The sequence below is a fragment of the Nostoc sp. genome (assembly GCF_036918015.1).
Classification (GTDB): Bacteria; Cyanobacteriota; Cyanobacteriia; order Cyanobacteriales; family Nostocaceae; genus Nostoc.
Genome location: NZ_JBALEO010000086.1, coordinates 1 through 41,257 on the forward strand (window position 1 = coordinate 1; position 41,257 = coordinate 41,257).

The 41,257-nt window shown below is 40.5% G+C and carries 37 protein-coding genes; 23 read left to right on the forward strand and 14 right to left on the reverse strand.

All coding sequences use genetic code 11. The features are described from left to right. On the reverse strand, nucleotides 1-761 hold a 761-nt coding region (locus tag V7K61_RS26410; protein WP_335057991.1), incomplete at its 3' end, for a condensation domain-containing protein. 827 nt (nucleotides 762-1,588) lie between these two features. Here V7K61_RS26410 and V7K61_RS34245 point away from each other — a divergent pair. Continuing rightward, nucleotides 1,589-2,065, forward strand: coding sequence for a hypothetical protein (locus V7K61_RS34245; protein ID WP_442936369.1), 477 nt, complete (start codon nucleotides 1,589-1,591; stop codon nucleotides 2,063-2,065). A gap of 76 nt (nucleotides 2,066-2,141) precedes the next feature. Here the strand turns inward: V7K61_RS34245 and V7K61_RS26420 are convergent, their stop codons facing one another. Then, the gene (locus V7K61_RS26420) at nucleotides 2,142-3,026 is read right to left on the reverse strand and encodes a hypothetical protein (RefSeq protein ID WP_335057993.1); all 885 of its coding nucleotides are present in this window, start codon (nucleotides 3,024-3,026) and stop codon (nucleotides 2,142-2,144) included. A gap of 392 nt (nucleotides 3,027-3,418) precedes the next feature. On the opposite strand from V7K61_RS26420, the gene V7K61_RS26425 reads away from it, so the two are divergent. Then, nucleotides 3,419-3,619: a hypothetical protein gene (locus tag V7K61_RS26425; RefSeq protein WP_335058052.1), complete on the forward strand. Its 201-nt coding sequence runs from the start codon at nucleotides 3,419-3,421 to the stop codon at nucleotides 3,617-3,619. Between the two features lie 277 nt (nucleotides 3,620-3,896). On the opposite strand, the gene V7K61_RS26430 is transcribed toward V7K61_RS26425, so the two are convergent. The 4 genes from V7K61_RS26430 to V7K61_RS26445 all read right to left on the reverse strand — a co-directional run bounded on the left by V7K61_RS26430 (nucleotide 3,897) and on the right by V7K61_RS26445 (nucleotide 7,065). Next, nucleotides 3,897-4,703, reverse strand: a complete 807-nt coding sequence (locus V7K61_RS26430) for a class I SAM-dependent methyltransferase (RefSeq protein WP_292793162.1) — start codon at nucleotides 4,701-4,703, stop codon at nucleotides 3,897-3,899. 441 nt (nucleotides 4,704-5,144) lie between these two features. Then, entirely contained in the window at nucleotides 5,145-5,411 is a 267-nt protein-coding gene (locus tag V7K61_RS26435; protein WP_335058054.1) for a hypothetical protein, read from the reverse strand. Further along, nucleotides 5,371-5,829 carry a peptidoglycan-binding domain-containing protein gene (locus V7K61_RS26440; protein WP_335057996.1) on the reverse strand — a complete coding sequence of 153 codons (459 nt, stop codon included), beginning with the start codon at nucleotides 5,827-5,829 and terminating at the stop codon, nucleotides 5,371-5,373. Before V7K61_RS26440 ends, V7K61_RS26435 begins: the two co-directional genes overlap by 41 nt. Before the next feature lie 549 nt (nucleotides 5,830-6,378). Next, on the reverse strand, nucleotides 6,379-7,065 hold the full coding sequence (locus tag V7K61_RS26445; RefSeq protein WP_335057998.1) for a transmembrane-type terpene cyclase: 687 nt from the start codon (nucleotides 7,063-7,065) through the stop codon (nucleotides 6,379-6,381). 1,520 nt (nucleotides 7,066-8,585) lie between these two features. On the opposite strand from V7K61_RS26445, the gene V7K61_RS26450 reads away from it, so the two are divergent. The 19 genes from V7K61_RS26450 to V7K61_RS26540 all read left to right on the forward strand — a co-directional run bounded on the left by V7K61_RS26450 (nucleotide 8,586) and on the right by V7K61_RS26540 (nucleotide 34,282). Further along, nucleotides 8,586-10,193, forward strand: coding sequence for a phage tail sheath family protein (locus tag V7K61_RS26450; RefSeq protein WP_335058000.1), 1,608 nt, complete (start codon nucleotides 8,586-8,588; stop codon nucleotides 10,191-10,193). 10 nt (nucleotides 10,194-10,203) lie between these two features. Then, entirely contained in the window at nucleotides 10,204-10,674 is a 471-nt protein-coding gene (locus V7K61_RS26455) for a phage tail protein (RefSeq protein ID WP_094343923.1), read from the forward strand. A gap of 189 nt (nucleotides 10,675-10,863) precedes the next feature. Further along, a complete protein-coding gene (locus V7K61_RS26460) occupies nucleotides 10,864-11,298 on the forward strand; it encodes a hypothetical protein (protein ID WP_335058003.1) in 435 nt (144 codons plus the stop codon). 64 nt (nucleotides 11,299-11,362) lie between these two features. Continuing rightward, the gene (locus V7K61_RS26465; protein ID WP_335058005.1) at nucleotides 11,363-12,100 is read left to right on the forward strand and encodes a T4 family baseplate hub assembly chaperone; all 738 of its coding nucleotides are present in this window, start codon (nucleotides 11,363-11,365) and stop codon (nucleotides 12,098-12,100) included. Further along, a complete protein-coding gene (locus V7K61_RS26470) occupies nucleotides 12,100-14,742 on the forward strand; it encodes a hypothetical protein (RefSeq protein ID WP_335058007.1) in 2,643 nt (880 codons plus the stop codon). The genes V7K61_RS26465 and V7K61_RS26470 overlap by 1 nt, the downstream gene beginning before the upstream one ends. Further along, nucleotides 14,739-15,986: a DUF4255 domain-containing protein gene (locus V7K61_RS26475; protein ID WP_335058009.1), complete on the forward strand. Its 1,248-nt coding sequence runs from the start codon at nucleotides 14,739-14,741 to the stop codon at nucleotides 15,984-15,986. The genes V7K61_RS26470 and V7K61_RS26475 overlap by 4 nt, the downstream gene beginning before the upstream one ends. After that, nucleotides 15,983-17,965, forward strand: coding sequence for an ATP-binding protein (locus tag V7K61_RS26480; protein WP_335058011.1), 1,983 nt, complete (start codon nucleotides 15,983-15,985; stop codon nucleotides 17,963-17,965). Before V7K61_RS26475 ends, V7K61_RS26480 begins: the two co-directional genes overlap by 4 nt. Continuing rightward, entirely contained in the window at nucleotides 17,962-18,219 is a 258-nt protein-coding gene (locus tag V7K61_RS26485; RefSeq protein ID WP_334901738.1) for a hypothetical protein, read from the forward strand. The genes V7K61_RS26480 and V7K61_RS26485 overlap by 4 nt, the downstream gene beginning before the upstream one ends. Further along, nucleotides 18,216-19,484, forward strand: coding sequence for an eCIS core domain-containing protein (locus V7K61_RS26490; RefSeq protein WP_335058014.1), 1,269 nt, complete (start codon nucleotides 18,216-18,218; stop codon nucleotides 19,482-19,484). The genes V7K61_RS26485 and V7K61_RS26490 overlap by 4 nt, the downstream gene beginning before the upstream one ends. A 374-nt stretch (nucleotides 19,485-19,858) precedes the next feature. Next, a complete protein-coding gene (locus V7K61_RS26495; RefSeq protein WP_335058016.1) occupies nucleotides 19,859-20,293 on the forward strand; it encodes a hypothetical protein in 435 nt (144 codons plus the stop codon). 140 nt (nucleotides 20,294-20,433) lie between these two features. Beyond that, nucleotides 20,434-21,090: a hypothetical protein gene (locus V7K61_RS26500; protein ID WP_335058018.1), complete on the forward strand. Its 657-nt coding sequence runs from the start codon at nucleotides 20,434-20,436 to the stop codon at nucleotides 21,088-21,090. Between the two features lie 255 nt (nucleotides 21,091-21,345). Next, nucleotides 21,346-21,630 carry a LysM domain-containing protein gene (locus tag V7K61_RS26505; RefSeq protein ID WP_335058020.1) on the forward strand — a complete coding sequence of 95 codons (285 nt, stop codon included), beginning with the start codon at nucleotides 21,346-21,348 and terminating at the stop codon, nucleotides 21,628-21,630. A 126-nt stretch (nucleotides 21,631-21,756) separates the two neighbouring features. Continuing rightward, nucleotides 21,757-22,914 carry a hypothetical protein gene (locus V7K61_RS26510; protein ID WP_335058022.1) on the forward strand — a complete coding sequence of 386 codons (1,158 nt, stop codon included), beginning with the start codon at nucleotides 21,757-21,759 and terminating at the stop codon, nucleotides 22,912-22,914. After that, on the forward strand, nucleotides 22,911-23,471 hold the full coding sequence (locus tag V7K61_RS26515; protein ID WP_335058024.1) for a phage baseplate assembly protein V: 561 nt from the start codon (nucleotides 22,911-22,913) through the stop codon (nucleotides 23,469-23,471). The genes V7K61_RS26510 and V7K61_RS26515 overlap by 4 nt, the downstream gene beginning before the upstream one ends. Next, complete coding sequence (locus V7K61_RS26520) at nucleotides 23,471-23,872, forward strand: GPW/gp25 family protein (RefSeq protein WP_334901745.1); 402 nt, start codon at nucleotides 23,471-23,473, stop codon at nucleotides 23,870-23,872. Before V7K61_RS26515 ends, V7K61_RS26520 begins: the two co-directional genes overlap by 1 nt. Continuing rightward, on the forward strand, nucleotides 23,869-26,424 hold the full coding sequence (locus V7K61_RS26525) for a putative baseplate assembly protein (RefSeq protein WP_335058026.1): 2,556 nt from the start codon (nucleotides 23,869-23,871) through the stop codon (nucleotides 26,422-26,424). Before V7K61_RS26520 ends, V7K61_RS26525 begins: the two co-directional genes overlap by 4 nt. Continuing rightward, nucleotides 26,421-29,327 (forward strand): putative baseplate assembly protein, encoded by a 2,907-nt coding sequence (locus V7K61_RS26530; protein ID WP_335058028.1) that lies wholly within the window; start codon nucleotides 26,421-26,423, stop codon nucleotides 29,325-29,327. The genes V7K61_RS26525 and V7K61_RS26530 overlap by 4 nt, the downstream gene beginning before the upstream one ends. Beyond that, complete coding sequence (locus V7K61_RS26535) at nucleotides 29,324-31,885, forward strand: hypothetical protein (protein ID WP_335058030.1); 2,562 nt, start codon at nucleotides 29,324-29,326, stop codon at nucleotides 31,883-31,885. The genes V7K61_RS26530 and V7K61_RS26535 overlap by 4 nt, the downstream gene beginning before the upstream one ends. Before the next feature lie 9 nt (nucleotides 31,886-31,894). After that, nucleotides 31,895-34,282, forward strand: coding sequence for a DUF6519 domain-containing protein (locus V7K61_RS26540; RefSeq protein ID WP_335058032.1), 2,388 nt, complete (start codon nucleotides 31,895-31,897; stop codon nucleotides 34,280-34,282). A gap of 15 nt (nucleotides 34,283-34,297) precedes the next feature. Here the strand turns inward: V7K61_RS26540 and V7K61_RS26545 are convergent, their stop codons facing one another. Genes V7K61_RS26545 through V7K61_RS26560 form a run of 4 tightly spaced genes read right to left on the reverse strand, consistent with a single transcriptional unit; the run spans nucleotide 34,298 to nucleotide 36,675 of the window. After that, entirely contained in the window at nucleotides 34,298-34,813 is a 516-nt protein-coding gene (locus V7K61_RS26545) for a hypothetical protein (RefSeq protein ID WP_335058034.1), read from the reverse strand. Further along, complete coding sequence (locus V7K61_RS26550) at nucleotides 34,768-35,238, reverse strand: DUF6527 family protein (RefSeq protein WP_335058036.1); 471 nt, start codon at nucleotides 35,236-35,238, stop codon at nucleotides 34,768-34,770. The genes V7K61_RS26545 and V7K61_RS26550 overlap by 46 nt, the downstream gene beginning before the upstream one ends. Further along, the gene (locus V7K61_RS26555; protein WP_335058038.1) at nucleotides 35,235-36,419 is read right to left on the reverse strand and encodes a ThiF family adenylyltransferase; all 1,185 of its coding nucleotides are present in this window, start codon (nucleotides 36,417-36,419) and stop codon (nucleotides 35,235-35,237) included. The genes V7K61_RS26550 and V7K61_RS26555 overlap by 4 nt, the downstream gene beginning before the upstream one ends. Further along, a complete protein-coding gene (locus V7K61_RS26560; protein WP_190965203.1) occupies nucleotides 36,394-36,675 on the reverse strand; it encodes a multiubiquitin domain-containing protein in 282 nt (93 codons plus the stop codon). Before V7K61_RS26560 ends, V7K61_RS26555 begins: the two co-directional genes overlap by 26 nt. Before the next feature lie 216 nt (nucleotides 36,676-36,891). Between V7K61_RS26560 and V7K61_RS26565 the strand changes: the two genes are divergently transcribed. Further along, nucleotides 36,892-37,980 (forward strand): helix-turn-helix domain-containing protein, encoded by a 1,089-nt coding sequence (locus V7K61_RS26565; RefSeq protein ID WP_190965204.1) that lies wholly within the window; start codon nucleotides 36,892-36,894, stop codon nucleotides 37,978-37,980. Between the two features lie 115 nt (nucleotides 37,981-38,095). Continuing rightward, entirely contained in the window at nucleotides 38,096-38,584 is a 489-nt protein-coding gene (locus V7K61_RS26570) for a hypothetical protein (RefSeq protein WP_190965205.1), read from the forward strand. 134 nt (nucleotides 38,585-38,718) lie between these two features. On the opposite strand, the gene V7K61_RS26575 is transcribed toward V7K61_RS26570, so the two are convergent. The 4 genes from V7K61_RS26575 to V7K61_RS26590 form a co-directional block, all read right to left on the reverse strand. Continuing rightward, nucleotides 38,719-39,183 carry a hypothetical protein gene (locus V7K61_RS26575; RefSeq protein WP_335058044.1) on the reverse strand — a complete coding sequence of 155 codons (465 nt, stop codon included), beginning with the start codon at nucleotides 39,181-39,183 and terminating at the stop codon, nucleotides 38,719-38,721. A gap of 3 nt (nucleotides 39,184-39,186) precedes the next feature. Beyond that, on the reverse strand, nucleotides 39,187-40,203 hold the full coding sequence (locus tag V7K61_RS26580) for a tyrosine-type recombinase/integrase (RefSeq protein ID WP_335058050.1): 1,017 nt from the start codon (nucleotides 40,201-40,203) through the stop codon (nucleotides 39,187-39,189). 344 nt (nucleotides 40,204-40,547) lie between these two features. Further along, entirely contained in the window at nucleotides 40,548-40,688 is a 141-nt protein-coding gene (locus tag V7K61_RS26585) for a hypothetical protein (protein WP_335058046.1), read from the reverse strand. A gap of 54 nt (nucleotides 40,689-40,742) precedes the next feature. Then, entirely contained in the window at nucleotides 40,743-41,036 is a 294-nt protein-coding gene (locus tag V7K61_RS26590) for a hypothetical protein (RefSeq protein WP_335058048.1), read from the reverse strand. Nucleotides 41,037-41,257 lie beyond the last annotated feature (221 nt).

Sequence of the window (41,257 nt, forward strand, 5' to 3'; positions counted from 1 at the left end):
TGGCGGACTGCTAAGAGAAAAGCGGCACAAATCGCAGCATGAACACTCGTTTGTTCTTGCCGACAACGAGCTATGAGTAAGCGCGTTGTTTCGGGCGAAAGTGAACCAGAACTGACAAATGAACAGTTAGGTTGCTTCGCACGTTGCCCAACCAGAAAGGAATCACTGATGAATGTAGGAATTGGCTTTAACAAAGAAACTTTTTCGGGAGTTCGATCGACAATCAACTCCTCTAGTGACGGAGGCACAGATAAAGACTGTCCGAATATAGTGGGTGTAGTGTACACCGAAGGGGTTGCTGTAGGCATCGCCTGCAAAATATCCCGAATTAAGTAAGTTACAGAAATACCATCACCGATCGAGTGATGACATATCACAATCAATTCTGATAATTCTGCGCCATTGCTGGAGTGAACCAAGACAACGCGCACTAACGGAGCTTGCGACCAAATAAAGGGCGTTGCAATTTCTTGCTCAACTTCTCGCTGCCATTGTTGTTCGGATAGCCTCTGCACAACCCGCAGTGGAATATCAGCATGGTCTTCGACAAACCAAGGGTACTTTGCTTCATCCAGAGCAATCCGAACTCGGAGGAATGGATGCCTTTGCTGTACAAAGTGGAGTGCTTGTTGAAGTTGAGTAACTGTGAATTTTCCTTTGATTTGGGCTGTGAGAGCGAAATGTAAGGAATGAGCTTGATCGTGGAGCCAGAAGATTTGCTCTCCCGCACCCAAAGGGCGATAGACCTCGAAAGATTGCATATATTTAATTAATCTCCAATAATAATGCTGAGGCGAGAGCCAAAAAACCAGAGAGATTGTGTCATTAAATTACTCATTTAATTAATTGTTTGCGTAATCAAGAGCCGTCAAAAAATAATGTTTATATCTATGAAGTTTACTGAGGAGCATCTCTAACCTAATGAACGTCTCAGCTTGAGTTTCTTTGACTGCACATTTAATAGTTACAAATTTCTCGCAATATAACCTCTACCATTTGAAGGTTCTAATAGAAGTTATACAATTCATACACTATTTAAACCTTTTTTAAAACATCATTGCTTTTACAAACAATTTCTCTTTGCTCCTCGTAGTAATACTTTCACTACTAGATTTATGCAATTATATTGCAGTCTACTATCGCAATTAGAAACTGGAATTAAAACGTATTTTAACTAAGTTATACTAATTCTGTATGAAGATGTATAGAAAGAACCTCTCCCAAATGAAGATGCATAGAAAGAACCCCTCCCAACCTCACCAAAGTATCAGGGAGGTTGGGAAGGGTCAAAATAATGTGCAGCTTCACAGAAAATTGATATTATTACAAATAGCTGCAAGTTTCATCCTTTAGGAGTAGTAATTAAACTCATGCTTCATTGAAAATAAATACTTGTCAATTTAGCAAAAATAATCGTAATCGATCACGGGGCGATCGCAACTTGCAAAACAACGCAACGATCCAGCATCCAGCCTTCATTTTCAATCAAACCAAGCACCTATACTCGGTAGTATTTTGAACAACTATGGGTATGAGTATCATCGGATGCTGTTGGCGAAATATTTCTTCACATTTGAAAACCTTACAAATGCTAAAGCGAACAGACGTTGAGGAAAAATTGATTGGAAGTATGCACTTTCTCTCTTATTTGACAGACTCAGGCTTTGATTTTAGTGTACTCTGCGAATTCAGAGTCCGCTTAATTTCTGGAAGTGCCGAACAAAAATTACTAGATATCTTGTTAAAGCAATTTAAAGAAAAAGGAATTATCAAAGACAGAGGAAAACAACGTACCGATTCAACCCAACAAGAGGAAAATTCTAGCAATATTCTAGAGGATCAATTATTTAATTTAAAATCTCAGGATTTAAGAAATTTCTTTACTAAATTAGGTCTAGTAATTCAGTTTAGAAACCCAGTCTGTATTGATAGCTTGCATAAAAGCAGTGTATCTGTGTTAGCTCATACGGACAATGTATTTAGAGGCGAAGTATTTTATATATTGCCAATGATAGTTGAACCAGTTCAAGTTAAAAGGGTAATTATTATTCATATTAACACTTGAGAGTTGAAGCTAAAGTAATTAATTACCACAATTGATAAAACCCCAATTTATTATAATAAATTAGGGTTTTAGGTTATCAAAAATGATTTAATACTGCAATAGGAGCTTTGCTATAAAGCCTTACTCTATGTAATTTGTATTCTTCAATAAATGTTTGACCTGAATTAGCTAACCACTCTACAAACTGAATCGCTTCAATAGGTGGAGTAGTGTTCTTTAACATTGCTAGGCAAGGATTGAGCAAAATATCATTAGGATTAATATCCCCAGCTTCACAAAAGACACGAAGATTTTTACGTTTGTCAGGATCTGCCCAGTTCCAAATACCACGGTCAGTCAGAGTATAGTAACCTCGCTCGTTAGCTTCTTGGAGAGCAGTATCAGGATAATGTTCTTTGCTTTTAAGCGGAAGATACCACGAATCGGTTCCAACTTCAGGTAAACGACCAAGAAATTTTTTAAATATTTTCCGTTCTATAAAATTGGTAGCAGATTTGTCATTGCGTGTTAAAAAATAAACACCAGATTGACCTGAAGCAATCTTTTTAAAAAGCTTTAGTACTTGATGATTAGAGTAGTGCGGTGTAAGTTCTTCAGATATAGGTAAAGCTGCTGGATTGGTAAGAGAGCCTATGAGAGTGAAATGATCGCGAAAAATATAGACCGGTGCAAAACTAAAATTACGTTCTTTGTACTCTTTATATACCCGTTCGATTCCATAAGCCCAGCCGACATCAATTGAACCATTAGCTAAACCTTGTAGTGTCTCCTCTGTATCTGATTTTTTCCAAGCAATACAATATTCTGCCTTTGTTTGTGCCAAGAAAGACTCAGCCATATAGTCTACAAAGCGAGTGATTCCAGCCCCGCCATTGCCAATAATAAATCTAGGTTTATCTTCTTTACAAAAAGAAGAAAAAATAATGCGATCGCAATCATTTATTTGGGCTTCTTTTTTCATGGTTTTATTCAGTAGGTAAGAGTGTACGTAGATAGGTGTAACGACCTGCAATACTAATCGCTCAAACCTGCAATCAAGACATTTACAAACCAGGATTAAATGCAACTATAATTGCGCTTCAGCCAGGATTAAATTCAACGTTCCCCTTGATTATTTGCAACCAACCTGCTTTTCCTCTGTTTGAGCCAGGATTAAATGCAACTATAAAAGTAAAAAAACGAACGTTTTCTTAACTGCGTTACTAGTAAGGCTTAGAGTTCCTTTTACCGTTGTTTTTTCAGTAAATAAACTCGTAAAGAATTCAAAGTTAATTTATCAAACTCTCACATGAGTTTTTTGACAAACCCTTGTCAAGGAGAGAAAACTCAACCCTAGTAAAGTGTTAAGCTTATTTGCAATTAATTCTGGTCGAAACGGATGATTGCAGGCTGGTTGCATTTAATGCTGGTTTGCAATATAGAACAGATGACCGGAAAATCCCATATCGTCCTACTGAGTCAGGTAAGCAATGGGGGCGGATGGTAGCAGCAATTAAACTACAAGACCCCAAATTATTGCCAGTAATAACTGGGGAACTGGAAATACCCGTTTAGACAATGGGTATAAATCTGATTGAGTAAGCATAAGTTTGCTCCCACTGCATTTATAGTTACTAATGCCAAGTTCATCACGATTGCGTCTACAGATCAAATCTGAATTTCTGAATTACGAATTACCAACTGGTATTAATTATCCTGCCTGAGAATAGTAAACAGTTATCTTTCCCATTTCAAAGGTTAATCAACTATCATCCGCTTTTAGTTGTTCACTAGAGAATTGATTTTCTCTTCACAATCCAATAACTCTGTAAAGCTTCAAGAAACTATATAGTTATTTTCGTGCCCAGATTTGTGTCACACGAGGGATGCCAAACAGTGTTGTTTCGTCCTCTGCCAACTCTCTTATTTGCTCTATAGTTTGCTTAATCTCTTCTGGTGTTGTTATTCCAGAAGAAATAAAAGCATCAGCTGCCTCTTTGAGTGACAAATCTATTAAACGCTTAGTTTCTTTGTGAACTGCGACAGGCTGCACTAAAAAAATTTCTCGCGTCAGCAAGCCAGCATTTTGAAATATTTGGTAAAGCTGGCTTCCCATACAAAAGTGCTGGCTACGAGTGTTACCTAGTCTAAGGAAAAGCTCAAAACAACGGTCGTAGCTAGAGTTAGCAGGTTGACAAAAAGCAGTGCTAAAGTCGGCTTCCTCACACACTAACAATCCATTCGGCTTGAGTAGTGCCAGCATTTGTTCCAGTGCATCTTTCGGGCGAGTCAGATGGATTAGCAAAAAGCGGCAGTAAACTAGGTCAAAGGAGTTATGAGGTAATCCTGTATTGTAAGCGCTGCCCAAGACAAATTTTACATTGCTCAAGCCAAGTGCGTCTGCATTTCCTCGTGCCTGTTCTACCTGCTCTGTACTCACATCTACACCAATAACTGAACCGTTGAATCCAACTTGTTCGCCTAACCAAGTGGAAACACTTCCAATACCGCAACCAATGTCAGCTATATGCATTCCTTCGCAGAGTCCAACTCGCGCAAGTAAAAACTCTGTATATGGCTTATGGATTTGGTGAAGAATTTGCAATCGATTTGCGCCTTCTTTTCCAGTGGCTAGTGTATAACGGTCATCATGTATCATTTTTACTCATCTTGGAACTGCTTGACTTAACTAATTATTCTTAAATCTATATGAAGAATTAGAGCGTTTTTAAATCTTGTAATTCGTAATTAGGAGGTTTAATCACCTATTACAAGGCTTACAATTACCAGTTATATTAATAACGCCCTTTTTGTGTCAGATAGTCACATAAAATTAGTTTACCTGGGTCGCTTAGACCGGAAATTATCTCCGGTCACTTCAATGGCAAGCCGATTAATTTTGATGAGTGAATAAGTGCGAACGCACCTAATCCAACCTCATAAAAAAGCTGACTGTGATTTAGGCAGCTTTTTGATTAGGATGAAATAAAAAACGCTAAGGCTTATATACGAATGACACTAAGAAAAGCCCAAAGGCTTGTGTCGTCTTGTTCCCAGCCTCCAGGCTGAGAATGTATTTCAAGTGGGCTTCTGCCTCTTGTCAAGCTAACGGAGGCGGCAGCCCTCCCAGAATGGGTTCCCAGCTTAGAGGCTTGTTCCAGTCAGAGAAAGGACTGTATTTTTTCTTAGTGCCATTCCACTCTGAGTTGAAATTTTTGGACAATCGAGTGATGGATGAACCTGTCCATCTCGCAGTGGAAGGTTGTCTCCAACTTGAGTTAGAGTCTAAAGCCAATCTATCTGCTTCGGTACTTTTGGTAAAGCCGTTATAATTTCCAGGGAAGCGGTGAGTGATAAGGATTTTCATGCATATCCAACACTTCCCATGTACGAGGATTCACTTGTCCTGTAACTGGAACTTTGTACCGTTTTTGTAAATCCCTTACCGCAGATTCGGTAATGGAACCAAATACTCCATCAACAATTGCACCACGCGGATTTCCTAATCTGACTGCTGCTGCTTCTAAAAAACTATTATCTAAGAGAATTTTCTGCAATATTTTAACGCTTTTACCTCGATCCCCGGGATGCAAGGTGGGTAATGATAAATCGGTATACGCTGTTGCAACCAAAATCGGAGGTTTTTGTATTGGAAATGTTACTGCGATCGCTGTACTAGTTAGTGAAACTCCAATCAATTCTGCTATCAGTGTTGTTGATAAGAATACTTTAGACAACACAAAAGTAATTTGAAAAATCGATTTTTGAAGTTTTATTGATTTCATTAAGCATCTCCTAATGTGTTAGTTTGCTCATGCAATAGAATTTCAAGAACTTCTATGATTCAGCCCATTCTTGAGGCTTTTAAAAACCAAAACCACTTGTCGTTGGTATATATGTTACCTAGAACACCGATTCATTAATCGGAAGAGCAGGTAGAGTTGTTTGCAATAGCGCGTGTGGAGATGGGGGGTGTTTGTGTGCCGGGAAGAAAGTAGCCTTCGATCAGATCCTACTGACCTCCTGTAGTGGTGTGGTTGGCAACGATGTTAAGGCAAGTACCAAAAAGCCAGAGAGATTGTGTCATTAGATTACTCATGTTGATTAATTGTTTGCCTAATCAGGATCTGTCAAAAAATAATTTTTACGCTTGTTGATATCTATGAAGTTTACTGAGGAGTATCTCTAAGCCAATGAATGTCTCTGCTTGAGTTTTTTCACTGCACATTTAATAGTTACAAATTTATCGCAATATAACCTCTACCATTGGAACGTTTTAGTAGAAGTTATACAATTCACACACTATTTAAACCTTTTTTAAAAGATCATTGCTTTTACAAACAATTTCTATTTGCTCCTTGTAGTAATACTTTCACTACGAAAGAACCCCTCCCATCTAATTGTTCTTTTCTCAAATCTTTCATTTGAGTAGCAATCATAAATACATATATTAGATCAAAGACAAAAATTGCAGTATATAAAAATACAAACAAGAGCGATCTTCCTTGTATTGGCAAAGAAAGATAGAAACCAAAAGAAGCAAGTAAAGTTCCCATCATCTTAAATAAAGCAATAAATATTGATTGACCTCTGAGAGCGTTGCGTCTGACTAGCATATCAATAAAAAGAATAGACATCATAAGATTTTGTCCAAAAGCTGTATATGCACCACTCCAATCATGAAACTCATAGGTGATAAAAAGTACACAATAAAAGCTAACAACTAAGGTTAATAAAAATATGGGATAAAACAGTTTTTTTGGTAAATATCTCAACTCAGATTGTCCAAACTTTAGAAATTCAAACAAGATAATTACATCAAGAAAAAACCATATAATATTGACTTGAAGTTGTGGTGGCTGATGAGGATGAAGGAATGAAAATATAAATTCCCATGAAATATTTGCACATAGAGCAACTAATGGCATTCCATAAGTTTGATCTTCAAAACCACGTTTAATCAATAAAATATAGGTCAGTATCCAGAATACTCCACTGGCAAGAAATAAATTAGTTACCATAAATAATTGTCTCAGAAAAGATCAGAATTATGCTTTTGTAGTCCGTAGAAGTGCGATCGCTCTAAAAGCGAGGCTTATTCTATCGCCCCCTAATGGATTCTCTCTCTTATTGGGGTATGAGTGAATGGCACTAAGAAAAGGGAAAATCGTTGAGGCAGCAGGGGTGCAGAGGAGCAGAGGAGCAGGGGAGAAAAAAGAAGTTTTAGGTATACGAACGGATATTTAGAAATTCACCTCTGCGCCCTTGCGCCCCTGCCCCTCTGCAATCCTTATCCTGCATACTCTTCAGCTTAACTTAGTGCCATTCGGGTATGAGTATCATCATCGCAACAGAAAACCGAGTTAAGCTTAAAAGCCTTATTAGATAAAGATTTTTCTGATAACCAAGGCGATTTACGCTCTGCTGATCGTCGAGTCACTGCTCAACAATAAAATAAGGGTTTCAGCTTCTAAAAATCCTTGTATTGCTTATGTAATATATCTTAACCCGGTTTTCTACGTGAATGCTACTCATATCCCAACTACTACATGAGCCGAGGCTAATCGACAATTTTGCATTCCTGCTCCATAAAACGCAGAAACCTTTCCTCAAACTCAGTCAAATACGGGCGTTTAAATTCTCCCAAACACTTCAAAACTCCCTCTGCTGCTGCTTCTAGCTTGCCACTGTCCCGTAGCCTACTGATGCGAGGCGTAGCCCGCCGCAGGCATCGCTTTCTTGGTTAATTTCTCAAAAGAGTTATATTGCGAAATTACTTTGACTACTTTTTGTGTCGTATTTAATCAACTTATACAATTCAACCATCAATCAGACTATTGTATATACTCGATTTCAAACGTCTGGTTGTTACATTGACGATGAGAAGATCAATTAGAAGCATTTGGAAAGCTTTTTGACAACAGACTGTATAGGAACCAAATAAATCTAGGTTTGAAAGTGAACATTTTATCAAACAATATAATGTCGCATACATTGATTAATTTAACATTGCAAATATACTGATGAAATATCATCCCCAATGTACAGGTTAAGCTCATCTAATTTGGTATAGTATTAACCTGACAGTTAATAAGGCTCATTGGACTCTAAATTGTTCTTTTGCCGTTCGTGTAGCGGCTCTAAAAGAGTAAATGCTTGCCTTGTCGTATTCTTTCTTTCCACAGTCTGACGTTCGTTAGCGACTGACTCACTCTAAGCATACCCCTGCTCTTAAGCAAGCTACGCGTAGCCTCTCTAAGAGCTGCCTCTCGTACCACTTCTCTACGAGACGCTCCGCGAACGTGGAAGCAAGCTATGCGTAGCCTAACGCTAAAGGAAAAAAGAAGGCTTTACGCTGTGCGATCGCCTTTGGCATCTCCCTGTCAGAGAAATCAAAATTTTAAATAACTCAATAAAGTTCTTAAAAGCAGCTATCTAATATTAAGTAAATTGGGAAGAAAAATATTATCCAATTTGCATATTTAAAAGTTGACTATTTTGTCAATTTGCAAGTTCTAAATGCTTAACCAGAGAATGAACAATGCCTACACAACCAACTTATCCAGGCGTTTACATAGAGGAAATTCCTAGTGGTGTACGCACGATTACAGGCGTATCTACCGCTATTACTGCTTTTATAGGTCGTTCTTTACGCGGCCCTGTAAACGAGCCGATTACTATCAATAGTTATGGCGACTTTGAACGCATTTTTGGAGGATTGTGGCTAAATAGTACCCTTGGCTATGCTGTACGAGACTTTTATCTCAACGGTGGTAGCCAAGCAATCATCGTCCGACTCACTCACTCCAAGTCTAAGCCGGCAGAAGGTGAAGCTCCAGCACAAGCGGAACCCACAGCTAAGAAGGCACAACTAAATGTTAATAGTCTCAACTTAGAAGCAGCAAATGAAGGCAACTGGGGAAATGCTTTAAAAGTGCGGATTGAATACGTAGATACTAATGTAATACGTGACGCAGAGGCACAAAAACTATTCAACATTACAGTTCTGGATAATAGTACAGGTCAACAGGAAGTATTTCGGAATGTATCGGTGCTTCCGAATCACCCAAGACGAGTAGATAAAGTCTTGTCAAATGAGTCTTATTTAGTTCGATTTAGAAATGAACCTCTGCCAACAGAAAGACCCTCTGCTCATGCCCAACCAGCATCGGATAAAAAGTTGTGGGGTGATAACGATACAAACACCAAAGCTGAAGAAAATAGCGGTGCAGATGGTGATGATCTAGATGTGAACGACTTCACGGGGTCAAATAAGGAAGGAAATAAAGAGGGTCTTTATGCTTTAAATAAAGCCGACCTCTTTAATATCCTTTGTATTCCACCCTATAAAGCCGATAACAATATAGATTATGACTCTTTAGTAGATTCATCTGCTGAATTTTGTAGAGATCGCCGCGCATTTTTTATCATTGATCCTCCTAGTGATTGGACTAATAAGGATGCAGCAAAGAGTGGTATTCCGAACATTGGTGCAGCGACTAGTTATGCTGCTGTTTTCTTTCCCAGAATCAAACAGCCAAACCCATTACGAGATAATCAAATAGAAGAATTTGTTCCTTGTGGTGCGATCGCTGGTGTATTTGCTCGTACTGATGTTCAACGTGGTGTGTGGAAAGCTCCAGCAGGTACAGAAGCAACATTGACGGGTGTACCACAATTGAGTGTACCTCTAACAGATCCAGAAAATGGGGAATTGAATCCTCTGGGAATCAATTGTTTACGAACTCTACCAGCTTTTGGTCGTGTGATTTGGGGAGCGCGGACGCGACGTGGGGATGACCGTCTTACCGATGATTGGAAGTATATTCCGGTTCGCCGTTTTGCACTTTTCTTGGAAGAAAGCCTTTATCGCGGTACGCAATGGGTTGTCTTTGAGCCAAATGACGAGCCGTTGTGGGCGCAAATTCGTTTGAATCTTGGCGCTTTTATGCATACTCTCTTCCTTCAAGGAGCTTTTCAAGGTCGTAAGCCGGAAGATGCTTACTTTGTGAAGTGCGATAAAGAAACAACAATCCAAAATGATATTAACTTAGGAATTGTCAATATCATTGTTGGTTTTGCTCCTCTCAAACCTGCTGAATTTGTCATTCTCAAGATTCAGCAAATAGCCGGACAAATAGCAGTTTAAGGAGAAATATATGCCTTCTATTTCAGGTAAGCGTTTTGATCCCTACAAAAACTTTAAGTTTGTTGTGAAAATCAATGGTAAAGAAGTGCTTGGGGTAAGTAAAGTCAGCAGTCTAAAGCGAACCACTGAGGTAATAGAACACCGCACAGGTGGCGACCCTAGCACTGTCTATAAGTCTCCAGGACAAAGTAAGTATGATGCTATTACCTTAGAACGAGGTATTACCAAAGATCCTGATTTTGAAAAATGGGTAAATAAGGTCTGGGCGCTTGGTGGTAGTCCAGAAGTGTCTCTAGCAGATTTCCGTCAAGATATCATCATTGAGGTTCGTGATGAAGCTGGTAAGCCAGCAACTTCATATAACGTTTTTGGTTGCTGGGTTTCGGAATATCAAGCTTTACCAGACCTGGATGCGAGTGCTAATGCTGTCGCTATCGAGTACATAAAGATAGAAAACGAAGGTTGGGAACGTGCTTCATAATAACTAGCGAAGCCTGACTGTTTTATCAGTATATCTAAGCTTATCCACTAGCAATTGTAGTTAGATTCAAGTTTTCAAATCCTTTGTTAGGTATTAATAAAACAGTCAGGGAGGCAGAGCAAAATGACATTCATCCGAGTTTGGCGATTCATAACACTTATGCTGGCTTCATTTAGTCTCAGTTTGTCTATGGCACATTTGTTAGAATTGCCGCAAAGAATGAAGTTTGACCAGCAACTTTGGGTTAGAGTGACAGTTATTGAAAATGTTTATCGGTTGTTTGGCTCAGTCGGCGCAGCTTTTGAAATTACAGCGATTCTGACAGCAATTGTGCTAGGTTTTCTTGTTCGCAAACGCGGTTCAACTTTTTATTGGACGTTGGGCGGTGTGATTTTGTTAGTACTGGCGTTTGTGAGTTGGATAATATTTGTTGCGCCAATGAACGCTGAATTCGCCAAATGGTTGACGAATCCCGTTCCTGTGAATTGGACGCGATATCGCGATCAATGGGAGTATGCACACGCAGTCAACACCTTTATCAAAATTCTTGGACTAAGTTTGCTCGTGATTTCTGTGCTTGTAGAAACGCCGAAAAACAGAGCGATCCATTCTGTTCAGGAGTGAGGTTTATTTAGAGTTAGCGAATAGTTAATCATGATTTAGTTGTTCAACCAGCAGGAAATTAATTATGCGATCGCTATCAGCCTCGGAACTGTTAAATATCTGGGAATGGGGACGTAATCAGCCATCTTGGTCTAAAGCAATCAAGCTACTAGCTAGTGCTTGCTCTGAAACCTCCATAGATATGCTTACCCAACTCAGTCTCGGTCAGCGCGATGCCATGCTGCTGACATTGCGAGAGTGGACATTTGGTTCCCAACTGGTTAGTCAAGTGACTTGTCCAAACTGTGGTGAAGTCTTGGAACTTAATTTTGATGTTGGAGATATGCGTGTAGCGTCACTGTCACTTGAACCAGTAGAGAAATATTGTCTTGAACTTGCTGATTATGAGGTGAGTTTTCGTCTACCAAACAGTTTAGATATGATAGCGATCGCTGAACATACACAGCCAGAGATTGCCCAAGAAGTTTTATTGGAACGATGTATTTTAGGAGCCGTGAGTGACGGTGAATATCTGCCGTTTCAGCAATTGCCATCTGATGTGACCAATGCAATTATTACCCAGATGGCTCTGGTTGATCCTCAAGCAAATGTACCAATCGATATCTCCTGTTCCACTTGCAACCACCAATGGCAATCATTGTTTGACATTGTGTCGTTCTTCTGGGCTGAGATTCACACTTGGGCATTTCGAGTTTTGCGAGAGGTACATACTTTGGCTGTTACTTACGGTTGGCGTGAAGCTGATATTTTGGCGATGAGTCCCAGACGGCGGCAATTGTATTTAGAAATGGTGGCGGGCTGATGAGCAATTATCTTTACCAGTTAGTAGCTAAAAGCTTTAACTTGATTGATACAATTCAACCTTTTGTATTATCAGTCTTTGAACCGTTACCAGAGTCTACACTTGACTGGGAGCCATCGATGACCACAGAAGAGACTGAGTTGGAAACGACATCCGAAGCAGAGAAATTTCCCAACTTTGAGAGTGTACAGTCTTTGGAGTCGCGATCGCCTGCAACAACAGGGCAAATATTTGAAGAGATAACCAACAGGCTCTCAACTAATTTAACTTCAACACCTGTTTACTCTTCCCGACAAATACCAGAATTAACTCTTGATTTGGCAGATAAGCCTAACTTTGAATTATCTCTCGGTGAGCTTTTCCCAGAGTCAGTACTGAGTCAAATCACCACTGACAATCTGCTGCTGACTCCAAACCCAGAGCTAGAAACAAACAATCCTCCACTAATTACTAGTTCTACTCGATTAGCACACAAACAACTAACGGAAATTGATTCAGTTGTTTCTTCCGTTCAATCATCAGAACTGAGAAATCGGAAACAATTTCTAACTCAACCTTTTTCAGAATCAGAAATGATTTTACCCGCTACAAATCAAGTAGCATCTTCTCCCAACTCAGATCCGTTGAAGCCTCCACCTATAGCAAAAACAAAGCCTTCTCTATCGAGTTGTGTCGTTTCTGTACTCACCACAAAATCAAATACTTCTCTCTTAAACTCAATCGATCACCAAAGTCAGCCTCAACCTAAATTTTTATCTGAACAACTAATTGAATTTAATGGTTTAGCTTTATCTTTGCAATCATTATCAAATACTTCTCTCTCAAACCCAATTGATCAGCAGAGTCAGCCTCAACCTAAATCTTTATCTGAACAACCAATTGAAATTAATCGTTTAGCTTTATCTTTACAGTCACCTTTAAAACCAGACTTGCAAATATATTTTGACGAAAATTTAACAGTTCCATTCGTTCCTAATGAGAAAACATTTTTGCAGCCAAGTCTAAATAATACAATTTTCAGGACTGCGATCGCCAAAGAAAATAATGCTCCTGTCTCAAGGTTAGTTGTTGAAAAATTGGGAGAACTTACAACTCAATTATTCAATAACCAACCACTTGAAATTAATCGAGTAGCTTCTCTTTATACCTCACCATCTGACTTTTCACATTATATGGACAAGTCAACACGAAACCTAATCCCCGATCAAGCTTTTCTACTAGGGAATGGGGAGAATTTAAAGCCTCTTGAGTTGCAGAAGAGAGGTTTGGAGAGCGAAAAGTTTGAGCGGAGGTTTCCGGCGATGCCGGAGCCAATGCTAGGGATGAGCAAAGCTTTTCAAGAGAGAAGTTTTGCAGAACCCGTGAAAAGTCATACTTCACCACAGTTAGAAAGTTTTGAACTATCTCCCGTTCAACTTCAATCAGAAGCAACAGCGATGTCTACGACCAACTTTGCCAGCGCATCTGATATTGCTCAAGTATTGCCTTTAACACCTGCGCTAGCAGTAGAAACTATTACTCCCACCTCAAATACGGTAATTCAGCTACAGGAACAACTTGTGAATGAATTGCCACAACAGCAACCACTACAAATAACTGGGAATATTTCATCTCCTCCAGTGCAAAAGTTGATCAGTTCAGAAATATTATCCAGTCAGATTTTAGAAGAACCAACAGCGATGTCTAGCTTTGCCAACGCACAGAGTCCAGATTCGCTACAAGCGATGTCTACGACGGGCTTTGCCAACGCACCGATTATTGACAGGACGTTATCGAATTCACACAAACAGACGTTAACACCCACAATTGACAGAGAAACAAACGTTAGACTACCACATTCTAAACTTGCGTCTGATCTGCCAGAAATTCCCCAGAGGTTTGTCCACAAAAACGTTTTATCAATCCAGCCATTGCTAACAGCTGCATCTCCCAAACTATCTTCGCTTCAGACAGACAGTTCTACTGCATTATTCGGAGATAATTTACCATCATTTGTCACTTCCCAAACTGCAACTCAGCTAGCTGCTATTTATTCAGATATAATACCAGCGCCAATTCCTGCTTCACATCCTTCGACTGCCGGAACTGACATACAACCGCAAGTCAGAAAAGCTGACTCTCACTTGTCTGATTTTCGCAGAAATGAAGCTTCTATTCAGGAAGTTGGCTCACAAAACCATAAAACAAAGAGGCAGGGGGAAGGGGGCAGGGAGCAGGGAGAAATGACCCCTGACTCCTGCGGTGGAGCGGAGCGGAACATGGGTCTAACTCCCCCACTTCTGTTAAGTCGTTCTCGTACCCTTCGGGAAGCTAGCGCAACAGTTGGAGTCGAATCCCCATCTAAACTATCTCCCCTGCTCCCTGCTCCCCGCTCCCTTGCCTCTTTTTCAAGACCGCTTTCTGGGTCAATCAGTGACATGACCGTAAAAAGTTTGTCAGTCATTGCAGCTAGTAGCAAAGAAGACCAAAAGCGATACTCAGAGCATTTGGAAACACCGCCTGTTATTCAAGTCACAATTGGTCGGTTAGAAGTTCGTAGCACAGCCCCAGTACCTCCTCTACCTCGACCAAAGCCCCGTTCAGCAACGTCTGTGATGAGTTTGAATGAGTACTTGCAGCGACGTGGGGGAGGTAAACGATGAGCAATGCTTTAGCCATAGCTGCTGTCACGATCACATTGCGTCACCTATTACAGCAAAGGTTTGACGCTGAGAGTTCTGGTAGAATCACTGTGACGACACGACCATTGGATAAAGTGGGAGATCATACTGTTAGTAGTGGTGATCAAGTTAATCTGTTTCTCTACGATACTCAGATCAACGCGGCTTGGCGGAATATGGATATTCCTTCTCAAGTGAAGCCTGGTGAAACAGGACAGCAGCTTTTGCCATTGAACCTCTATTACCTACTGACTGCTTACGCCCAGAATGATGACTTCCCAGAACCCACAAGTCATCGGCTATTAGGTGTGGCTATGAGTGTTTTTAACGATCATCCTATAATTACTTCTGCTGATATTACAGTAGCCTTGCCTATTACCAATCCTCCAGAGTATGACCTTGATCAACAGGAGGAACAGGTGCGAATTGTTTATCAACCGTTATCTGTGGAAGAAGTATTTAATCTGTGGTCAACTTTTCAAGCTCCCTATCGGGTTTCAGCTGCTTATGAGGTATCAGTGGTGCTGATTGAAAACAGCCAGCCTGCTAAAACTCCGCTACCGATTATTAAACGTCAATCTGACGATCGCGGGACAATTGTTCAGTCAGATTTGTCGTCGCCCTTACCCACATTAGTTTCTATCCAATTGCCTAACCAGCAAGCTAGCGCCAGATTGGGTGATATTCTGATTCTTAATGGTTTTCACTTAGACGCTGAAAATGTAGTTATATATTTTACAAATATTCGTTTAGAAATTTCTCTGGAAGTGCCACCAATAGCTACGAGAACGGCAACAGATATTAGAGTTCAATTACCTGATGAGCCTGTAAACTGGGCGGCGGGTTTTTATACCGTGGTAGTGGGAGTAACGCGGACTGGCGAACCAAGTCGGACTACCAATGAATTATCTTTTGCCTTAGCACCAAAAATCTTAGATATTATACCACGACAGGCAACACCAGACGCTAATGGCGAAGTAACCCTCACTTTGATTTTAAGCCCCCAAGTGCAACCAAGACAAAGGGTTGCATTATTGTTAGGCGATCGCGAAGTTCTGGCTCAACCACATCCAACTCAAACAGATAGGCTGGAGTTTCGCATTGCAGGTATTACACCGGATGAGTATTTTGTGCGGGTGCGGATTGATGGAGTAGATAGCTTGCTGGTAGATCGCACGGTCACACCGCCTGTTTTCGACCAGAATCAGAAGGTGGTGATTTTATGAGCAACCTTGATTCCTGGATGCCAAACAACGAAGAATATTTAGCGAAGGCACTAGCTTGGTTGCGCTGGTGTTTACGTAAGTTTGCACAGTTACCTGATACTGAGATAGCTGAGGTTACAGAAAAGCCAACAGCTGAGGGGATGAATCCACTCCCGGCGCTGATTCTGTTGAGCCAGAAGTTAGGTCTGTCTGATTTTGAACAAGAGATTTTGCTGTTATGCGTTGCAATGGAATTAGATCCAGGTATGGCGCGTCTTTGTGCTAAAGCTCAAGATAATGCTCACCAGCCTTACCCTACCTTTGCCTTGGCTTTATCCTTATTCGATGAACCTGCTTGGGATGCCCTTTCTTGGGAACGACCTTTGCGTTACTGGCGATTGATTGAAATTCATCAGTTGGGAGTTCAACCCCTTACTAGCAGTGGTTTACGGGTAGATGAACGAATATTAAATTATATCAAAGGATTAAATTCTTTAAGCGATCGCTTGGCATCATTAGTGATTCCACTAGAAACAGAACAATGGGATGTAAAATTACCGCCATCTCAAAATGCTGTTGTCGAAACAATTATTCAACAACTGCGCCAAACGCAGAGAGAACAACGTTTACCAGTTATTCAGCTAGTAGGGGCAGATTCCCTCAGCAAGCAACTAATAGCCCAACAGGTAGCAGCCCAACTAGATAGGTATGTCTATCGTTTGTCAGTGGAACTATTGCCAACTCAGGCGGGAGAGTTAGAGACAGTTGCCCGTTTGTGGCATCGAGAAAGCTTGCTATTGCCGCTTGCGCTGTATTTAGATGCCCAAGAGCTTGACGATAAACCTACTACAGAAGGACAAGCACTTCCCTTGCATCGGTTTCTTACCCGCAGTGGTGGTCTAATTTTCCTTAGCACTCGTGAAATTAGGCAAAACTTGGGTCAGTCTACAATTGTTGTAGATGTTGAAAAGCCAACACCCACGGAACAAAAAGCAACTTGGAGCCAAGCATTAGGAACCGTGGCGGATATTAATCCGCGACTCTTGACTGGGCAGTTTAACCTCAATTTAGTCACAATTGAGCAGATTGCCCAGCAAGTGCTAGCTGAAACATCCAATCCTGAAATCCCAAATCGTTTGTGGTCAGCTTGTCTTGGTAATACTCGTCCGCAGTTGGATACTTTAGCTCAACGCCTCGACCTGAAAGCAACTTGGGATGATATTGTCTTAGCACCAGAAGAGACAAACTTACTGCATCAAATTGCTGACCAGATCCGCCAGCGCAGCCAAGTTTATCAAAATTGGGGTTTTGACAAGCGGATGAATCGGGGAATGGGCATCAGCGCCCTGTTTGCGGGGGAAAGCGGGACGGGGAAGACGATGGCAGCAGAGGTGATTGCTAATGATTTGCAACTCAATCTCTATCGGATTGACCTGTCGGCGGTGGTCAATAAATATATCGGAGAAACCGAGAAAAATCTGCGTCGTTTATTTGATGCGGCGGAAGATGGCGGGGCGATTCTGTTTTTTGATGAAGCGGATGCTTTGTTTGGCAAACGTTCTGAGGTCAGAGATAGTCATGACCGCCACGCAAATATTGAGGTGAATTATCTGTTGCAGAGGTTGGAAGCATATCACGGTTTAGCGATTTTGGCAACCAATCTTAAGAGTTCGCTGGATCATGCCTTTATGCGCCGCTTGCGCTTTATTGTGAATTTTTCCTTTCCTGGTGTTGCTGAACGTCAGGTGATGTGGGAGAAGGTGTTTCCACCAGAGACACCAACTGAGGATTTAGATTTTCACCGCTTGGCACGTCTGAATTTGACAGGTGCGAGTATCCAAAATGTGGCGTTGAATGCAGCTTTTTTGGCGGCGCAAGCGGGTACACCTGTGACAATAGCGTTGGTGTTAGCAGCAGTGCGGACAGAGTTTCGCAAATTAGAGCGACCTGTGAATGAGGCGGATTTTCGTGTTTCAGTACTTACGGGGGTAACGGTATGAATATCAATATTGATATAGAAAAGCTGGTTTTAGAGGGAATGTCTATTTCTCCCAGCCAGGGGCGGAAGTTGCAAGGGTTGGTGGAGACTGAATTGGCGCGATTGCTGAGAACAGAAGGTATACCACATAACTGGTCTTCAGGTGGGGTGGTGTCTCATGTGCCGAGAGGTGCTATTCAAGTAAAGCCTGGATCTAATCCTACCCAAATGGCGCAACAAATTGCACAAACAGTATATCGAGGAATGAAACCATGATTAGTAAAATAATTGCACAAAGCGATCGGCAGCAAAAAAGTGAGAAACCACAAGAAAGTGGCATTTTACAGCGTGCTAACGTTCGTTTGGTTGCGGACGCTGGAATTCAATCAACGGATGATCAAGAAGAAGTGGCATTAAGTAATTCGACTTTTTCCAAAGACTTTAGCCGAGTGCCTATCACTACAACTAAACCACAGCCAATTATGGCGAAGCTGACGATTGGTGCAGTGGGGGATAAATACGAACAGGAAGCTGATCGCGTAGCGGCACAGGTGGTGCAGCGAATAAATGCACCTGCATCTTTGCAGTCAGGTGAAGATGAAACTGTTCAGCGAGAGAATATGGAGACAGAAGATAACGAAGCAAGACTGATGCGATCGCCAATATTACAGCGTATGTCTAGTGATGGTGGGATGGCTGCTGCACCAGACCTTGAAGCGTCCATCAATCAGGCAAGGGGTGGCGGACAGGTGATGACAAACAATATTCGGCAACCGATGGAACAGGCGTTTGGGGCTGATTTCAGTAGAGTGAAGATTCACACAGGTGCTCAATCTGACCAGTTGAATCAGTCAATACAGGCGCGTGCTTTCACAACCGGTCAGGATGTGTTCTTTCGGCAAGGGGAATATAATCTTGGGAGTCGGCGAGGGCAGGAGTTGTTAGCCCATGAGTTAACCCATGTAGTGCAGCAGAAAAGCAGTGTAGTGCAGAGGGTGAAGCATCAAGGAAAACAAGAGAGCTTATTCACTAAGAAAGTGAATCAATACGATGGCAACAGCTTCTTAGGAATCGAATTCACAAGGAACCACCTCACTAACAATAAAAAACTAAAAGGTAAACTACCTACAGAAGTAGCTAAGGGGAAAGCACAAGAACGCGGTTTGACCGCTCATACTCAACTCATTATGGATACTGAGGAAATAAAAAAATTAGGCAATGAGATCAAGTCGAAGAACAGTAGTCAATTCTATTACAAGAAGTTTAAAAAAGAAAACAAACCACCTCAAGATGTAAAGTTTTTAACTGATATGCAAATTGAATATGTGACGATCAATAGTGGGACAATAACCGAACACAAGTCAGGAAGGATATATTATACCGTGGCAAATGCTGGTGTAATGGTCGAAAACATCCCACTATACTGCATTAACCATCTGGAAAATATGCAGGCAACGAGTGAACTTAACATATTGTCGGAGCAGACCCAGGAAGAACATTGGGAGGAACAGAATGAAACAGAAGAGGAAGATTCGGATTAACAATTCAAAATTTGTACTGAGCGTAGCCGAAGTATTCAAAAATCAAAATTCAAGAGATTTCAGACGGGGATTTAAACCCCGACTGAAATGGGTGCTACATATAGATATAGGGATCTTAAACCCTTTAATTTACGATAAATTCTCAAACGACAGTTACTCGCTATTCAATCAGGTATTATCAAAATATCAGTGCGATCGCTAATCTTGTAGCGACAGTTTTAAAATTCAAACGATCGCTCATATATGAAGTTTAAACAAGTGCGATCGCCTCTTTTTCCAAGCTCTTGTTGTGACTGTGTAAAAAAGAAATGTGATCGCCACATAGCAAACTTGAACCAATCTGATTAATCTTTGATTTTCTCACCAAGAAACAAATGCCTGATTTTATTCTGATTACTGGCGATCGCGTCATATTCAACCCCATCTTTGGAAAAGCAATAGTTGTAGTACGTCCTGGCATCTTAACTGGTACTGGCAGAGCAACAGTTAATAAAAAGACTATTTGCATTGATGGTGACGATAAAAAAGTTTTGGTTCCTGGTTGTTCTTATACGAGTCCGCCGAATGTCACTCCCGGTACAGGAATACTTTCTATTCAATCTTTAGCCATCAATCAAAGAGCCAGAAGAGTTAAATCTAGGCGAAAAGCAGTATTGCTCAAAGGTAGTATCTTCACGGCGAAATTTCAAGTTATCGTGCCAGCCCAAGTACCGCCAACACCAGTATCGCCACCGATACCAGACCCAATTCCCGTATATATTGGCACGGGATTTTTTACTACTACAAATATGAAGGTAAAAGGTACTTGAAAAAGTTATTAGAAACGCAATGCTTTATAATTCGTAATTCGTAATTAATAAATGTGAAATTTTCAGGGTTTGAATCTGTTGTTGAATTTTAAAGAATTGGTATTAGTACCAGAAAACACAAATGATTTAGGAATAATTTTATGTCCAGCTTTCCCGGTGCGCCACGCTTATTAAAAGGAACGATCGCCATCCTTGATGCTGTCACCTTTTTCCCCAAAGGAGTGATTGTATTGCAATACAATCCCGAAACACTCAGACGCACTTTACAGGTACGAGGTGCCGGTTCAGAAGGAGGCGATCGCTTAGAAGCTTTGCGTCTAGTTGCACCACCGATGGAGACAATTCAACTAGAGGCTGAAATTGATGCTACAGACCAATTAGAGTTTCCCGCAAAAAATCCGGTAGCAGTGTTAAGTGGTATATACCCCCAATTAGCAGCCCTAGAAACCCTTATCTATCCTAAAAGCAGCCAGATCCAAAAAAACAATAAACTCGCCCGTACAGGTATTTTAGAAATATTACCAATTGAGGCTGATCTAACTGTATTTATATGGGGCAAAAATCGTGTTATGCCAGTACGCCTGTCTGAGTTGAGCATTACCGAAGAAGCATTTGACCCCAGGCTAAATCCCATTCGTGCCAAAGTCAGTTTAGGTATGCAAGTATTAAGCACAAATGATTTAAGATTTGACCATAAAGGCAGCAGTTTATTCAGGGTTTATCAAAAGCAAAAAGAGGTTTTTGCTAAGGTAAATTTGGGACTAACTGCTATCAAGACAGTTGCCTCTTTTTTATGAATTTGCCTATTTACGATCAACTCACATCTTGCACCAAGAAAATTTGATGTAATTTTATTACTCAGTAAAAAACTAAAATCCTTGATTTAACGATAAAAACCCATAAAAAGGAGGTAGCTTTAACGCACACCTTTTTACTTTAGCTGGGGTTTTACGTAGAGGTGCAAGATATGAGTCAATACTTGTTTAATCTACAAGTTTCTCAATGCTCACTAACTCAAATAAAGTTTTATTTATCACCTAAAAAAGAGTAAAATGTTTCCTGTAAGCAGTCGTTACCATGATGTAGAACTTGCCACCTGGCAAACAGAGTCAAATCAAACTATCGTTTATCTCCAGCGCAGATTTTTACCATCAGCACAAAGGTTTGAAATTATTGAAGAACATCTAGTCAGCGAAGGCGATCGCCTAGATAATATCACTGCAAATTATCTTAATAACCCGGAACTTTTCTGGCATTTATGCGATGCCAATAACGCCATGCACCCTGATGAATTGACTGCCCAAATTGGTCGGCGACTGCGTATTCCTCTCACCTAAAAATTAACCTATGATACTTTTTGAAATAGGTATTATTCTCAAAGCATAGTAAGAGATAAAAAACCACCGATAGCCAATTTTTTGGAGTAGCTCTTAACTACGAATTACGAATTACGAATTATTATTATGCCTGACTCCGATATTCGCATAAAACTCATGATTGGTCGCCCTCTTGTACCAAAACCCGCTCCTTATGAAGTAGTGGACGCACTGATTGACTTAGAAGTGACTCAGCAAGACCGCGATCGCAGTGCTTTTCAAATGACCTTTAGTCTTAGTAAAGAATTAAAAAAACCTTCCGATTATTGGTTACTCCAAGAAGGCATTTTAAACCCTCCCAACCGAATTATCATTCAGGTCATAGTTAATGTAAAAGTCGGTGTAAACCGCAGTCTGCAACAACCTATATTAATTGACGGCATTATTACTAACCATCAAGTTGTACCTAGTAATAAACCAGGTGAATCAAAACTCATAATCACTGGTGAAGATATCAGCGTTATGCTCGATCTCGAAGATAAAAATGAAATTTATCCAAACGTATCTGATTCTACAATTGTTACTAAATTATTAAAAGCATATAGCAAATATGGACTGAAATCTGACGTAACAAATACTAGATATTTTACACCCAAAAAAGAAGAACAAATTACCACTCAACAAAGTACAGACTTACAGTTTATTCAGAAACTAGCTCTACGTAATAGTTTTGTTTTTGAAATCAAGCCCGATAAAACTCCTGGTAGAAATATTGCTTATTGGGGTGAGGAAAAACAGAAAATTACTCCTTCACAACCAGCATTGTCAATGAATATGGGCGCATTTACTAATGTAGACTCGCCTATAAATTTCAATTTTAATGCTCTGGAAGCTATTAAACCTGAAGCATCAATTACTGATGAAAAAAGTGGGGCATCAATTTCGATTCGGGTTCCTAAATCGCCCGGTCAAGCCTTAGCTAAAAAGCCTGCTAAATCCTTACGGACGGAAGTGCTACGTAACACCAATAAACTCGAAAAAATCTTAGCCGAAAAGCAAACGGAATCATTTGCTAGCCGTTCGCGGGAAATTGCTGTTACTGCTACTGGAGAAGTAGATACTGTTCGCTACGGTTATGTTTTGGAAGTGCGTCAATTGGTGGGAGTAAGGGGTGTGGGGAAAAGTTACGGCGGTTATTACTACGTTAAACAGGTAACGCATCGCATCAAACGCGGTGAATACAAACAAAGTTTCACCTTGATACGTGAGGGACAAGGTGCAACAATTAACAGGTTAGGAGTATGAATCAACAAGAACTTGCTACTAATGGAAATGGAAGTATTCATCAACATAGGTTTCCTTTTTACGGCAAATACCGAGGCGTAGTATTTGATAATAACGACCCGTGGAAAATCGGTCGTATCCAGGCAAAAGTTGAAGAAATTTTTGGCAATAAGCCTAGTGGTTGGGCATTACCTTGCGTTCCCTATGCAGGTAAGGGAGTTGGGTTATTTCTCATGCCACCCAAAGGTGCTTTAGTGTGGATTGAATTTGAAAACGGAGATCCAGATTACCCAATTTGGACTGGCTGCTTTTGGGCAGATGAAAAGGTTGTCCCAGATATAGTACCAGCTACTCCTTATGACCCCGACATTAAGGTACTTAAAACCGATATCGGCAAGATTGAGATCAACGATAAATCAGGTAAGGAAAGCATCACCATTGAAGCCAAAATCAAAAGGAAAACTATACATATAGTAATGGATGCTTCGGGAATTGAAATCAGCAATAGAGAGGGTGCCACTGTGAAGCTGAATGGTAAGACAGTATCGATTAACGGTTTTGATTTGGAGGTAACTTGATGCCAGAATATCTCGTAAATCTGCCCAGGCAAAGGAATGTCACCAACATCGATTTTCCCTTCCACTTTGACAGATACCATCGCACTGCCAGTACCAGCGATGCAAGCCATATCCGCGACTTAATTGAACAACTACTGTTTACTACTCCCGGCGAACGAGTCAACCGCCCAGATTTTGGGTGTGGTGTATTGTCTTTGATTTTTGCACCCAATAGCCCGGAATTAGCAACAGCTATGCAAATTACTATTCAAGCATCTATTGAGCATTGGTTGAGTGATTTAATCGATCTGCAAACGCTGGAAGTAACTAGCGTTGATGCTAGCCTTTATATAGTGGTGGAGTATTTTGTGCAAAGCAGTGGTGAGTCACAAACAGCTACTTTTAGGACGACCATACCATGAACAGCCACACCTCCATTTGCCAAAATGAACAGCGCCGCTTAGAAATCCGCAGGCAAAGAAAAAACGGGTTAGATTATGTAGAAGTTAGCGATGATTTGCGTTCGCGTAGCGGCTCCTTTGGAGCATCGCTATATGTTTACTTTTTAGGTTCAGTACCAGAAGACTTAAGAAAAGAAAATCTACGTATTGAAGGTGGTGAACGCATCCGCAATCTTCATGTAATTAGTTTAGAGGTAGAAAGTTCCCAAAATTATGAGGGTTACTTAATAGTTAATCTTAAGCAACTAGGCGATTTTTCCCTCTACACTTTGCGCTTGGTGTCATTGGATGAACAGGGCAAACCCACAAATCAACCATATCCCAATTTTGACCCGCGCTACTCCCAAGTCCAATTTCAATTCCGAGATATTAACTGTCACAGCGACATAGATTGCTTGCAAGAGCAAACTTGTCCCCCACAGCAACTAGTTGAACCAGCTATCAACTATCTCGCTAAGGATTATGCAAGTTTTCGCCACTTGATTTTAGACCGCCTATCCCTGGTGATGCCGGATTGGGAAGAACGCCATGCTCCCGATTTGGGTATTACTCTAGTGGAAGTTCTCGCTTATGTTGGCGATTATCTCAGCTATTATCAGGACGCTGTAGCCACCGAAGCTTATCTAGAAACTGCCCGCCAACGGATTTCTGTTCGCCGTCATGCCCGTCTGATCGATTATCCCATGCATGAGGGCTGTAATGCACGTACTTGGTTGTGGCTGGAGACAAGTGTTGATATTTCCCTAAAAGAAAAAAATTTTTACTTTATTAATCGTTATAAAAATGCGCCTCGCCTTGGCACTATCCTAGAAGATAATCGTGACTTAGATGATGTTCCTCTTAGTAGTTATCAAGTCTTTGAACTGCTAACGCTCCTACCGATACATCTTTACATAGCTCACAACCAAATCCTATTTTATACTTGGGGCGATCGCTCCTGCTGTCTTGACCGTGGTTCTACAACCGCTACATTATTAGATGAATTTATAGATTCTGTCACCGAAAATGGGGAGAGTTCGCCCAGTTGCCAATTTCCTGAACACCAGCGAAAACTGCACCTGAAAATTGGTGACATTCTGATTTTTGAAGAAATTAAAGGCCCCAAAACAGGCAATCCAGAAGATGCTGATATGAATAATCGCCATGCAGTACGCCTGACAAATGTCAAGGCAATTGTAGACGAACTTTACAATCAGCCAATTGTGGAAATCGAATGGACAAAAGAGGATGCGTTACCTTTTCCCCTTTGTATTTCCGCAATAGTACCACCAGAGTGTCAGCTAGCCGATATTAGTGTTGCCAGAGGCAATGTGATTCTAGTGGATCATGGTCGCACTATTGATCGGGAAGATTTGGGAATTGTACCGGGAAAAGAGGTGATCCAACAGTGCCAAAAGGAAGGTGAATCTGTAGAAATTTTAGTTAAAAGCGATCGCTTCCGTCCCAGATTGCAAAAAACGCCTTTAACTTTCAGCCAACCTCTTTCGATAAAAAATCTGACCCAAGACTCTGCTAAGAGTTTGCTAATTCAAGACCCCCATCAAGCAAAACCCCATATTCAACTAAATAATTCTACTTGGACTCCCCAGTACGACCTTATAGATAGCAACAGCGAAGATCAACATTTTGTTGTGGAAATGGACAATGATGGACAAGCAAACTTGCGCTTTGGGGACGGTGAATTAGGAATCAGACCAGAAGCCAATACTCACTTCCAGGCAACTTACCGAGTAGGTAACGGACTTGTAGGTAATATTGGTGCTGAAGCGATTTCTTATATTGTTTTTCACAATATTTTTTATAGTGGTTCGACATTGCAACCACACCAGCCGTTCCCCGCTAAAAGTGGAACAGCACCCGAATCTCTATCTCACGTAAAATTATATGCACCGCACCTATTTCACAAAAAATTAGAACGTGCCATTACTGCTGATGACTATGCACAATTGGTGATGGAACATTTCTCGACAAAAGTGCAACGAGCAGCGGCTACCTTACGCTGGACAGGCTGCTCGTATGAAGTCTGGGTGGCAGTAGATCCCTTCAACCGAGAAGCAGCAGACGACAAATTACTGCCAAATATTGCCACAGACCTAGAAAATTATCGCCGCATTGGTCATGATGTCATCGTTCAACGAGCAGCATATATCTCTTTGGATATCGCTATGACAGTTCATGTCAAATCTGACTATTTACGCGGTCATGTCAAAACTGCTTTGCAGCATATTTTCAGTAACCGAATTTTACCTGATGGTCGGCGTGGTTTTTTCCATCCCGATAACTTGACTTTTGGCCAAGGTATTGCTCTAAGTCAAATAGTGGCGATAGCTTATGCTGTTCCAGGTATCGAAAGTGTCTCTGTTACAAAGTTAGAACGTCTTTTTGAAGGTGACAATCACGAGATTGAAGCAGGTTTTTTACCCATTGGTTCTTGGGAAATTGCCCGACTTGACAACAACCCCAACTTTCTCGAACACGGTAAATTCACACTCGATTTGCGAGGTGGTAGATGAAATTAACTTGTAGCTGTAACTGTCACTCTAATTATAAACCAAGCGATAAATCTAGCTGTGGTTGCTGTGAAGGGGTCGAAATTCTGACTCCAAAATCGGTAGCAAATAAACCTAATTTGTATACCCTAGCTTATCGAGTTGGAACCCATGCCAGCTTTTTAGAAACCATGAAAGCGCGTCTGGGTGACAGCAAGTTTCCCTCACTCAAACATCTGAAAACCCGTGACCCTCAAGACCCATCTTTGGCTCTGCTAGATGCTTGGGCTACTGTAGCAGATGTTCTGACATTTTATCAAGAACGCATAGCCAACGAGGGTTATTTACGCACTGCCATTGAGCGGCGTTCCCTAATGGAATTAGCTCGATTAGTAGACTATGCACATAGTCCCGGTGTCAGCGCCAGCGTTTATTTAGCTTTTACCATAGAAGATGGTTACAACTTGGAAATTCCTGCTGGTTTGAGTAGCCAGAGTTTACCTGATTCCGGTGAATCGCCGGAATTTTTTGAAACATCACAAAAACTGCAAGCCTATGCCCATTTGAATCAAATCAAACCCCGAATCGGCAAAGCGCTGCAAGTTAGTTTAACAACAGCCGCCACCCTTAATCAGCTTTATTTAGATGGTGTAAACACGAATCTTAAACCTAACGATCCACTTTTACTAATTTTTGGTGATACTGAAGCTGAACAAGTTTTGCGTAGAGTTCAGATTATTGAACCTCAACCAGATGAAAACCGTACAAAAGTTACATTCCAAGTACCACCAAAAGTTCCACAACAATTAATTGTTGATGGTTCGTCAGCAAATATAAGAGAACAAAGAATAAAACAAGTAATCAAACCGCCATCTATACAACCTGCGAATGCTCTGGAAATGGAGCGGACAAACCAACAAATCTTCGCTCCTGAAAAAAATGAGATTAATTTACAATTAATTAATACCCTAAACCCTGGTTTCAACACAGCAATACATCAGATTCTAACCAGGGATAAAGTTAATTCTTCTAATCAGTTAAAGCGAATTGAAAGTCTAGGTATAAAAGCTGCACCTTTCGGAAATGACGTACCTTTAAAGCAAGTTTCTGATCAATACGAAGAATGGCAAATTGCAGGCGTACATCAGCCAATATTAAGTTCCACCAATCAAACAAACGTTTCCAGCACACTACCAGCAGAATTACAAAATATTTTAGCATTAGATGCCCAATATGATGAGATTGTACCTGGCAGTTGGCTAGCAATAGAACGTGTAGATGATAGTGAAATTAGTATTTATCAAGTAATAAAAGTTGAAAATATCTCTAAAATTGCATATAACATAGTAGCAAGAATTACACAACTTACTTTAGATAAACCTTGGTTAAAAGAACAGGATACATCTTTAGATGTGATGCGTAAAACCACAGTGTATCTCAAGAGTGATTTAAATTTGGTAGAAAAACCAATTGACCTGAAAGATGTACCAAGTAGTCAAGATTCTCTATCCGAACAGGTGAAAATTGAACTAGACAATGAAATTGAACTAGACAATCTCTACGAAGGTTTACAACCTGGACGCTGGTTGATTATCTCAGGTGAACGCAGTGATATATCCGATGTCAACGATGTGTGGACTAGCGAAGTTGTCATGCTGTGCAGAGTCAGACAGGATATTAATCAGAATTTGCCCGATGACAAACCCCATACATTCCTAAAATTTGCTAGACCTTTAGCTTATTCTTACAAGCCAGAGACTGTTACTATCTATGGCAACGTAGTCAAAGCCACTCATGGCGAGACACGTACTGAAGTACTGGGAAGTGGCGACGGTACTAAAGCAAATCAACAATTTACACTCTCACAACCGCCCCTAACCTATCTACCAGCACCTATCCCTAGTGGCATTGCTAGCACCTTGGAAGTGTATGTTAATGATGTCCGTTGGCAAGAAGTGGAAAATTTGATCCAGTTAAGTCCAACAGACTATGCTTATGTCACCCAAACAGATAGTCATCACAGCACAACTATTATCTTTGGCAATGGTAAACATGGGGCTAGGTTGCCTAGTGGTACTGAAAATGTCAAAGTAATATACCGCACTGGCATTGGTCAAGCAGGTAATGTTGCAGCAAAAAAAATCACGCAACTAACAATGCAACCTTTAGGTTTGAGTGGTGTACTCAATCCAATAGCAGCAACAGGAGGCGCAGATCCCGAAAAGCATGATGAAATCCGCCGCAATGCACCTCTTGGGGTGATATCTCTCAACCGTGCAGTTTCCGTCCCAGACTATGCCAATTTTGCCCTTACCTTTACCGGAATTGGCAAAGCGAATGCTCAACGTCTTTCAAATGGTTCGCGTCAAATTGTGCATATAACGATCGCTGGGGCTGATGATATCCATATTGATAGAAATTCAGATTTATACCGCAGCTTCGTGCAAGCGTTATACCAGTTTGGCGACCCCTATCAACCACTAAAAATAGAGATACGGGAATTGATGCTGTTAATTATCAGCGCCAATGTGCGGATTTTAGCAAATTATCACTGGGCATCTGTAGCACTGACAATTCGGACTGCTTTGTTCGATAAATTTAGCTTTGAACATCAGGAATTAGGACAAGATGTTGTCCTTAGCAAAGTTATCACCACGATTCAACAAGTACCTGGGGTAAATTACGTGGATGTGGATATTTTGGATAGCGTCTCCGAAACTGAAGCCCAAAATCCAGACAGTTTAAATATAAAACTTCAAGAACTGGGAAAACTGGGCATGACTCGTAGGAATGGACAACCAAAACAATGGATTCCTGTAAACTTGGCTAATTTTGATTCAATAGCTAACCAGCTTATTCCTGCTCAATTAGCTATTCTTAGCCCGAAAGTGCCAGACACACTAATCCTGAAGGAGTTGAAATCATGAGCAATTCCCCAGATCGCCTTTATGAACTATTGCCAGTTGTTTATCGCATACGTGATGCAGAACAAGGCTATTCGCTGCGAGATTTATTACGTGTAATTGCTGAACAGGTAGATGTTGTTGAAGTTGATATTACTCAACTCTACGAAAACTGGTTTATTGAAACTTGTCAGGATTGGGTAGTACCATATATTGGTGATTTAATTGGTTATCAAAGCGTTCACAGTTCTGGTGAGTTGACAAATGCTCGTGCTGATGAGACACAGCAAAACAATAAGATTTTAATTCCCCGTCGTGAAGTTGCAAATACTATTCGCTACCGACGGCGCAAGGGAACATTAGCTTTGTTGGAAGTGCTGGCTGATAAGGTAGCTGGCTGGCCAGCACGAGTTGTAGAATTTCGTCAGTTACTTAGTAAAACACAGCATATCAATCACCTAAATTCGTCAAGCTCAACAACAGTAAATCTGCGTCAGGTCGATGCAGTTGCAAAGTTAAATAGCCCATTTGATGAATTAGCTCATACAGTAGATATCCACCAGATTAGTTCACAGCATCAACCTGGAAAGTACAACATTCAAAATGTTGGTCTTTTTGTTTGGCGATTAAAAACTTATTCTGTGACTCTTGCACCAGCTTTTTGTTTGGAAGAAGTTAGCTCTAATTGCTACACTTTCAGTATTATGGGTAACGACATTCCGCTTTACACTCGTCCGCATTTATCAAAAAATGCAACAGAAATTGCTCATGAATTAAATTTACCTATTCCTATTGAACGGCAAGTTTTACAAGAGAGTAAGAAGGATTATTGTGACTCAAATCCAAATCCAGAAAGTTTTACCAAAAGTTTGTCAATCTGGAAAGGTGTTAACTCAAAACCGCATCCAGTCTCTCCAGATAAAATTATTATCGCCGATCTCAGTGATTGGAATTATCAACCAGAGCAAGACCATATAGCAGTTGACCCAGAATTAGGGCGAATGATTTTTCCCATCCGCCAGTTACCAAAAAATGGTGTTTGGGTTTCTTATCATTATGGTTTCAGTGCTGATATTGGTGGTGGCGAATATGACCGAACTTTGTTAGATTCTGCGGCACATTTTTTATTTGATGTTGATGATATTCAAGAGCCAGCAATTTTTAGCTCACAACAAGATGCTTCTGCATTATCCGAGTTTTTGCGATTGCAATTTTCCCCCACTACCCAAAGGCTTTTGGATGCCTACACCAGCCCTCCTCCCGAACCAGCTTTAATTACAGCTTTGCTCCCAGAGCTAAATCAACTACTTTTGGGTGAAAGCCTCTATGATGAACAACGTTTTGCATCTATCACCTTGAGTGCAAAAACTAAAAGTTTGGTTCAACAAAATCTCCAAGGTAAAGAACTGATTCGCTGCAATCGGTTGCTATTAGAAGAAGCTTTTCCATCTCAAATCAGAAAGTATTATGCTTATTACAGCGTCAGTCAATCATCACAAGAGTGTTATCAAACTATTAGCGAGGCAATCTCACAGTGGCAACGAGACAAACCCCATGATGCTGTAATTGAAATTACCGATAGTGGTGTTTATGTTGAACGAATTAATATTGAATTGGAGAAAAACCAGAATCTGCAATTACGTGCAGCTAACCACAAGCGTCCGGTGATACGCATTCTAGACTGGAGAACTGCTTTCGGTGATGCTTTAAATGTCACGGTAGAGTCAGGAAGTTGCTTTGTTCTCGATGGCTTGTTGATTATTGGTCGGGGAGTACATATAGAAGGTAATCCCAGTCAATTTGCAGATTATCCTACCTCTGTTGTTCAAAATCCAGCTGCTATTATTATCCGTCATTCTACATTAGTGCCGGGCTGGTCATTACATTGCGACTGCGAACCCCGACGTTCCACCGAACCAAGTTTGGAGCTATTTAATATCAATGCGTGCGTAACGATTGAACACAGTATTGTTGGCTCCATTCAGGTCAATCAAAATGAGGTAGAAACTGACCCTTTACCCATACATATTAGCGATAGCATTATAGATGCTACCAGTATTGAAGGTGAAGCGATCGGTGCAGCAGGTTACTCCATAGCTCATGTACGGTTGACAATTGCACGTTGCACAGTCTTTGGTCAGATTCAAGTACACGCAATTGATTTAGCAGAAAACAGTATTTTTAACGGCATTATATTTGTTGTTCGTCGCCAACAAGGTTGTATCCGTTTCTGCTACGTGATGCCCAACTCACGCACACCACGTCGGTATAATTGTCAACCGGATTTAGTGGAGCAGATGGTTAGACAAGAAACTGAACTACAGCCAGAACAAATAGAGGCGGAACAACTTATCGCTAGAAGCTGCGTACAACCTCAATTCAACAGTACACGTTATGGCACCCCTACCTACTGTCAGTTAGCGTCAACCTGTGCTGAGGAAATCAAACGTGGCGCTGATGACGAGTCAGAGATGGGTGCTTTTCACAATTTATATCAGCCTCAAAGAGAGGCTAACCTACGCATCCGTCTAGATGAATATACACCTGCTGATATTGAGATTGGCATTATTTACGCTACCTAAGAGGATTTTATGCAAGGAGAATTTAGAGGTGATTTTACTCGTGATACCTACGACAAAAGCAAGCACTTCCTGCGGGTGCTTATGCAACAAGGGCGAGTGCAACTAGATGCAGACTTCAACGAACAAACATCGATTTTACTAAATCGTCTGCAAACTTTAGCCAAAGATGTATTTGGACTACAAGGTGGACCAGAGGAGAATTGTGGCTTTGAATTTATCGGTAATGAGGAGCAGATTAATAATATTAACAACCTCGAAGAGGAAGAAAAACAGAAATTAAAGCAGCTGCTCCAATCTCAGGGCTATCTAATTAGCAAAGGCAACTATTATGTAAATGGTATACTTTGTGAAAATGATGAATTCATATCTTATTCTCAGCAACCAGATTTTACACCTGAACCCATAGATCCTTGTAAAGTCAAACTAAATGGAACTACATATCTTGCTTATCTTGATGTTTGGGAACGACATATAACCCCTATTGAAGATCGTGACGATCTCAAAATTAATATTCGTGAAGTTGCTTTAGGGGGAGCAGATACTGCAACTCGCTCTAAGTTAGTTTGGCAAGTCAAGCTCAAACAATTAAAAGATAATCAAGATATTGAAACGGTTGCAAAGCAAGTTACCAAGGATCATGACTATTTTCGGAGTGTGTTAGGTCAAGAACTATTGAAGTCTGGAGAAGGCAAAATTATTGCCAGAGTCACAAAGCCTAGCTCAGGAATAAATAATCCATGTATTATCCCCTTTAATTCCAAATTTCGTGGTACTGAAAACCATCTTTATCGGGCGGAAATTTTTACAGTTTACCCTGACGATAACAAGAATAAACTATCATTTGTCTGGTCGCGGGAGAATAGCTCAATTGTTTTTCCGATTGTGACATCTACTGTGATCAATTCTTCTGCGATCGCATTAAATCTAGAATATTTAGGAAAGGACAAAGATTCTAGTTTATCATCGGGTGATTGGGTTGAAATTATCGACGATGATTATATACTTCAAAATAGCGATCGTCAACTCCTAAAAGTTGAGCAAGTGGATCATATTGAGAATCAAGTAATTCTCTCAGGTGATGGGAAGAGCAAAATATTTCTTAAAGAAAAGCACCCTCTATTACGCCGTTGGGACTCTGGAGAAGTCAAAGTAAATTTATCTGATGTGAATCATAAATGGTTTCCTCTTGAGGATGGAATCGAAATTCAACTTCAAGCAGATACTCAGAATAGCTTTTATCAGGTAGGTGATTATTGGCTAATTCCTGTGCGGACAGCTACTGGCAATGTGGAATGGCCCAAACGAAAAAATGAAGAAGGAAAACTAGAGCCTCAACCTCAATCACCACATGGTACTAACCATTATTATGCACCTCTAGCGATAATTTTAGGTAATCCTAATAAAGTCATCGTTCATGATTGTCGAACTAAAATTGGCAAGAAAGAGAATTCTATCCCAGTTGAAATTAAAAAAGACAATAATACCCAAATATATGAGCCTCAGCAAAATTCTACACCACCTATTCCTCAAAAAGAAACCACTACACAAATAATCAAAGAATTCAACAGCATAATAAATGCTAGTTGGCATCACGATCAAGTTTTGGAAGCTACTATTTCAAAACAAGAGGAAAATTCTAGCAATATTCCAGAGGATCAATTATTTAATTTAAAATCTCAGGATTTGAGAAATTTATTTACTAAGTTAGGTCTAGTAATTCAGTTTAAAAAACCAGTACGTATTGATAGCTTGCATAAAAGTAGTGTATCTGTGTTAGCTCATACGGACAATGTATTTAGAGGCGAAGTATTTTATATATTGCCAATGATAGTTGAACCAGTTCAAGTTAAAAAACTTGAAACAAAATCTATCCGTTGGGCAATTGGCAATGATGTATTAGATCGCAATGTCAATATAATTACAGAAGTTGAAGCTTTGACAAATGAGAGCAATGGCTATACTAAAGCAGTCCGATTGATTACACCTGATGATTGGCCGCAAAAAGCCGTCTTTAACCAAAGTAATATCTATCAGTTTACTATACTATTACGTGGTGACTGGATTATGAATGAAGAACCATTATTTGATAATGTAAATTTTGATTTACAAGGAGATTTAAATAAAGGTATTATTCCTGATAGATTGCGTCAGCAGTGTCAAGAAAATGGAATTTTACTTTCCAAAAATTCTATTTTAGTGACGGAAAAGGAAAATTTAAAATGGCGCTTACTCAATGAGGGTAAAATTTATATTATTAAAATAGATAATATGAAATTAACAGTTAGCAATATTCAAGCATTGGACGGCAACAATCTCTGGCCTGGTGTTCCTGAGCGGTTTAGCGGAAATGGCTCTGAAGGAGGAGACTGGGTAAGTATTATTCATATTAAAACTTGAGAGGTTAAGCTAAAGTCAGCGCCCAAGGGGATTACTGGTCATAGTTTCTGAACTTTTCACCCAGATATTATGGTTATGATAAAAATCACCACGTTGTTCTAGTGTAAACCCACCCAGCAATAATCCCAACCAGACTTCTACCATCGGCATTTGCAACACACGTTGCAGTTTAACTAAAGAAATCTCATCTTTGACATTTATCAGATGGTTAGCGATCGCTCTCTGCCATTTTTCCACATCCTCATCTGATGCCAAATTGCGAACATCTTCTAAAGTTGTTATCTCATCGAGCATTGCCAAAACATTCGCTTTTTCAACAGGTGCTACTACAGAATCACACAACTCAGTAGGAGATGAAAATTGGTGTGGGCCGTGTGGTTTAAAGGTTTGTGGTGTTTGCGGTTCAATTAAATCATCTAAATCTAGGTCTTGGACTCCATCAAAGTAAAGTTTACTCAAGTAGATATGTTCGTTGTTACTTTCAATTAAGATGCGTTTGTTCTGAACAACCACCTCTTCAGTTTCTGCCAAAAGCTCGTTTTTGGTTTGCCTGTTCCTGTTCCCACTTCTTTACTACTTGCAATTGCACCATCAACATCTAGAGGCTTAGTGCTGCTAAAGTATTTTTTCTTAGCTAAGGAATCATGGAATCTTCCGGCATTAATCTCTTCTTGCGACCATTGTGATGCCCATTTGACCCTATTACCTCTTATCCAGTAATGAGACTGGCAAGCAAAATTCCAGTTTCCGATCGATGGATCGAGCGAAACCGATTGTCCATCAAAGATTAGTTTCCAATCTGTAGGAGAAAGTGGAGTAACAACCTCGTTCCCACATCCACAGCAGCATTTATGGGTCACTGTTGCGAAAGCCATCGACACATAAATCGTTCCATCCTTTAAATGATTAGGAATGTATTCAACGAATTCGTGCGTGAGGACTATTTCTTGCTTCATAGCTGATCCTCGTTAGTTAACATATTGCCATCTATAGTGTAGGTACTGTGATGCTCCTTCTCCAAATCTACGTAAAAGCCACATAGCTTTTTCCACTTGATGACAGCCAGAGCAGCATTGAGAGCGTTAAGATCAGCAATCTGGATGTTCCGAGAATACTCATTATTGTCGTCACCATCCGAAAAAGGGATTCTGTTCTTAACACTGATATGATCGCGCTGCTCAATAGTGCTGGTTGTTACCCTCATAACGCCAAGCAACGCATTATCAACTAGATTTAAGCCTATGCCCATGTCAATGAAGGGGATACCAAACTCCTCTAGTTTTTCGACAATCAGCTTTTTAGCTTCACCTTTATCAAGACAAAGGAACACAAAGTTCATTCTGTCCAACTGAGCAATATTTGAAGCATCAATATAGACAGGGTTTGGGAAGATACCTTTACGCATTTTGGAATACAGGTTTGCATAGTAGAACACCTTATGTAACCCTGCCCTCAACTCATCAATAGACGGAGCGCCAGGCGATCTAAATGCGTTATGCTGTAAAAATTTATCTCCGTCGAAAAGATGAATCTCTTTTACTGGAGTCTTGACAACCAGATCCAACACATAAGATCCTGTACCACCCAAGCCTACAAGTGCAATCTTTCCCATCTCCAGCTTATTGCTGAGTAAATTGATCCCAGCCCGACTTGAGGCAGTATCAATATAATTGAACACCGATTCCTCGTCTCTAGATTCAATAAGCGGAAACGTCTTTGCTGTAACGCTAGAATCAAGCGATTGAGCAGGACTGGAAATAATAGCAATGTAAGTTGTCATTTTCTCGTAGTAGTCTTTGTAGTTACCACTAAGCGGCTTGCTCGAAAATGAATGATGGACAACGAGATCCTGAGCAAATTGCTGGGGGGTGCTGCTGTGTTTGATCTGGTTTATCTCTGAACCATCCTTATTGCAAGGGTGATCTCCCGAAAAATGAGCAACATGAGTACCGGGTGTGACTGTTACATCACCAGCCAAACTCAATTCTGAAACGAGAGTTCCAAATTTGATCTCCTTATTGGAGTTCACGTAAGGAACATTTTTGACTATCAGATAGTTAGACCTAATTTCGATGTCATAACCCTCATTTCGCATTCTCAGGAGATCGGGGCTACGATTTATCAGTTGCTGTGACATTGAATATCATTCCATCCTTAATTTTGACTGTTTCCCCTTCAACTAACGTTCCTTCAGGCTTATTACCTTCTCCCTTCCTGTATGTAAGGGTGAAAACGATGTTTCCTCCTGTTGGAGGATTATCAAAGGCCAATGCCACAATTTCGGTAAATGACAGCTCTTTTGCTGTCACCACCTTCTGGCGAGCATTCACAACAATTGTGAAGTCTTTGTTGTGTCCTTTATCCTCATGTTTGTTTTCTTGTGGACTGTTCATTTACTTCCTCTTACATTAGTTAATTCAATGGAGCAAAAGTTTCTATTAATAACGATCTGTGAATATAAAACTTCCTTGAGGTAAATTAAGTTGGATCACAGTACGCCCTCTTGTTTACAAGAGTACCCAAAAAACTTATTGGATAATTTAGAAAACGTGTTTACAAACTAATTTATAAAGCCTTGATTTGTAAACTGGTATAATTACGGATAAATTATGATTGGCAAAAGATTAAAACTAGCAAGACAAGGAAGTGGCTTGTCATTACGAGAGCTAGAATCAAAAATTGGAAATTTAGTTTCTGCCCAGGCAATTGGAAAGTACGAACGGGACGAGATGATGCCGAACTCGACAACACTAATAGCTCTTGCTAAGGCACTAGGAGTTTCTGAGATATATTTACTGGGGCAAAGTGATCTAGAACTCGAAGGTTTAGAATTTAGGAAGAAAAAAATTACTAGTAAGAGAGAGGAGACTCACGTTGTAGGGGCTGTTCTAAGCCGCGTTGAACGGTATTTAGAAATTGAAGAGATTATTTATACCCCAAATACAGAATGGGCCCCACCTCGTGAAGCTCCGTTCCCTGTAAATTCACTTAGGGATGCCGAGTTTGTGGCTGAACGTCTGCGTATTCATTGGCAATTAGGGACTGACCCGATTCTTAATTTGGCTGAGTTTCTTGAATCTCAAGGTATTAAAATTTTGTCTCTATCCCTAAACAACAATGTTTCAGGATTAACCTGTTGGGTAAAACGCCGTAACCGTAACCAAGTGCCAGTAATTGTTATTAATGCAGACGATAATGGTGAACGACAACGCTTTACATTGATGCATGAACTTGGGCACATGCTACTCATTACTTCCCCTGACCTTGATGTAGAGAAAGTTGCTCATCGAGTTGCAGGTGCATTTCTCATGCCAGCTTCAATTTTATGGCTTGAAATTGGAAAGCGTCGTAGTCGCTTAACAATTGCAGAGCTTGCTCAGTTAAAGCAATTGCTAGGAGTTAGTATGCAAGCATTAACTTACCGATGTAAAGATTTAGAAATTATTGATAATTCAACTTTTCAAAGTTTATTTGCTGAATTTGGGCGAAGAGGGTGGCGGACTCCTCCCTATGAACCATTTCCAGTTCCTAAAGAAGAAGCACACCGCTTTGAACGGCTTTGTTTTAGGGCTTTAGCAGAAAATGCTATTTCTGAAGCAAAAGCAGCAGAACTGTTAGGTCTATCAGTGTGTGATTTGATAGCCAGAATGGATTCTGCTCAAAAAGAATCTGTTCCAAATTCTGATCAGCCTAAGTAACTTTACGTCTATGTTACTAAAATAGTTGTTATAAAAATATCTCCTTTCGTAAAATTAAGAGTTTAATATGTGAAATTTTATTTCTTGAAAACACTTATTTTTTAACTAGAATGTGATGCGATTGTTGATATCAAATCCTTCAATATTGATAACGCTACAGCGAGTAGGGTTTCTTGAACCACTGTTCAACTTACCTATTGAAGTCAATGTCACTGATTTTCTTTATGAGCGTGAATTAAAAGATTACGACGGACAAAAATTACTGAAGCTAGGTTTACAAATTCAATCACTTGAACCAGAAATGGCAACTTTTGCAATTCAGTACTGTCGAAGTCACACAACTCTATGCCAGGATGAAGGTTATGCATTTGCCTTAGCTCAAAAGTGTGAATTCATTCTTTTAATAATTAATCCTGAGTTAGCAAGATTAGCTAAAATAAAGCGTATAAAACATTACTCATTAAGCTTGTTATTTAAGTTGATGCTTGACCGTCAAGTGATTAGCCAAGACCTTCTCCAACAGGGATTGTCCAATATTACTGCAATGACTCGTTGTCATTTGTTAAGGAAGGAAGCAGAAGATTGCTTATCTAAAATCATTTGACTCAAATACGTAAATACATAACCTTAAACAGCTCTCTCATGCGTCATGCCGGGCTGGAGGACGCGGAAGGGTCAAAACTGGAATCTTGGGAAGTATAAATGTGAGTGAGGCTGGAGCGATCGCTTGTATGACGATCAGTCAGGGTGCAGGGGACAAGGACGCACTGGACAATGTGTTGGTGCAATCTCGAACAGCTCCTTATATTGATAGAGCGAAACACCATATTGTTTTGCAAAAGCCTGCAACACTTGATCTGTATAGGCGCGGATCTTGCCAGCCGTTAACCCAAAGCAGTGAATTGGTTCTAAGCGACAAATAGGCTGTTGCCCCAGCCAGAGTTCTGCGCCCAAGGCGTGCAATGGTTTATCCCCCGCTTCTTTATACAAATACAGCACTGCAAAATATGTTGCTGGTGGTTCGACTGTTACTGAATCAATTTCTGCTGAATTATGAAAGGAGCGGTGGCGATAGAATGAGCGGCGATTGTGGCAAATGCGTGGATTCCAACATCCATCCCCTGCTGTTCCATGTAAAACTTTAGCTTGGGCAGTTGGTAGTTTGGAACATAGCTGACACTTTGGATCAAGTGGCTTGGGCATACCTTATTCCACTTCTTCGCCGATTGCACGATAGTAAGCAGCGATCGCTGCTTCTTGTTCGCTGCGAAGTGTATATCGTCGAAAGGCTTTCTCGCTTTGATGTCCTGTTAGTTTTCGTGCATGGCTAGGGTCAACTCCCAATAGCAATAAGTCAGTAGCGTAAGTATGTCGAAAGGAGTGAGGGTGCAAATCCTCAATGTGGGCTATTTCACCAATTTTTTCTACAGCAAAGTAAATACCGTGATAACTCAAGCGTTCACCTTTGTATGAAGCATGGTGTGAAATCATCAATGGACTGAGGCTGGTCAAAACCTCTCCTTGCTGTGAGCGCAATTGCAAATACTCTGCTAAAACTTCCCGGCTCTCTTTTCGCAGTGGAACTAAGCGTGGTTCATTGGTTTTGGTGTCTGGTAAAAATAGCAGCTTGCCATCAAATGACCCAACATTTAGCTGTACAACTTCCCCTGCTCGGAGTCCATGACTGAGAATGTGAACCAGTGCTGTATCCCGTTGCTTTGTTTCTCCCAGCAATTCCAACGCTGACCAAACCTGTTCCATTTGTTCTGGGGTTAAACTTTGGGCTGGTGGTAGTGGCACTTTTTCCAGTTTTATCCCCAGTGTGGGATTAGTAGCAATAATTTCAGGATACGTGTAACACATCCATTTGAAAAAGCTTTTGAGTGCCGCAATTCCGGCATTGATGCTGCTTTTTGAAAGGGGATTACCTGCATCAGTCCGTATTTCATCACGGAGATATTCTTTATATAGCGCAAGATGACGTGGGCGTAGCTCATGATAGTGAAGCTCACTCCAAGCCAAAAATCGTTTGAGTTCTCGTTCGTAAAGCTTGCGGCTGTTTGGTGCGAGATTGTTGCTGCGTAAAAATTCCAGAACTTTTACCCACCGAATATCGGTTGGTGGTCTTGTAACTCTAGTACGCCCAGAGAGCGATGCAGTTTCAGCGTCCAGAGGAATAAGTTTAATGGGAGGTAAGTTATTTAGTTCAGGGTTATTCACAATAATCTTGCGCGATCGCACTCGGTAGTTCTGAATTTAAAAGTTCAGTATACAGGAATGCTGGAGAACACAAAATAATTAACCCTTATCTTTTATCCGACATTAACTACGATTAACACTACTTCCCTTGATATACAACACTTTCACCAACATGCGATCGCTCTGGGTGCATGTTGGCAACGGAATAGTTTCTATTACGCTGCCGATAAATTTTGCTTGTCTTGGTATCGCCTTTGATGCGTCATCCAAGCGATAACCATTTACAGGGTGCTAACTTTCAGTTATAGTTAGCCGTAACTTATTATAGACACAATGCAACTATAACTTTGACTGAGTGCAAAGATAGTTTACAAAAGTTGCTCAGGCGGTTGCCATAATATTGGTTCAGCGAAGAGACAGAGGCAGAGGTATTGCTGCCAATATTGCATTCGGGAAAACTTTTCTCCCTGAAGCGGTTCCTGTCCCTCAATTTCTAAGATTTGGATCATGGATAACTGCAACCGCCTTGATGCAGAACCGTCTGGGAATACAAATTGTCTGCTTTAATTACAAAAATCATCTACTCGAATATCCCGCCAGACATCAGACACTTGCCAGCCAGAGTTGCCAATAGACTGTACTGGAGGATTGTCAAGGTGCGGAATATAATCAGGAACTCTTGATTCAGGAGCGACTACTGATTTCTCCTCAAGCTCAACCACAGGGGCAGTAGAATTGTCAGTATTAGCTAGAAGTTGTTGGTCTTCTGCTTCTTCGATCAACTTCATCTGTTTCAGAGTAAGCTTGTCGGATTTTTTGATGATCTTCTTAGTATCTGTATCATTAGAAGTTTTCATTGGCTGTTCCCTTGAAGGCATTGGCTTAAAATTTCTCTGAGTAAAGTACAAGAAGATATGTATTAATAATTGCACAGAATAAATACTGTACTGCAAAACTATGGAAAATACGAGTCCCTTGCTGAATAAGCTAATCAGCATTTAAGCTGCAACATAGTTGACATTACCTTTATTTTTGATTTTTCGATGCCACTTAATCAGTAACTCACCTTGGTTTAACA

What these genes read in the sequence shown, in the direction of transcription:
- V7K61_RS34245 (WP_442936369.1), top strand. Translation starts at nt 1,589, where the DNA reads ATGCTAAAGCGAACAGACGTTGAGGAAAAATTGATTGGAAGTATGCAC.
- V7K61_RS26420 (WP_335057993.1), bottom strand. Translation starts at nt 3,026, where the DNA reads ATGAAAAAAGAAGCCCAAATAAATGATTGCGATCGCATTATTTTTTCT.
- V7K61_RS26430 (WP_292793162.1), bottom strand. Translation starts at nt 4,703, where the DNA reads ATGATACATGATGACCGTTATACACTAGCCACTGGAAAAGAAGGCGCA.
- V7K61_RS26435 (WP_335058054.1), bottom strand. Translation starts at nt 5,411, where the DNA reads ATGAAAATCCTTATCACTCACCGCTTCCCTGGAAATTATAACGGCTTT.
- V7K61_RS26440 (WP_335057996.1), bottom strand. Translation starts at nt 5,829, where the DNA reads ATGAAATCAATAAAACTTCAAAAATCGATTTTTCAAATTACTTTTGTG.
- V7K61_RS26445 (WP_335057998.1), bottom strand. Translation starts at nt 7,065, where the DNA reads ATGGTAACTAATTTATTTCTTGCCAGTGGAGTATTCTGGATACTGACC.
- V7K61_RS26450 (WP_335058000.1), top strand. Translation starts at nt 8,586, where the DNA reads ATGCCTACACAACCAACTTATCCAGGCGTTTACATAGAGGAAATTCCT.
- V7K61_RS26455 (WP_094343923.1), top strand. Translation starts at nt 10,204, where the DNA reads ATGCCTTCTATTTCAGGTAAGCGTTTTGATCCCTACAAAAACTTTAAG.
- V7K61_RS26460 (WP_335058003.1), top strand. Translation starts at nt 10,864, where the DNA reads ATGGCACATTTGTTAGAATTGCCGCAAAGAATGAAGTTTGACCAGCAA.
- V7K61_RS26465 (WP_335058005.1), top strand. Translation starts at nt 11,363, where the DNA reads ATGCGATCGCTATCAGCCTCGGAACTGTTAAATATCTGGGAATGGGGA.
- V7K61_RS26470 (WP_335058007.1), top strand. Translation starts at nt 12,100, where the DNA reads ATGAGCAATTATCTTTACCAGTTAGTAGCTAAAAGCTTTAACTTGATT.
- V7K61_RS26475 (WP_335058009.1), top strand. Translation starts at nt 14,739, where the DNA reads ATGAGCAATGCTTTAGCCATAGCTGCTGTCACGATCACATTGCGTCAC.
- V7K61_RS26480 (WP_335058011.1), top strand. Translation starts at nt 15,983, where the DNA reads ATGAGCAACCTTGATTCCTGGATGCCAAACAACGAAGAATATTTAGCG.
- V7K61_RS26485 (WP_334901738.1), top strand. Translation starts at nt 17,962, where the DNA reads ATGAATATCAATATTGATATAGAAAAGCTGGTTTTAGAGGGAATGTCT.
- V7K61_RS26490 (WP_335058014.1), top strand. Translation starts at nt 18,216, where the DNA reads ATGATTAGTAAAATAATTGCACAAAGCGATCGGCAGCAAAAAAGTGAG.
- V7K61_RS26495 (WP_335058016.1), top strand. Translation starts at nt 19,859, where the DNA reads ATGCCTGATTTTATTCTGATTACTGGCGATCGCGTCATATTCAACCCC.
- V7K61_RS26500 (WP_335058018.1), top strand. Translation starts at nt 20,434, where the DNA reads ATGTCCAGCTTTCCCGGTGCGCCACGCTTATTAAAAGGAACGATCGCC.
- V7K61_RS26505 (WP_335058020.1), top strand. Translation starts at nt 21,346, where the DNA reads ATGTTTCCTGTAAGCAGTCGTTACCATGATGTAGAACTTGCCACCTGG.
- V7K61_RS26510 (WP_335058022.1), top strand. Translation starts at nt 21,757, where the DNA reads ATGCCTGACTCCGATATTCGCATAAAACTCATGATTGGTCGCCCTCTT.
- V7K61_RS26515 (WP_335058024.1), top strand. Translation starts at nt 22,911, where the DNA reads ATGAATCAACAAGAACTTGCTACTAATGGAAATGGAAGTATTCATCAA.
- V7K61_RS26520 (WP_334901745.1), top strand. Translation starts at nt 23,471, where the DNA reads ATGCCAGAATATCTCGTAAATCTGCCCAGGCAAAGGAATGTCACCAAC.
- V7K61_RS26525 (WP_335058026.1), top strand. Translation starts at nt 23,869, where the DNA reads ATGAACAGCCACACCTCCATTTGCCAAAATGAACAGCGCCGCTTAGAA.
- V7K61_RS26530 (WP_335058028.1), top strand. Translation starts at nt 26,421, where the DNA reads ATGAAATTAACTTGTAGCTGTAACTGTCACTCTAATTATAAACCAAGC.
- V7K61_RS26535 (WP_335058030.1), top strand. Translation starts at nt 29,324, where the DNA reads ATGAGCAATTCCCCAGATCGCCTTTATGAACTATTGCCAGTTGTTTAT.
- V7K61_RS26540 (WP_335058032.1), top strand. Translation starts at nt 31,895, where the DNA reads ATGCAAGGAGAATTTAGAGGTGATTTTACTCGTGATACCTACGACAAA.
- V7K61_RS26550 (WP_335058036.1), bottom strand. Translation starts at nt 35,238, where the DNA reads ATGAAGCAAGAAATAGTCCTCACGCACGAATTCGTTGAATACATTCCT.
- V7K61_RS26555 (WP_335058038.1), bottom strand. Translation starts at nt 36,419, where the DNA reads ATGTCACAGCAACTGATAAATCGTAGCCCCGATCTCCTGAGAATGCGA.
- V7K61_RS26560 (WP_190965203.1), bottom strand. Translation starts at nt 36,675, where the DNA reads ATGAACAGTCCACAAGAAAACAAACATGAGGATAAAGGACACAACAAA.
- V7K61_RS26565 (WP_190965204.1), top strand. Translation starts at nt 36,892, where the DNA reads ATGATTGGCAAAAGATTAAAACTAGCAAGACAAGGAAGTGGCTTGTCA.
- V7K61_RS26570 (WP_190965205.1), top strand. Translation starts at nt 38,096, where the DNA reads ATGCGATTGTTGATATCAAATCCTTCAATATTGATAACGCTACAGCGA.
- V7K61_RS26575 (WP_335058044.1), bottom strand. Translation starts at nt 39,183, where the DNA reads ATGCCCAAGCCACTTGATCCAAAGTGTCAGCTATGTTCCAAACTACCA.
- V7K61_RS26585 (WP_335058046.1), bottom strand. Translation starts at nt 40,688, where the DNA reads ATGATCCAAATCTTAGAAATTGAGGGACAGGAACCGCTTCAGGGAGAA.
- V7K61_RS26590 (WP_335058048.1), bottom strand. Translation starts at nt 41,036, where the DNA reads ATGAAAACTTCTAATGATACAGATACTAAGAAGATCATCAAAAAATCC.